This window comes from Pseudonocardia sulfidoxydans NBRC 16205, assembly GCF_007989085.1.
Taxonomy (GTDB): Bacteria; Actinomycetota; Actinomycetes; order Mycobacteriales; family Pseudonocardiaceae; genus Pseudonocardia; species Pseudonocardia sulfidoxydans.
Genome location: NZ_BJVJ01000039.1, coordinates 1 through 57,671, shown reverse-complemented (window position 1 = coordinate 57,671; position 57,671 = coordinate 1). Strand labels below are relative to the sequence as shown.

Annotated in this window: 51 protein-coding genes and 1 tRNA gene (1 of these 52 running past the window's edge); 20 read left to right on the top strand and 32 right to left on the bottom strand. The window is 72.9% G+C overall.

Annotation, left to right across the window (positions count from 1 at the left end; genetic code table 11):
* Both PSU4_RS18600 and PSU4_RS18595 read right to left on the bottom strand, forming a co-directional pair.
* Positions 1–972, bottom strand: the 5' portion of a protein-coding gene (locus PSU4_RS18600) for an AMP-binding protein (RefSeq protein ID WP_147110010.1). 564 nt of this gene lie to the left of the window's left edge; only the first 972 of its 1,536 coding nucleotides appear in the window; it begins with the start codon at positions 970–972; its stop codon lies beyond the left edge, outside the window.
* 7 nt (positions 973–979) lie between these two features.
* Positions 980–1,771: an SDR family NAD(P)-dependent oxidoreductase gene (locus tag PSU4_RS18595; RefSeq protein WP_147110008.1), complete on the bottom strand. Its 792-nt coding sequence runs from the start codon at positions 1,769–1,771 to the stop codon at positions 980–982.
* 165 nt (positions 1,772–1,936) lie between these two features.
* Here PSU4_RS18595 and PSU4_RS18590 point away from each other — a divergent pair, with 165 nt between their 5' ends.
* The gene (locus tag PSU4_RS18590) at positions 1,937–2,590 is read left to right on the top strand and encodes a TetR/AcrR family transcriptional regulator (protein WP_147110006.1); all 654 of its coding nucleotides are present in this window, start codon (positions 1,937–1,939) and stop codon (positions 2,588–2,590) included.
* A 42-nt stretch (positions 2,591–2,632) separates the two neighbouring features.
* Here PSU4_RS18590 and PSU4_RS18585 read toward each other — a convergent pair whose 3' ends face one another.
* Positions 2,633–3,844: a L,D-transpeptidase gene (locus PSU4_RS18585; protein ID WP_147110004.1), complete on the bottom strand. Its 1,212-nt coding sequence runs from the start codon at positions 3,842–3,844 to the stop codon at positions 2,633–2,635.
* 409 nt (positions 3,845–4,253) lie between these two features.
* On the opposite strand from PSU4_RS18585, the gene PSU4_RS18580 reads away from it, so the two are divergent.
* Positions 4,254–6,377, top strand: coding sequence for an aminodeoxychorismate synthase component I (locus PSU4_RS18580; protein WP_147110001.1), 2,124 nt, complete (start codon positions 4,254–4,256; stop codon positions 6,375–6,377).
* The gene (locus PSU4_RS18575; protein ID WP_147109999.1) at positions 6,374–7,159 is read left to right on the top strand and encodes a GntR family transcriptional regulator; all 786 of its coding nucleotides are present in this window, start codon (positions 6,374–6,376) and stop codon (positions 7,157–7,159) included. The genes PSU4_RS18580 and PSU4_RS18575 overlap by 4 nt, the downstream gene beginning before the upstream one ends.
* Positions 7,160–7,187: 28 nt before the next feature.
* Here the strand turns inward: PSU4_RS18575 and PSU4_RS18570 are convergent, their stop codons facing one another.
* The 4 genes from PSU4_RS18570 to PSU4_RS18555 are packed head-to-tail and all read right to left on the bottom strand — an operon-like array spanning position 7,188 to position 11,886.
* Positions 7,188–8,321, bottom strand: coding sequence for a glycerate kinase (locus PSU4_RS18570; RefSeq protein ID WP_147109997.1), 1,134 nt, complete (start codon positions 8,319–8,321; stop codon positions 7,188–7,190).
* Positions 8,321–10,114: a glyoxylate carboligase gene (gene gcl, locus PSU4_RS18565; protein WP_147109995.1), complete on the bottom strand. Its 1,794-nt coding sequence runs from the start codon at positions 10,112–10,114 to the stop codon at positions 8,321–8,323. The genes PSU4_RS18570 and gcl overlap by 1 nt, the downstream gene beginning before the upstream one ends.
* A 20-nt stretch (positions 10,115–10,134) precedes the next feature.
* Positions 10,135–11,028: a 2-hydroxy-3-oxopropionate reductase gene (locus PSU4_RS18560; protein WP_147109993.1), complete on the bottom strand. Its 894-nt coding sequence runs from the start codon at positions 11,026–11,028 to the stop codon at positions 10,135–10,137.
* A gap of 33 nt (positions 11,029–11,061) precedes the next feature.
* Positions 11,062–11,886 carry a hydroxypyruvate isomerase family protein gene (locus PSU4_RS18555; protein WP_147109990.1) on the bottom strand — a complete coding sequence of 275 codons (825 nt, stop codon included), beginning with the start codon at positions 11,884–11,886 and terminating at the stop codon, positions 11,062–11,064.
* Positions 11,887–12,265: 379 nt separating this feature from the next.
* On the opposite strand from PSU4_RS18555, the gene PSU4_RS18550 reads away from it, so the two are divergent.
* Positions 12,266–13,066 carry an IclR family transcriptional regulator gene (locus PSU4_RS18550; protein ID WP_147109988.1) on the top strand — a complete coding sequence of 267 codons (801 nt, stop codon included), beginning with the start codon at positions 12,266–12,268 and terminating at the stop codon, positions 13,064–13,066.
* A 62-nt stretch (positions 13,067–13,128) separates the two neighbouring features.
* Here PSU4_RS18550 and PSU4_RS18545 read toward each other — a convergent pair whose 3' ends face one another.
* From PSU4_RS18545 to PSU4_RS18535, 3 genes are read right to left on the bottom strand one after another with little or no spacing between them, the layout of a single operon-like run.
* Positions 13,129–13,518: a thioredoxin family protein gene (locus tag PSU4_RS18545; RefSeq protein ID WP_147109986.1), complete on the bottom strand. Its 390-nt coding sequence runs from the start codon at positions 13,516–13,518 to the stop codon at positions 13,129–13,131.
* Positions 13,519–13,525: 7 nt separating this feature from the next.
* Complete coding sequence (locus tag PSU4_RS18540) at positions 13,526–15,946, bottom strand: hypothetical protein (protein WP_147109984.1); 2,421 nt, start codon at positions 15,944–15,946, stop codon at positions 13,526–13,528.
* A gap of 28 nt (positions 15,947–15,974) precedes the next feature.
* Entirely contained in the window at positions 15,975–16,640 is a 666-nt protein-coding gene (locus PSU4_RS18535) for a response regulator (RefSeq protein WP_246115200.1), read from the bottom strand.
* A gap of 136 nt (positions 16,641–16,776) precedes the next feature.
* Between PSU4_RS18535 and PSU4_RS18530 the strand changes: the two genes are divergently transcribed.
* Positions 16,777–18,069 carry a glycosyltransferase gene (locus PSU4_RS18530; protein ID WP_186817041.1) on the top strand — a complete coding sequence of 431 codons (1,293 nt, stop codon included), beginning with the start codon at positions 16,777–16,779 and terminating at the stop codon, positions 18,067–18,069.
* Here the strand turns inward: PSU4_RS18530 and PSU4_RS18525 are convergent.
* Positions 18,057–19,334: a right-handed parallel beta-helix repeat-containing protein gene (locus tag PSU4_RS18525; protein ID WP_147109978.1), complete on the bottom strand. Its 1,278-nt coding sequence runs from the start codon at positions 19,332–19,334 to the stop codon at positions 18,057–18,059. The two genes, PSU4_RS18530 and PSU4_RS18525, sit on opposite strands and share 13 nt — an antisense overlap.
* 399 nt (positions 19,335–19,733) lie before the next feature.
* Positions 19,734–19,810, bottom strand: a tRNA-Leu gene (locus tag PSU4_RS18520).
* 110 nt (positions 19,811–19,920) lie between these two features.
* Here PSU4_RS18520 and PSU4_RS18515 point away from each other — a divergent pair.
* Positions 19,921–20,556 (top strand): ANTAR domain-containing response regulator, encoded by a 636-nt coding sequence (locus PSU4_RS18515; protein WP_246115199.1) that lies wholly within the window; start codon positions 19,921–19,923, stop codon positions 20,554–20,556.
* 95 nt (positions 20,557–20,651) lie between these two features.
* Here the strand turns inward: PSU4_RS18515 and PSU4_RS18510 are convergent, their stop codons facing one another.
* The 8 genes from PSU4_RS18510 to PSU4_RS18475 all read right to left on the bottom strand — a co-directional run bounded on the left by PSU4_RS18510 (position 20,652) and on the right by PSU4_RS18475 (position 28,500).
* Complete coding sequence (locus PSU4_RS18510; protein WP_147109976.1) at positions 20,652–21,365, bottom strand: ABC transporter ATP-binding protein; 714 nt, start codon at positions 21,363–21,365, stop codon at positions 20,652–20,654.
* On the bottom strand, positions 21,352–22,251 hold the full coding sequence (locus PSU4_RS18505; protein WP_147110022.1) for an ABC transporter ATP-binding protein: 900 nt from the start codon (positions 22,249–22,251) through the stop codon (positions 21,352–21,354). Before PSU4_RS18505 ends, PSU4_RS18510 begins: the two co-directional genes overlap by 14 nt.
* A gap of 254 nt (positions 22,252–22,505) precedes the next feature.
* Complete coding sequence (locus PSU4_RS18500) at positions 22,506–23,654, bottom strand: branched-chain amino acid ABC transporter permease (protein ID WP_147109974.1); 1,149 nt, start codon at positions 23,652–23,654, stop codon at positions 22,506–22,508.
* Positions 23,651–24,679 (bottom strand): branched-chain amino acid ABC transporter permease, encoded by a 1,029-nt coding sequence (locus PSU4_RS18495; RefSeq protein WP_186817040.1) that lies wholly within the window; start codon positions 24,677–24,679, stop codon positions 23,651–23,653. Before PSU4_RS18495 ends, PSU4_RS18500 begins: the two co-directional genes overlap by 4 nt.
* A gap of 93 nt (positions 24,680–24,772) precedes the next feature.
* Positions 24,773–26,005: a branched-chain amino acid ABC transporter substrate-binding protein gene (locus tag PSU4_RS18490; protein ID WP_147109972.1), complete on the bottom strand. Its 1,233-nt coding sequence runs from the start codon at positions 26,003–26,005 to the stop codon at positions 24,773–24,775.
* A 219-nt stretch (positions 26,006–26,224) separates the two neighbouring features.
* Positions 26,225–26,653 (bottom strand): hotdog fold thioesterase, encoded by a 429-nt coding sequence (locus PSU4_RS18485; RefSeq protein ID WP_373866076.1) that lies wholly within the window; start codon positions 26,651–26,653, stop codon positions 26,225–26,227.
* Positions 26,654–26,668: 15 nt separating this feature from the next.
* Positions 26,669–27,556 (bottom strand): DNA glycosylase AlkZ-like family protein, encoded by an 888-nt coding sequence (locus PSU4_RS18480; RefSeq protein WP_147109968.1) that lies wholly within the window; start codon positions 27,554–27,556, stop codon positions 26,669–26,671.
* A 92-nt stretch (positions 27,557–27,648) separates the two neighbouring features.
* On the bottom strand, positions 27,649–28,500 hold the full coding sequence (locus tag PSU4_RS18475; RefSeq protein ID WP_147109966.1) for a class I SAM-dependent methyltransferase: 852 nt from the start codon (positions 28,498–28,500) through the stop codon (positions 27,649–27,651).
* 325 nt (positions 28,501–28,825) lie between these two features.
* Here PSU4_RS18475 and rpsA point away from each other — a divergent pair, with 325 nt between their 5' ends.
* The 5 genes from rpsA to PSU4_RS18450 all read left to right on the top strand — a co-directional run bounded on the left by rpsA (position 28,826) and on the right by PSU4_RS18450 (position 33,966).
* Positions 28,826–30,295: a 30S ribosomal protein S1 gene (gene rpsA / locus PSU4_RS18470; RefSeq protein ID WP_147109964.1), complete on the top strand. Its 1,470-nt coding sequence runs from the start codon at positions 28,826–28,828 to the stop codon at positions 30,293–30,295.
* A gap of 283 nt (positions 30,296–30,578) precedes the next feature.
* On the top strand, positions 30,579–31,313 hold the full coding sequence (locus tag PSU4_RS18465) for a hypothetical protein (protein ID WP_147109962.1): 735 nt from the start codon (positions 30,579–30,581) through the stop codon (positions 31,311–31,313).
* A 17-nt stretch (positions 31,314–31,330) separates the two neighbouring features.
* The gene (gene coaE / locus PSU4_RS18460; RefSeq protein ID WP_246115198.1) at positions 31,331–32,485 is read left to right on the top strand and encodes a dephospho-CoA kinase; all 1,155 of its coding nucleotides are present in this window, start codon (positions 31,331–31,333) and stop codon (positions 32,483–32,485) included.
* 139 nt (positions 32,486–32,624) lie between these two features.
* On the top strand, positions 32,625–33,467 hold the full coding sequence (locus PSU4_RS18455) for an RNA polymerase sigma factor (protein ID WP_147109960.1): 843 nt from the start codon (positions 32,625–32,627) through the stop codon (positions 33,465–33,467).
* Positions 33,460–33,966 (top strand): hypothetical protein, encoded by a 507-nt coding sequence (locus PSU4_RS18450; RefSeq protein WP_147109958.1) that lies wholly within the window; start codon positions 33,460–33,462, stop codon positions 33,964–33,966. Before PSU4_RS18455 ends, PSU4_RS18450 begins: the two co-directional genes overlap by 8 nt.
* Positions 33,967–33,969: 3 nt before the next feature.
* Here PSU4_RS18450 and PSU4_RS18445 read toward each other — a convergent pair whose 3' ends face one another.
* Positions 33,970–34,470 carry a ribonuclease FAU-1 family protein gene (locus PSU4_RS18445; protein ID WP_147109957.1) on the bottom strand — a complete coding sequence of 167 codons (501 nt, stop codon included), beginning with the start codon at positions 34,468–34,470 and terminating at the stop codon, positions 33,970–33,972.
* A gap of 95 nt (positions 34,471–34,565) precedes the next feature.
* Between PSU4_RS18445 and uvrB the strand changes: the two genes are divergently transcribed.
* From uvrB to PSU4_RS18425, 4 genes are all read left to right on the top strand, one after another.
* On the top strand, positions 34,566–36,761 hold the full coding sequence (gene uvrB / locus PSU4_RS18440) for an excinuclease ABC subunit UvrB (protein WP_373866075.1): 2,196 nt from the start codon (positions 34,566–34,568) through the stop codon (positions 36,759–36,761).
* A 133-nt stretch (positions 36,762–36,894) separates the two neighbouring features.
* Entirely contained in the window at positions 36,895–38,139 is a 1,245-nt protein-coding gene (locus tag PSU4_RS18435; protein WP_147109955.1) for a glycosyltransferase 87 family protein, read from the top strand.
* 5 nt (positions 38,140–38,144) lie between these two features.
* Positions 38,145–38,492, top strand: coding sequence for an MmcQ/YjbR family DNA-binding protein (locus PSU4_RS18430; protein ID WP_147109953.1), 348 nt, complete (start codon positions 38,145–38,147; stop codon positions 38,490–38,492).
* 113 nt (positions 38,493–38,605) lie between these two features.
* Positions 38,606–39,028, top strand: a complete 423-nt coding sequence (locus tag PSU4_RS18425; RefSeq protein ID WP_147109950.1) for a VOC family protein — start codon at positions 38,606–38,608, stop codon at positions 39,026–39,028.
* Positions 39,029–39,185: 157 nt separating this feature from the next.
* On the opposite strand, the gene PSU4_RS18420 is transcribed toward PSU4_RS18425, so the two are convergent.
* Positions 39,186–40,100, bottom strand: a complete 915-nt coding sequence (locus PSU4_RS18420; RefSeq protein ID WP_147109948.1) for a LysR family transcriptional regulator — start codon at positions 40,098–40,100, stop codon at positions 39,186–39,188.
* 71 nt (positions 40,101–40,171) lie between these two features.
* Between PSU4_RS18420 and PSU4_RS18415 the strand changes: the two genes are divergently transcribed.
* Positions 40,172–41,113: an EamA family transporter gene (locus tag PSU4_RS18415; RefSeq protein WP_147109946.1), complete on the top strand. Its 942-nt coding sequence runs from the start codon at positions 40,172–40,174 to the stop codon at positions 41,111–41,113.
* Positions 41,114–41,338: 225 nt separating this feature from the next.
* On the opposite strand, the gene PSU4_RS18410 is transcribed toward PSU4_RS18415, so the two are convergent.
* From PSU4_RS18410 to PSU4_RS18385, 6 genes are all read right to left on the bottom strand, one after another.
* The gene (locus PSU4_RS18410; RefSeq protein ID WP_147109944.1) at positions 41,339–41,791 is read right to left on the bottom strand and encodes a DUF6918 family protein; all 453 of its coding nucleotides are present in this window, start codon (positions 41,789–41,791) and stop codon (positions 41,339–41,341) included.
* Between the two features lie 150 nt (positions 41,792–41,941).
* Positions 41,942–42,901 carry an ABC transporter permease gene (locus tag PSU4_RS18405; protein WP_222596314.1) on the bottom strand — a complete coding sequence of 320 codons (960 nt, stop codon included), beginning with the start codon at positions 42,899–42,901 and terminating at the stop codon, positions 41,942–41,944.
* The gene (locus tag PSU4_RS18400; RefSeq protein WP_147109942.1) at positions 42,898–45,792 is read right to left on the bottom strand and encodes an alpha/beta fold hydrolase; all 2,895 of its coding nucleotides are present in this window, start codon (positions 45,790–45,792) and stop codon (positions 42,898–42,900) included. The genes PSU4_RS18405 and PSU4_RS18400 overlap by 4 nt, the downstream gene beginning before the upstream one ends.
* Before the next feature lie 56 nt (positions 45,793–45,848).
* Positions 45,849–46,139: an antibiotic biosynthesis monooxygenase family protein gene (locus tag PSU4_RS18395; protein WP_147109940.1), complete on the bottom strand. Its 291-nt coding sequence runs from the start codon at positions 46,137–46,139 to the stop codon at positions 45,849–45,851.
* A 74-nt stretch (positions 46,140–46,213) separates the two neighbouring features.
* Complete coding sequence (locus PSU4_RS18390) at positions 46,214–46,738, bottom strand: metallophosphoesterase family protein (RefSeq protein WP_147109938.1); 525 nt, start codon at positions 46,736–46,738, stop codon at positions 46,214–46,216.
* On the bottom strand, positions 46,735–47,109 hold the full coding sequence (locus tag PSU4_RS18385; protein WP_147109936.1) for an FKBP-type peptidyl-prolyl cis-trans isomerase: 375 nt from the start codon (positions 47,107–47,109) through the stop codon (positions 46,735–46,737). The genes PSU4_RS18390 and PSU4_RS18385 overlap by 4 nt, the downstream gene beginning before the upstream one ends.
* Positions 47,110–47,234: 125 nt before the next feature.
* Between PSU4_RS18385 and PSU4_RS18380 the strand changes: the two genes are divergently transcribed.
* On the top strand, positions 47,235–48,725 hold the full coding sequence (locus tag PSU4_RS18380) for an MFS transporter (protein WP_147109934.1): 1,491 nt from the start codon (positions 47,235–47,237) through the stop codon (positions 48,723–48,725).
* A 21-nt stretch (positions 48,726–48,746) separates the two neighbouring features.
* On the opposite strand, the gene PSU4_RS18375 is transcribed toward PSU4_RS18380, so the two are convergent.
* Complete coding sequence (locus PSU4_RS18375; protein ID WP_147109932.1) at positions 48,747–50,852, bottom strand: S9 family peptidase; 2,106 nt, start codon at positions 50,850–50,852, stop codon at positions 48,747–48,749.
* Between the two features lie 163 nt (positions 50,853–51,015).
* Between PSU4_RS18375 and PSU4_RS18370 the strand changes: the two genes are divergently transcribed.
* Both PSU4_RS18370 and PSU4_RS33220 read left to right on the top strand, forming a co-directional pair.
* The gene (locus PSU4_RS18370) at positions 51,016–51,198 is read left to right on the top strand and encodes a hypothetical protein (protein WP_147109930.1); all 183 of its coding nucleotides are present in this window, start codon (positions 51,016–51,018) and stop codon (positions 51,196–51,198) included.
* Between the two features lie 42 nt (positions 51,199–51,240).
* Positions 51,241–51,513, top strand: a complete 273-nt coding sequence (locus tag PSU4_RS33220) for a DUF8817 family protein (RefSeq protein WP_507763233.1) — start codon at positions 51,241–51,243, stop codon at positions 51,511–51,513.
* Between the two features lie 342 nt (positions 51,514–51,855).
* Here the strand turns inward: PSU4_RS33220 and PSU4_RS18365 are convergent, their stop codons facing one another.
* From PSU4_RS18365 to PSU4_RS18355, 3 genes are all read right to left on the bottom strand, one after another.
* Positions 51,856–53,151, bottom strand: coding sequence for an LCP family protein (locus PSU4_RS18365; protein WP_147109927.1), 1,296 nt, complete (start codon positions 53,149–53,151; stop codon positions 51,856–51,858).
* A 282-nt stretch (positions 53,152–53,433) separates the two neighbouring features.
* Positions 53,434–53,949: an SRPBCC family protein gene (locus tag PSU4_RS18360; RefSeq protein ID WP_147109925.1), complete on the bottom strand. Its 516-nt coding sequence runs from the start codon at positions 53,947–53,949 to the stop codon at positions 53,434–53,436.
* A 721-nt stretch (positions 53,950–54,670) separates the two neighbouring features.
* Positions 54,671–55,384 carry an MBL fold metallo-hydrolase gene (locus PSU4_RS18355; protein ID WP_373866074.1) on the bottom strand — a complete coding sequence of 238 codons (714 nt, stop codon included), beginning with the start codon at positions 55,382–55,384 and terminating at the stop codon, positions 54,671–54,673.
* 228 nt (positions 55,385–55,612) lie between these two features.
* On the opposite strand from PSU4_RS18355, the gene uvrA reads away from it, so the two are divergent.
* The coding region (uvrA, locus tag PSU4_RS18350; RefSeq protein WP_147109921.1) for an excinuclease ABC subunit UvrA at positions 55,613–57,671 on the top strand (2,059 nt) is incomplete at its 3' end.

Genomic DNA, 57,671 nt, shown 5'->3' with positions numbered 1-57,671 from the left:
GTCGGGGTGGAGGTGGTCGGCGGGCGCCATCGTCGAGACCATCATCGGGGCCTCGGTCTGGCCGAACAGCTGCCCGAGGACGGGCCCGATCCGGGTGATCGCCTCGGCGAGGCGGGCCGTCGACATCGGGGCCGCGCCGTAGAACAGGCACTGCAGCGACGACAGGTCGGTGCCGTCGAGGTCCGGGTGGTCGAGCAGCATGTAGATCAGGGTCGGCGGCAGGAACGTGTGCGTGACGTGCTCGCGTTCGACCAGGCCGAGGAACTCGCCGAGGTCGGGTTTTCCCATGACGACGATCCGCCCGCCGAGCGCCATGACCGGGAAGCACAGCACCCCGGCGGCGTGGGTGAGCGGGGCGAGCGCCAGGTAGGTGGGCCGGTCCTCGAATGGGTAGCTCATCAGCGTGATCGCCGTCATCGTCTCCAGCGACCGGCTGGTGAGCACGACCCCCTTGGGGCGGCCGGTCGTCCCGCCGGTGCCGACGATCATCACGACGTCACCGGGTGGGGCCACCTCGACGGGCCCGGTGACGGTCCCGGCCCGGTCGAGCCAGTCCTGCAGCGCCGGGACGCCGGGCAGCTCCGCGTCGAGACAGACGAGCACGTCGAGCGCGGGCAGCGACCCGGCGACGGCGTCGACGACCCCGGCGTAGGCCCGGGTGAACAGCAGGGCCTTGCACTCGAACAGGTCGAGCAGCTCCCGGTTCTCCGCGGCCTCGTTGCGCGGGTTGATCGGGCACCACACCGCCCCGGCGCGCGCGATGCCGAAGACGCAGGCGAACGCGACGGGGTCGTTGCCCGACAGGATGCCGACCTTGTCGCCGGGCCCGACGCCCGAGCGCCGCAGCGCCCGGGCGACGGAGTGGCTCAGGTCCTGCACGTCGCCGTAGGACAGCACCCGGCCGCCCATCTGCAGGCAGGGTGCGTCCCGGCCGAGCGAGGCACCCTTGTCCAGGTAGGCGGTGAGCGACATCAGCGGGTCACATCCCCATCCCGCCGTCGACGGGCAGGCCGGCGCCGTTGACGAACCGGGACTGGTCGGACGCCAGGAAGACGACGGCGTCGGCCATGTCGGCGACCTCGCCGAGGCGGCCCGACGGGGTCAGCTCGACGACGGCGGCGACGGCCGCGTTCGGGTCGGGGAACAGGCCCAGCCCGGAGGTCTCGACGGCGAGCTTCATGCCCATGTCGGTCGCGACGAGGCCGGGGTAGACGCAGTTGACGCGCACGCCGTAGCCGAGCTTGCCCGATTCCATCGCGGCGACGCGGGTGAGCCGGTCGACCGCCGACTTGGTGGCGGAGTAGCCCGCGATGCCGGGGAACGCGATCGTCGCGGCCACCGACGCGATGTTGACGATGGCGCCGCCGTTGCCCGCGGCCCCGCCGGGGCGCATGGCGCGCATGCCGTGCTTGAGGCCGAGCATCGTGCCGAGGATGTTGACGTCGAGCATCGTGCGGACGTCGTCGGGCTCGGTGTCGACGATCAGCTGCGTGACCTCGACGCCCGCGTTGTTGATCAGGACGTCGAGCCCGCCCAACTCGGAGACGGTGTGCGCGATCGCGGACTCCCAGCCGGCGTCGTCGGTGACGTCGAGCTCGACGAAGTGCGCGCCCTCGATGTCGGCGGCGGTCTTCTCCCCGACGTCGGACAGCACGTCGGCCAGCATCACCGTGGCACCGGCCGCGGCCAGCGCCCGGGCCATGCCCTCGCCGAGTCCTCGTGCCCCTCCGGTGACCAGAGCCCGGCGACCGGTCAGGTCGATCCCACCCATCGAACCTCCTTGTTCGGCGGCACCGGACCGGCCCCGCGGCGTAGGTGATGCGGAGCACAACCTAGGAACGAATTTGGACGAGTGTCAAGATTTCCTTGGACGAACGCCCAGGAAGTGGGGCACCGTATTCTGCGACGGGACCCGGAACAGGCGGTGAGAGCACCCGTGACACGTTCGGCGACCAGCACCGGCGAGCACACCGGCCGCATCGCGCGACGCCGTGTCGACAAGTTCGAGGAACGGCGCCGCGAGCTGGGCGACGCGGCCCTGCAGACGCTGTCCGAGCTCGGCTACGCCCGCACGAGCCTGCGCGACATCGCCCAGAACTCCGGGTTCTCCCACGGCGTCCTGCACTACTACTTCCACGACAAGTTCGACCTGATCACCTACTGCGTGCGCCGCTACAAGGCGGTCTGCGTGCAGCGCTACGACGACGTCGTCACCACGGCGTCGACGGCGTCGGGGCTGGCGGCGGAGTTCGCCGCCGCGATGGTGGCGACGCTCGTCGAGGACGCCGTGCTGCACCGGCTCTGGTACGACCTGCGCTCGCAGTCGCTGTTCGAGGAGTCGTTCCGCGCGGATGTCGCCGAGATCGACGCGAGCCTGGAGCGCATGATCGAGCGGGTCGTGCGCCGCTACGCCGAGCTGGCCGGGACGCCGTCGGTGTGCGGCGCCCCGATGGCCTACGCGATGTTCGACGGCATCTTCCAGCAGGCGCTGCTGCGGCAGCTCTCGGGCGACCCGTCCGCACCCGAGGACCTGCGGGCGGGCGTCGTCCAGATGCTGGCGGTCGTGACCGGGACCTGTGAGCGGCAATAGTCGCCATAGCGACTATTGCCGCTCACAGGCGGTGGAACCAACTCAGCTCGACAGGGCCGACATCGACGTCCAGGTGCTCCAGTCGAGCGCCCAGTCGTAGACGTCGCCGTCGGCGGCAGAGAGCTTCACGCTGCTGCCCGTGACCTCGACGGGGTCGCCGAACATCGCCGTGTCGTAGTAGGCCTTGGCGTTCTTCAGCGACAGGTTGATGCAGCCGTGGGTGACGTTGCGGTTGCCCTGCGCGCCGACCGAGGCCGGGTTGGCGTGGATGAACTCGCCGTTGTTGGAGATCCGGACCGCCCACTTCTCCGGCAGGTTCTCGTAGCCGTAGGCGAGGTTGGTCATCAGCACCGTCTCGGCCTTGCCCATGACGATGTGCGTGCCGCTGCGGGTGACGCGGTTCGGGTCGGTCTCCAGCCCGTAGGACGCCGGCAGGTCGAGCACCTGCGCACCGTCGCGGATCACGACGATCCGGTGGCTGGTGACGTCGGCCTTGACGATCTGGCTGCGGCCGATGGTGAACTCGCTGCTCAGGTCGGCGGCGCCGTAGCCGGCGGAGCCCATGTCGACGCCGTAGACCGCCGCCGACATCCTCACCTGCGTGCCCGCGGGCCAGTACTCCTTGGGACGCCAGTGCACCCGCGAGCCCTGCTGGTCGTCGGGCAGCCAGGCCCAGGCCCCCTCGACCGGCACCGACGTCGTCACCGTCAGCGACTTCTCGGCGGCGGCCTTGGCGTCCTGGTCGAGGTCGCGGTTGAACCGGACCTCGATGGGGGCGGCGACGCCGACGGTCGCGCCGTCGCCGATGTTGGTGGTGGCCTTGACGGTGCGCCTGGGTGTGACCGTGGTGAAGGAGCCCGTGAGCGGGGTGGTGGTGCCGTCGTCGGCGACCGCGGTGCCCGACCACGTGTAGGTGCCGCCGTAGCCCAGCAGCTCGGTGGACGCCCACTGCTTGCCGTCGGCGGAGAGCTCACCGGTGACGGCGACGCCCTTCGCGTTGGTCAGCGAGACGTCGCGCAGCGTGCCGGAGCCGCCGTCGGCCGTCACGTCGGCACGGGGTGAGACGTCGGCGGTGCCGTCGGCGGGGGAGAGCGAGGCGGGCACGACGGGTGCGGTCCGCTGCGCCTGGCGCTGCTCGTGGGTGGCCCGTGCGGCGGCGGTCGCGCAGCCGCTGACGAGCGCCATCGCCACCAGCGCAGCGATCAGCGCCGCGAGCCGCCGGCCGTTGCCGGCCGCGGGTCGTCCCCCGGTCATTCGTGCACGCTCGGCCACGGCCGATCCCCCTCGTCGTTCCCCCTCGCCCGGTCGTGTCGTGGCACACGTCGTCGCCGCGACCGTCGGACCGGACGGTCCACCGGAAGATGATCGCAGGCCGACGCCCCGGAGACGCCCTGTCCAGGTTGCGTTTCGGTAGCCTTCCGGAGATCACTCCGATGGTCGTATCGGTCTGTCCCCGAAGCGGCGTTACCGCCGGATCCGTGGTCCACCCGACCGGGTGGTCGGTGCTCCGTTCGGGGACGTCGACCGCGGCCCCCTGCCGTGTCGTGTCACCGGACCGGCGGTGGAGAATGGACACGCGCGGCCGTCGGCGGACTCGTCCCGGGTCGCCGGGCCGCGCCAGGGCGCCCGTCCGGGGCCGTCCGGCCGACGAGCGGAGGGTCCAGTGGGCGAGACGGTCCTGCGGCTGCACGCACGCCCGCTCCCCGGTTCCCTCGACGACCTCTCCGTGTTCGACGCCGTCCGCAGGCTGGCGCATCGCAGCCGGGTGACGGCGTGGTCGGGCGGCTGGTCGCGCGGCGCGCTGGTGACGTGCGACCCGCCCGGCCCCGGGCCCGCGCCCGGCGCCGACCCGTTCGCGCTGATGGGCGACGTGCCCGCGGTGTCCGGTGTGGACGCCCACGCGCCCGGTGCCGTCGGCGGCGGCTGGTTCGGATACCTCGCCTTCCGTGCCGGTACGGACGGCGACGCCGAGGTCCCCGCCTGGTCGCTCGCCTGGTACCGCGATGTACTCCGCCACGACGGGACGCGCTGGTGGTACGAGGCACTGGTGGACGCCTCGTTCGACGCGGCCGCCGCCGACCTGCGCCGCGACGAGCTCGTCGCCGACCTGCTCCGGCCCGCCGCCCTCGACCCCGCGCGGCTGGAGGTCATCCGCGTCCCCGACCGGGCGGAGCACGTCGCCGTCGTCGAACACTGTGTCCAGGCCATCCGGCGCGGCGAGATCTACCAGGCCAACATCGCGACCCGGCTCGACCTGCAGCTGCACGGCTCACCCGCCGACGCCTGGGCGCGGCTGGGGGAGACCCTCGGACCCGCGCGGGCCGGGTTCGTCGCCGACCCGCGCTGCACCGCCGTCGGCGCGTCACCCGAGGTGTTCCTGCACCGTGACGGGGCAGGGCGGACGGGGCGCACGGTGCGCACCGAGCCGATCAAGGGCACCCGCCCCCGCACCGGCTCGGCCTCCGACGAGCGCGAACGCGCCGCCCTCGCCGCGTCGGCCAAGGACGCCGCCGAGAACGTCATGATCGTCGACCTGATGCGCAACGACCTGTCGCGGGTCTGCGCGACCGGCACCGTCACCGTGCCGCGGCTGCTCGCCGTCGAGCCGCACCCGGGGGTGTGGCACCTCGTGTCGGAGGTCCGCGGCGAGCTGGCACCGGGCGTCGGCGACGGTGAGCTGCTCGCCGCCGCGTTCCCGCCCGGCTCGGTGACGGGCGCGCCGAAGATCCGGGCCGTCGAGATCATCGAGGAGCGTGAGCCGGTGGCGCGCGGGCTGTTCACCGGGGCGATGGGCTACGCGTCACCGCTCGCGGGTCTGGAGCTGGCCGTGACGATCCGGACGCTGGAGGTGCTGCCCGGCGGGCGCACCCACCTGGGCGTCGGGGGAGGGGTCACCGTCGACTCCTCGCCCGCGGAGGAGTGGCGCGAGTGCCTCACCAAGGCCGCGCCCCTGCTGCAGGCCCTCGGCACCACCGTCCCGACGGACACCGCGACGCCCGGTGCCGGCGTCGCCGACCCCGCGCAGGGGATCTTCGAGACGTTGCTCGCCGTCGACGGTGAGCCGCGACGCCTGGCCGACCACCTGCGCCGGTTGCACCGCTCCTTCTGGGAGCTCTACGGCGTCCCGCTGCGCGCCGACGTCGCCGCCGCCGTCCGCGTCGCGGCCGCCGGAACCCCCGGGTACGCGCGGGTCCGGGTCGACGCCCGGCCCGAGCGTCCCGGCGAGGTGCAGGTCGTCGTGACCCCGTGCGAGGCGCCGGTGCCGCCCGCCGACCAGCCCGGCGTCGTCCTCACCCCGGTTCGCGTGGCGGGGGGTCTGCCGCACAAGTTCGCCGACCGGGCCTGGCTCGACGGGCTGGAGCGGTCGGTCCCGGCCGGCACGGTGCCGCTGCTCGTCGGCGCCGACGGCACGGTCCTGGAGGCGACGCGGGCGTGCCTCGCCGTCGTGCGCGACGGGCGGCTCGCGACGCCGCCCCTCGACGGCAGGCTGCTGCCCGGAACCGCCCGCCAGGCCGTCCTCGACGCGCTGGACTCGATGCGGGTGCCCTACGACGTGGTCCCGATCGGTCTCGACGATCTCGCCGCCGCCGACGGCATGCTGCTGTGCAACGCGGTGCGCGTGGAGTGGGTCCGTGCCGTGCGCGGCGTCGCACGGTGGGACTCGCCCGCACCGTTGGTGACCGTGCTCGCCGACACGGTCACCGAAGGCCACGTCGCCGAGACCGCGCAGGTAGCGTGCAGCCGCAGGGGCGCGGAGAGACCGGGCCGCGGGAGGGGCACGGCATGAACGCGACCGGCGAGCTGGCGGCGGCCCCGCTCGACCGCACCCTCGCCGAGCCGCTGTGGTCGCAGCTGCTGGCCGACCTGCGGCGACGGCTGCGCGACGGCGCGTTCGCGTCCGCGTTCCCCGGCGAGCTCGCCCTCGTGGCCGAGTACGGTGTCAGCCGCCACACCGTCCGTGAGGCGCTGCGCCGGCTGCGCGACGAGGGCACGGTCGTCGCCGCCCGCGGGCGCGCGCCCAGGCTGGCCGATCCCGTCGAGATCGAGCAGCCCCTCGGCGCGCTCTACAGCCTGTTCGCGTCGGTGGAGTCGACGGGCCTGCGCCAGCGCAGCGTCGTGCGCACCCTCGACGTGCGCGCGGACGGAGTGGTCGCGGCCCGGATGGGCCTGGAGGAGTCGACGCCGCTGGTCTACCTGGAGCGGCTGCGCCTCGCCGGGGCGTCACCGCTGGCGGTCGACCGGGTGTGGCTGCCGGAGTCGCTCGCCGCACCGCTGCTCGACGTCGACTTCACCCACACCGCCCTCTACGACGAGTACGCCGAGCGCTGCGGCGTCCGGCTCTCGGGCGGCGAGGAGCACATCCGTGCGGTCGTGCCGGTGGCGTCGGAGCGGGAGCTGCTCGGCATCCCGACGGGCGTCGCCGGGTTCTCGATCGAACGGCTCGGCAAGGTGGGCCTGCGGGCGGTGGAGTGGCGGCACACGCTGGTCCGTGGCGACCGGTTCGCGGTGACGGCGCAGTTCTCCGCGCGCAGCGGGTACCGGTTCGGCCCCGTCGACGACGCGCGCTGAGCGCCCGCCCGCCGGGAACGTCCGGGGCTCAGCCGGGGGCGACCTGGGGGAGCCGGTCGGCGGCCAGGCCCCGCGACAGTTCCTCCAGCAGCGGCCCGGCCTCGGCGATGCACCGTGAGACGTCGGGCTCGATGTCGGTCAGGGCGTAGGCCCGTTCGATCCCGGCCGCGGCGAGCCGGTCGGGCGAGAGCGTGGTGTGCCCGGTGACGGCGACGACGGGGACGCCGGCCGCGCGGGCGGCGGCCGCGACCCCGGCGGGGGCCTTGCCGGCGAGGGTCTGCTCGTCGAGCGCGCCCTCGCCGGTGACGACGAGGTCGGCACCGGCGAGCTGCTCGGCGAAGCGCAGCAGGTCGAGGACGATGTCGATGCCCGGCCGCAGGGTCGCCCCGAGCACGGCGCACGCCGCGAACGAGACGCCGCCCGCGGCTCCGGCGCCGGCGTCGTCGCGGTGGTCGGATCCGGTGGCTTCGGCCACCAGGTCGGCCCAGTGACCGAGTGCGGCGTCGAGGGTCGCGACGTCGGCACCGGTCGCCCCCTTCTGCGGCCCGTACACCGCGGCGGCCCCGCTCGGGCCGCACAGCGGGTTGTCGACGTCGCAGGCCACGACGATCTCGACGTCGGCCAGCCGCGGGTCGAGCCCCGACAGGTCCAGCGACGCGGCTGCGGCCAGTGCCGCCCCGCCCGGGCGCAGCGGCCGGGCGTCGGCGTCGAGGACGACAGCGCCCAGAGCCGTCAGCATCCCGGCGCCGCCGTCGGTGCCGGCGCTGCCGCCGATGCCGAGCACGATCCGCGTGCAGCCCGCCGCCAGCGCCGCGCCGACGGCCTCACCGAGGCCGACGCTGGTGGCGCGCAACGGGTCCGGGCCGCCGTCGGGAAGCCGCATCAGGCCGCAGACGGTGGCCATCTCGACGATCGCGAGATCGCCGCGCCGGGCCCAGCGGGTGGTCACGGGCTCGCCGGTGGGGCCCGCCGCCGTCACCTGCACGCCGTCGAACCCCGCGGCGAGTGCCACGTCCACGGTGCCGTCGCCGCCGTCGGCCACGGGCAGGGCGACGACGTCGGCCGCCGGGGCGACCGCGCGCAGACCCGCCCGGACGTGCCCGGCCACCTCGACGGCGGTCAGGGAGCCCTTGAACTTGTCCGGGGCGACGACGACACGCATCAGGACGCCCGGCCGACGACGCTCGTCGGCGCCTCGGCGGTGTCGGAGGTGACGCCGTCGAACTCGTTCATGGCGTCGAGCGCGGTGCCCATGGCGATGTCGGTGACGCGCTCGAGCACGATCTCGACGATCACCGGGACCTTGTGCTCGTCGGCCAGTCGGCGCGCCTCGACCAGCGCGGGCCCGATGCCGTCGGGTGAGAACACGCGGATCGCCTTGCAGCCCAGGCCCTCGGCGACCTTGACGTGGTCGACGCCGTAGCCCTTGAGGCCGGGCAGCGCGTCGTCGTCGGCGTTGATGTTGTCGAACGAGAGCTGGACGCAGAAGTCCATGTCGAAGTTGCGCTGCGCCTGCCGGATCAGGCCCAGGTAGGCGTTGTTCACCAGGACGTGGACGTAGGGCAGGCCGAACTGCGCGCCGACGGCCAGCTCCTCGATCATGAACTGGAAGTCGTAGTCGCCCGAGATGGCGACGACGTCCTGCGTCGGGTCGGCGGCGACGACACCGAGCGCGGCCGGGACGGTCCAGCCCAGCGGGCCCGCCTGCCCAGCGTTGATCCAGTTGCGCGGCTTGTAGACGTGCAGCAGCTGCGCGGCCGCGATCTGGGACAGGCCGATGGTCGTGACGTAGCGGGTGTCGGGCCCGAGCGTCCGGTTCATCTCCTCGTAGACCCGGTGCGGCTTGATCGGCACCTGGTCGTAGTGGGTCTTGCGCAGCATGGTGGCCTTGCGGTCGCTGCACTCACCGGCCCACGCGGAGCGGTCGGGCAGTCCCGCACCGGCGGCGCGCTCGCGGGCGGCCTCGACGAACAGTTCGAGGGCGGCCTTGGCGTCGGAGGTGATGCCGAGGTCGGGGGCGAAGACGCGCCCGATCTGGGTCGGCTCGATGTCGACGTGGACGAACGTGCGGCCCGCCGTGTAGCTGTCGAGGTCGCCGGTGTGGCGGTTGGCCCATCGGTTGCCGATCCCGAGCACGAAGTCCGACGCGAGCATGGTCGCGTTGCCGTAGCGGTGCGAGGTCTGGATGCCCGCCATGCCCGCCATCAGCGGGTGGTCGTCGGGGATCGAGCCCCAGCCCATGAGCGTCGGGACGACCGGGGTGCCGGTGAGCTCGGCGAACTCGACGAGCAGGTCGGCGGCGTCGGCGTTGATGATGCCACCGCCGGCGACGACGACCGGGCGCTCGGCGGCGGCCAGCATGTCGAGGGCCCTGTCGATCTGGGCGCGGCTCGCGGCCGGCTTGTAGACCGGCAGCGGCTCGTAGGAGTCGATGTCGAACTCGATCTCGGCGAGCTGGACGTCGATGGGCAGGTCGATCAGGACCGGTCCGGGACGACCCGAGCGCATCAGGTGGAACGCCTGCGCGAACACCCCGGGAACCTGCGCCGGTTCGAGGACCGTGACCGCCATCTTGGTGAGCGGCGCGGCGATCGACGCGATGTCGACGGCCTGGAAGTCCTCCTTGTGCAGCTTCGCCACCGGCGCCTGGCCGGTGATGCACAGGATCGGGATCGAGTCCGCCGCCGCGGAGTACAGGCCCGTGATCATGTCGGTGCCGGCGGGGCCGGAGGTGCCGACGCAGACGCCGATGTTCCCCGGCGCGGCGCGGGTGTAGCCCTCGGCCATGTGGGCCGCACCCTCGACGTGGCGGGCCAGCGTGTGGCGCAGCGCCCCGTCGGCGCGGACCGCCGAGTAGAACGGGTTGATCGCCGCACCGGGCAGCCCGAACAGGTTGGTGATGCCTTCGCGGCGCAGGATCGCGACCGCCGCGTCGACGGTTCTCGTGCGAGCCATGACGTGTCCTTCCCAGGGAATCAGGAGCCGGCGCGGCCGGAGAGCGCTTCGACGGTCGTGAACAGCGCCGAGTGGTCGAGACCGCCGTGGCCCTGCGCGTCGAGCGAGGCGATGAGCTGCGCGACGTGCGACCCGAGCGGGATCACCACTCCGGCGGCGCGCGCGGCGTCGGTCACGATCTTCATGTCCTTGTGGTGCAGGGCGATGCGGAAGCCGGGCGCGAACTCGCGCCGGAGCATGTTGCCCGCCTTGCGCTCCAGCACGGTGCTGCCGGCCAGCCCGCCGCCGAGGACGGTGACGCCCGCCTCGGTGTCGACGCCGTGCGCCTCGAGGAAGACGATCGCCTCGGCGAGCAGCTCGATGTTGCCCGCGACGATCAGCTGGTTGGCGGCCTTGACGGTCTGGCCCGAGCCCGCGGGGCCGACCAGCACGACCGTGCTGCCGACGGCGTCGAGGACCGGCCGGGCGGCCTCGAACACGTCCTTCTCGCCGCCGACCATGATCGACAGGACGCCTTCGACGGCGCCGGCCTCGCCACCGGAGACCGGGGCGTCCAGGACGCGCAGGCCACGCTCGGCGCCGACCGCGGCCATGCGGCGCGAGACGTCGGGCAGGATCGTCGAGAAGTCGATGACCAGGGCGCCCTCGGCGGCGTTGTCGAACACGCCGTCCGCGCCGGTCAGGACCTCCTCGACGTCGGGGGAGTCGGGAACCATGACGGCGACGGCGTCGGCGCCCTTGACGGCCTCGGCGATGCTGCCCGCGCCCCGGCCGCCGGCGGCGACGAGCGCCTCGATGGGGCCCGGGGAGAGGTTGTAGCCGACGACGTCGAAGCCCGCCTTCACGAGGTTGATCGACATCGGCTTGCCCATGATGCCGAGGCCGATGAATGCGACGGTGGTCTGCGTGCCCATGTTCGTGTCTTCCTGTGTCCGGGGGTCGGGTGGTCAGGCGGCGCCGCGCTGCGAGCGCGGCAGCCAGTCGAGGCTCGCGGCGGTGTCACCGGCCGACGGCGTGTACTCCAGCGACACCCAGCCGTCGTAGCCCTTGTCCTGCAGGGCCTGCAGCCGGCTCACCAGGTCCAGGTCGCCGGAGCCCGGCTCGCCGCGGCCGGGTACGTCGGCGATCTGGACGTGCGCGATGTCGCCGAAGTGCGCGGTGATCGCGGCGTCGAGGTCGTCGCCGTTGCCGGCCAGGTGGAACAGGTCGAACAGGAAGCCGACGTTGGCGGCCCCCGCGGCCCGCACCTTCTCGACGACGCCGACGGCGTCGGCGGCCGTGCGCAGCGGGTAGGGCTTCGGGCCGCTGAGCGGCTCGATCAGCACGGTGGCACCGGCGGCCTCGACGGCCTCCGCGGCGAACACCAGGTTCTCGATGGCGAGGTCGTCCTGCTCGGCGGGGGTTGCGTCGTCGACGCGGACGCCGTAGAGCGCGTTGAGGCCGCGCACGTCCAGACGCTCGGCGATCGACGCGGCGACGGCGACGTTGTCGCGCCACTCGCCCGAGCGCGACGGGACGGACAGCACGCCGGCGTCCGGTCCGGCCAGGTCGCCGGCGAAGAAGTTCAGGCCGACGAGGGCGACGCCTGCGTCGGTGATCGCGCTGACGAACGCGTCGACCTCGGCGTCGGCGGGGGCGGGTTCGGCGAAGGGCCACCAGAACTCGACCGCGTCGAACCCGGCTGCCTTGGCAGCGGCGGGCCGGTCGAGGAGCGGGAGCTCGGCGAACAGCAGCGAGCAGTTGGGCAGGTAGCGCATCGGGGGGACGGCCATGATCCGCTGGTTCCTCCAGACTTCCGTATTACGGAAGAAAACTTCTGTGTAGCGAGAACTGTAGGGCTGGGTCTCGAACCGTGTCAAACCTGCGACCAGGCAGAACGGGTCCCGCGAGGCCGAAGGCGTTGCCGCCCAAGGCATCCGTGTGACCTGTGTCGCCTCGCCTGAGCGCCACGTCGCGCAGGACCGAGCGCCCGGCGTTGTCAGACGCGCAGCAGTGGCGACAAAAATCCGCGATGCGGAGGTACGGTTTCGAAATGCGAGAGGGAGTAGGACGGTCGACCCCCTGAGCGGGTCGGTATCGTTCCGGATGGCGGAAGACGGCCCGCACCTGCGGCCGGTCACGGCGACGGTGCGGCGACAGGCGGGATCCGAGATGCCCAGACAGACCGAACCGGCGCCGGAGCGCGGCAGCGGGCGCGTGCAGTCGGTCGAGCGGACCTTCGAGCTGCTCGAGGCGATGAGCGACCTCGGCGGCACGGCGGGGCTCTCACAGCTCGCCGCGCGCCTCGGCCTGCCGCTCCCGACCATCCACCGGCTCGTCCGCACGCTCGTCGACCTCGGCTACGTCCGGCAGCAGCCGTCGCGGGAGTACGCGCTGGGCCCGCGCCTGATGCGCCTCGGTGAGCACGCCTCCCGGCTGCTCGGCACCTGGGCGATGCCCTACCTGCGCGACCTCGTCGACGAGATCGGCGAGAGCGCCAACCTCGCGATGCTCGACGGCGACCACGTCGTCTACACCGCGCAGGTCCCCGGGACGCACTCCATGCGGATGTTCACCGAGGTCGGCCGGCGGGCCCAGGTGCACTGCACCGCGGTCGGCAAGGCGATGCTCGCGCTCATGCCGCGCGAGCAGGCCGACGTGATCGTCCGCGGCTCGGCGATGACACCGCAGACCAGCCACACCATCGTCACGCTCGACGCCTTCCACGCCGAGCTCGCCCGGATCCGCGAGACCGGCTACTCGGTCGACAACGAGGAGCAGGAGATCGGCGTCCGCTGTGTCGCCGTCGCGGTGCCCGGGCGCGCGCCCCGGGCCGCGTTCTCGATCTCCGGCCCCTCGCCCCGGATGACCGACGCCCTCATCCACCGCGCCGTGCCGCTGCTGCGCCGCGCGGCCGAGGGCGTCGCCGGCGAGCTCGACGAGCCCGGCCCCGGTTCCGCCCGCGTCGGCTGACCCCCGACGTGCGACAGCCCCGGGACCATGGTCCCGGGGCCTGTCGTCGTGGTGGGTGCGGGTCAGGCGGTGGGCTCGCCGTCGCCTGCCTGCGCCTGCTGCTCCGCGACGGCCGCACGGACCTTGTCCATGTCGACCTCGCGCACCTTCCCGATGAGGTCCTCGAACGCGGGCGCGGGCAGCGCACCGGGCTCGGCGTAGATCACCAGGCCGTCGCGCACCGCCATCACCGTCGGGATCGACGAGATGCCGAAGGCCTGCGCGAGCTCGACCTGCGCCTCGGTGTCGACCTTCGCGAACGTGATGTCGCCGTGCTTCTCCGAGGCCTGTTCGAACACCGGCCCGAACTGACGGCACGGCCCGCACCAGCTCGCCCAGAAGTCGACGAACACGGTCCCGGGTCCGCCGACGACCTCGTCGAAGTTGTCGGTGGTCAGTTCAACTGTCGCCATGGCTGGGTCAACGGGTAGACCGGACGTTCTGTTCCCGCGGGTCGTCCTGCAGGGTGACGCGGGCCCGTTCGTCGCGGCGCACCGAACGGACCAGCCGGGCGACGGCGGCGTCGTACTGCGGTTCCAGCCAGTAGTCCCCGTGCACGCGGTCGTGCGGGTCGGCCAGCGGCGCCAGGTCGACACCGGGGTCGACGCCCGGGTCCGCACCCGACTGCGCCCCCGGCTCGTCGATCAGGTCGTCGACGGGGCCGCCGACCGGGTCGGTGTCGCGCCACAGGTTGCGCCAGCGACCCCCGAGCCTGCGGTCCAGCGCCGTCGTCGCCGCCGCGTCGAAGTACGCGGGGAAGAACTCGCCGTAGAGGTGGTGCCAGGGCGAGCCGAACGTGAACAGCGCGACCGGGCCCAGCGGCGCGGGCGCCAGCAGCAGCGCCGTGCCCGCGATGACCGAGCCCTGGCTGTGGGCGGCGACGACCAGCGGCTCACCAGGGCCGGCAGCGGCGGCGACCCGCTGCGCGAGGCCCGTGACGGCGCGGTCGGAGTACGTCGGCGGGGCCAGCGGATGGAACCAGCGCGGCCAGAACGTGCCGACGTCCCACAGCACCCCGATTCCCCGGCGCACCGCGACGCTGCGGGCCGCCGCGTACATGCGCCACAGCAGGACCAGCGTCGGCAACACGACGGCCAGCGCCAGCGACAGGTCGGCGAAGCTGCGCGGCGGCACCGGCACCCCCAGCAGCTGCGCCGACCAGCCCTCCCGCAGCGCCACGACCACCAGCGCGCTCACCCCGGCGACCACCAGCGCGAGGCCCGCCCACCCGGCGGGGCCGAACCGGCGGTGCCGGGCCGCCGCGACGACCCCCGCCAGTGCCGGCACCGCGAGGGCCACGACGACACCCGTCGACACCACCGGCGGTATCGACGTGACCGGCGGCAGCTCACCGCGCGCCAGCGCCGCCCCGACCCCGGTGCCCGCGACCGCCACACCCAGCACCGTGAGCAACGCCGTCAACCACGACGCGCGGATCGTCAACGCGCGCAACGCCACCGGCGCGGGCAGCGTCCGGCGCCCGCCCACCGCGACGAACCGCAGCGCCAGCCACGCGAACGCGACGACGAGCCCGGTCGCGGCGAGGATCGTCGTGAACGCCACCGCCATCCAGCCGACGGCCTCACCGACGACCAGCCCGCCGGCCCGGCCGCCGCCGGCCAGCCGCGCGACCTGCTCGGCGAGCCCGGCACCCAGCGCGGCCCCCGTCGCCGCCGCGCCGAGCAGGATCGCGGGCGCGTTCGCCCGCCGCAGGTCCGCGTGCCGGGCGCGGCCGTCGCGACGCCGCCCGGGCCCGCCCGCCACGGCGACCGCCGCCACGACCAGCAGCAGCCCCGCCGTCAGCCACAGCGCCGACCCCCGGATCGCGGGCAGGAACGGTGTCGCCGCCACCCACTCCGGCGTGATCCCTGCCGACGACACCGCCGCCAGCGCGACCGCGACCGTCGGCAACGGCCACGAGCCGTGCCGGACCAGCACGGCCGGCGGCAGCCCCCGCCCGCGGCCACCGCCCACGTGACCCGGCGCCCCGTCGGCCAGGCTGACCGCGCACAGCAGCACCGCGACCACCACCAGTCCGGCGGTCGCCGCCCAGAACCCGGTGCGGCTCAGCACGTCCCACACCCCGGAGCGTCCCGCGCCCGGCCACGACCCGATCAGTCCGACGACGCCCAGCGCCGCCCCCAGGTGCAGCCGGCGCAGCGCCACGTTGATGCCGGGGCTGTCCCACATCGGGCGCTGGTCGTGGTGCAGCGACACCCGGCCCGCCGGGTCCGTCCACACCGACCACGGATCGACGTGCCGCGTCGTGGGCCGCTGCCGGATCCGGCTCAGCCACACCACGACCAGCAGCACACCCGTCGCCCCCAGCAGACCGGCACCCACCGTCCACACCGGGGTCCCGAGCCGGCGCACCAGCCACTGGTAGGCCGCCAGGTCCGCGACGATCAGCTGCGCCCACAGCACGAACACGACCGTCACCAGTACGCCGGCGAGCCGCACCAGCAGTACCCCGGCCCGCACCCGGGCACCTCGGCGCGCCGGCACCCCCGCCGCGGCGGGGGAGTCGGGACCCGCGAGCAACGCCCAGCCCGCGACGTTGGCCAGCATGAACGGCAGCAGCACCACGTAGAACGCCTGGTACCAGCGGCCCGACGTCAACGAGCCCCACGACCACGCCCGCAGCCCCGGCCGCTCCGGCGGGCGCCGCCACTCCGAGATCGCCCCGTCGGCGTCGGGGCCCGTGTCGTCGGGCCGGTCGACCCGCACCGGCGGGACGAGCTGCAGCATCACCGCGGGCGGGGTGCCCGCCACCCCGTGCACCCGCAGTTCGACGTGCCCCCCGTCGGCAGCGGAGCTCGTGGCCGGGTGCGTGGCCTCCATGGCCGACGACGATCTCACGCCGTGGCCGTCAGTGACGCCCGTCGGTCGGGGGGAGCTGCCCGGGCCGTCGCCGCCCCGCCGCGTACACCGCCGCCTCCGTGCGCCGCGCGAACCCCAGCTTGTGCAGCAGCGACGACACGTAGTTCTTGACGGTCTTCTCCGCGAGGAACAGCTCGTCGCCGATCTGGCGGTTGGTCAGCCCCAGCGCGATGAGGTCGAGGATGCGCCGCTCCTGCGGCGACAACGAGTCGTACCGCGGATCGGACGGGGTGCGCAGCCGCTCCACCGCGCGGGCCGCCGTCTCCGGGTCGATCAGGCTGCCGCCCGCGGCGGCGGTCCGCACCGCCGCCACGAGCCCGGCCCCCGCGACGTCCTTGAGCAGGTACCCCGCCGCACCGGCGACGACCGCCCCGAACAACGCCTGGTCGTCGCTGAACGAGGTGAGTATCAGGCAGGCCGGGGGAGGGTCGAGCAGCGAGCGGATGTCGCGGCACACGCCGATGCCCTCGCCGTCGGGCAGCCGCACGTCGAGCACCGCGACGTCGGGGCGCACCGCCGGTATCCGCGCCAGCGCCTCGGCCGCCGACGCGGCCTCGCCGACGACGGTCACGTCGTCCTCACGGTCGAGCAGGTGCGCCACACCGCGGCGGACGATCTCGTGGTCGTCGACCAGGAACACGGAGATGCTGCCCACCACGACCTCCTCGTCGACGGACGTGAAAGTACCGAGGATCCCTCCGGAACGGGACCCTCCGAGACCGTACGGGACCGCGAGGTCCTCGACGTGCGGCGTGTCGGGGCGGCGCGCCGGTCCGGACCGGTCACCGGGCATGATCGGTGGCAGGGCCGACGGACGGGGGCAGGGCGTGCGGGTGCTGATCGCTGCGCTGGGGTCGCGCGGGGACGTCGTGGGGTTCGTCGGGCTCGGGCGCAGGCTCGCCGCCGACGGTCTCGACGTCACCGTCGCCGCCAACCCGGAGTTCGCCGACGACGTCCACGCCGGTGGCATCGGGTTCGCCCCACTCGCGGGCGACGCCCGCACCATCTCCGACCTCCCCAGCGGGTGGCGGACGTCGCCGAGGGCCCTCGCCGCCCAGGCCGACGCGCTGACGTCCTACCTCGAGTCCACCGCCGACGACCTCGTCGACGCCGCCCAGCACGCAGACCTGTTGCTGTGCAACGTGACCGCGATGTTCGGGGTCGACGTGGCCGAGGGGCTCGGCATCCCGAGCGCGGGGCTGTTCAGCCAGCCGATCGAACCCACCCGCGAGTTCCCGCCGATGCTGCTGCACACCGCCCGGTCCCTCGGCGGCGTCGGCAACCTCCTCGCCGGTCGCGTCGCGCTCCGCTCGGCCGTGCCGTTCCACCGGGCCTCCGCCCGGGTCCGGTCCCGGCTCGGGCTGCCCCGCCGGTCCGCGGCCGCCACCGCGCGCGCCCTCGAGCGGCAGCGCTGGCGCGTCTGGCACGGCTGGAGCCCGCACGTGCTGCCCCGGCCGGCCGACTGGCGGCCCGGCCTCGACGTCGTCGGCTACTGGCACCCCGTCGTCCCCGACGACTGGACCCCGGCGCCCGAGCTCGCCACGTTCCTCGACGACGGCCCGGCCCCGGTCTACCTCGGTTTCGGCTCCATGGGCCACGGTCGCGGCGCCGAACTGTCCGCGATCGTCGCCGACGTCGTGGGCCGCACCGGGATCCGGGCCGTCGTCCACCGCGGCTGGGCCGGCTTGGAGGTGAGCTCCGACCGGGTCTGCCTCGTCGACCACGTGCCGCACGCCTGGCTCTTCCCGCGGATGGCCGCCGTCGTGCACCACGGGGGAGCGGGCACGGCCGGCGCCGCGTTCACCGCGGGCGTGCCCGTCGTGACCGTGCCCGTCTACGCCGACCAGCCGCTGTGGGCGGCCCGCGCCCGCGCGCTCGGCGTCGGACCCGAACCGCTGCCGCAGGCCCGGCTCACCGCCGCGGCACTCGCCGAACGCATCACCGACGCGACGACCCGGCCCGAGTTCCGCCGCACCGCCGCCCGCCTCGCCGCCGCCATCGTGGACGACGACGGTGCCGGCGCGGTCGCCGCGGCCCTGGCCGACCACGGCGACCGCGGCGACCGCGGCGGTCAGCGCTCGTAGACGCCCAGGTCGACGGCCGCGCCCTTGGCCCGCGCCGTGCCCGCGATGTCGACCGTCGGGGCCAGCGTCGCCACGCCCGCGTCGATCGCGGGGGAGCCGGTCAGGAGGTGGAAGTCCCCGCCCGCGGCATCGACGAACTTCGCGTTACCCGTGGTCAGGTTGTGGTCGAGGGTGAAGCCGCCGGTGCCACCGCTGATCGCCGACGGGTTGCCCGTCAGGATGTTGTTGCGGATGACGTTCGTGCCGCTGAACCCGCTGGTGCTGAACACGATCCCGGCGCGCTTGTTGCCGTACGCGACGTTGTTCAGGATGCGGATGTTCGACATCGTGCCGCTGCCCTCCTTCCACAGCCCGATGCCGCCGCCGGCGTTGCCGGTCAGCACGTTGTTGTAGATGTCGACGTTCGACAGGCGCTTCGTGGGCGAGTACGACTCGACCGCCACGAGAATCCCCGGCTTCGAGGTGTTCGTCGCGCCGGTCACGACGTTGTCGAAGATCTTCACGTCGTGGACGGAGTCGGCGTAGATGTTCGGGCCGCGGTTGTTGTAGACGCGGTTGCCGTGCACGAGAGCGTTGCGGGTCTCGTACTTGACGTCGATGCCCTCCTCGCCGCTGTCGTGCACCTCGTTGTTCCTGATGTCGACGGTGTCGTAGTTGACCAGGCTCATCGCCTCGTTGGACGCCGACGTGCCCGCCTGGTTGGTGTGGTGGACGTCGTTGCCGTCGATGACGGCGTCGGCGCCGTTGAGCAGCACCAGCCCGCCGTTGCGGGTGTGCGACACCTCGGTGTCGGAGATCCGGATGTTCGACGCCTGGTTGCCGTAGATGCCGTGCGTCGGGGAGTTCGTGATCGTCAGCCCGCTGATCCTGATGTAGGAGCGGTTGTCGAGGCTCACGAGCCCGTTGCCGCTCTTGAGGGTGTTCTTGCCGTCGACGACGACCTTCGCGCCGGCCTTGCTGCGCAACGTGATCCAGCCGGCCGCGGCGCTGCCGCTGGTCGGGAACCGCAACGCCTCCGCGTAGGTCCCGGCCGACACCTCGACGGTGTCGCCGGCCTTCGCCGCGTCGAGCGCCGACTGGATCGTCTTGTACGAGCCGGCGGCGCCGACGCTGAGCGTCTGCGGGGCCGCGGCCGCGACGCCGTGGATGGCGAAACCGGCGCCGATGGCGACCGCCGCGGCGGCGACGAACGTCTGACGCCGGCGGGTACGCGTCCATCGTCGGCGTGCCGGGCGCGCAGGGGAGGCTGCTCGATGTGAAGTCATGTCTCTCTCAATCCGCATTTCAGTCACGTGGGGAGCGGGACTGCGCACGTGACTTCGACGGCCGTGACCGGGGCGTTACACAGCGTCGGTCCACGGACGAGGCGGATGAGGTGCGTGTGGGTGAATCGGGCAGCGAGAAGCCCTGAGGTTGGCCACTGAACGGGTGAAGTCGAACCGAATTCGCCGAGGTGGACGCGATCCGCGCAGGTCACCCGTCTGCCGAGCCCACATTCACCGTGACGGCCGCGTCACCGAGCGTCCCACACGCCGCACCCGGGCGGCCCACCACGCCGTCACGACGGGCGCGACGGTGGGCGCGTCGGGGCACTCGGAAACCCACTCGAACCACGCCGCGACGCGCTCGCGGGCCGGCCCGGGAAAGGGTGTTGACGAGAAGAGTGGTGCCCCCGGTGCGACTCGAACGCACACTGGGCGGATTTTGAGTCCGCTGCCTCTGCCGATTGGGCTACGGGGGCGCCCGCGGCGACGTGTCTCCGAACACGAAAGCGAGATCGTTCGCCGGGCCCGAAGCCTAGCCCGATAACCTTGCCCCTTCGCAATCGCCCCACGCTGAAGGAGTGACCCGGTGGCTCAGCAGGTTTCCGAGGACGGCCACGACGCCGCACAGGCGGCGGGACCCGCCCCGGGCTGGCGGGTGCTCGTGGCCGAGGACGAGGCGTTGATCCGGCTCGACCTGACCGAGATGCTCTCCGAGGAGGGCTACCAGATCGCGGGCGAGGCCGGCGACGGCGCGGCCGCGATCGACATGGCCCGCACCCTCAAGCCCGACCTCGTGATCATGGACATCAAGATGCCCAAGATGGACGGCATCGAGGCGGCGGGCGCGATCGTCGAGGAGCGGATCGCACCGGTCGTCATGCTCACGGCGTTCAGCCAGCGCGACCTCATCGAGCGGGCCCGTGACGCCGGTGCGATGGCGTACCTAGTGAAGCCGTTCGCCCGTCACGAGCTGGTCCCGGCCATCGAGCTGGCCGTGTCCCGGTTCGCCGAGAAGCGCGCCCTCGAGGACGAGGTCGCCACGCTGTCGGAGCGTCTGGAGACCCGCAAGGTCGTCGACCGGGCCAAGGGCCTGTTGATGACCAAGCAGAAGATGACCGAGCCGGAGGCGTTCCGCTGGATCCAGCGGACTGCGATGGACCGTCGTACCACGATGAGAGCGGTCGCCGACGCGGTCGTCGGGGGGCTCGCCGAGTCCACGTGACCGCGCACGCCTGACGCGACGACGCCGCCGGGGTCCATGACCCCGGCGGCGTCGCTGTCCACTCACTGCTCGCGCGTGAGTCCGGAACAGGGCGGTCAGGCCACGCCCAGGTACGCCTCCTTGATCGCCGGGTCGGCCAGGAGCTCCTCCCCGGTGCCCGACTTCGTGATCCGCCCCGTCTCGATGACGTAGGCGCGGTGCGCGCGCTGCAGCGCCTGCTGGGCGTTCTGCTCGACCAGCAGCACCGTCACACCTTGTGAGTTGATCTCCGTGATGATCCGGAAGATCTGCTGGATGAACTGCGGTGCGAGGCCCATCGACGGTTCGTCGAGCAGCAGCAGCCGGGGCTTGGCCATGAGTGCCCGCCCGATGGCGAGCATCTGCTGCTCCCCGCCGGACAGGGTGCCGCCCGCCTGGGTCCGGCGTTCGGCGAGCCGCGGGAACAGTTCGAACACCCGGTCCAGGTCCTCACCCAGGGACTTGCGGTCCTTGCGGGTGTAGGCGCCCATGTCGAGGTTCTCCAGCACCGTCATGCCGGGGAACACGCCACGGCCCTCGGGGGACTGGGAGATGCCGCGGACCACGCGCAGGTCGGCCCGCAACGAGCTGACGTCCTGCCCGTCGAAACGCAGCACCCCCGACGACACCGGCCGGATCCCGGAGATGACGCGCATCGTCGTGGTCTTGCCGGCACCGTTGGCCCCGATGAGGGTGACGATCTCGCCCTCGTCGACGTGCAGGGTGATGTCGTGGAGCGCCTGGATGCGCCCGTAGTGCGCGCTGAGCGCGTCGAGCTCAAGCAGTGGCATCGTCGGGGACCCCCAGGTAGGCGGCGATGACGGCCGGGTTCTCGCGGATCTCGTGGGGGAGACCCTCGGCGATCTTGCGGCCGAACTCGAGCACCACGATCCGGTCGGTGACACCCATGACCAGTCGCATGTCGTGCTCGATGAGCAGGACCGTGTAGCCGTCCTCGCGAATCTTGTGGATCAACCCCATGAGGTTGTCCTTCTCCGCGGGGTTGAAGCCCGCGGCGGGCTCGTCGAGACAGAGCAGCTTGGGCTCCGTCGCGAGCGCCCGGGCGATCTCCAGCCGGCGCTGGTCGCCGTAGGGCAGGTTGCGGGCCTTCTCGGCGGCCCGGCCCGCGATGCCGACGAACTCCAGCAGGGCCATGGCCCGGTCGATCGCCGCCCGCTCCTCGCGGTGGTGGCGCGGGAGCCGCAACAACGCGCCGACGACGCTCGTCTTGTGCCGGGCGTCGGCACCGACGACGACGTTCTCCAGCGCGGTCATCTCACCGAAGAGGCGGATGTTCTGGAAGGTGCGGGCGATGCCGAGCCGGGTGATCTGGTGGCGCGACCGCCTGCCGAGGGGCTGGCCCTCGAGCAGCACCCGCCCCGACGTCGGCCGGTAGACGCCGGTGAGCGCGTTGAAACACGTCGTCTTGCCGGCGCCGTTGGGGCCGATGAGGCCGAGGATCTCGCCGCGGCGGATCCCGAACGACACCGAGTCGAGCGCGACGAGACCGCCGAAGCGCATGGTGACCTCGTCCATGGCGAGCAGGGTGTCGCCGACCTCGACCGCGATCTCCCGGTCGGGCGCGACGACCTCGGCGACCTCGGCCTCGCGTTCGGCGAGCTCCTCGGGGCTCATGTGGGCGAGCTGCTCGACGATGCTGCCCTCGCCGTCGGGCATCAGGCCGGGGCCCTCGGCGGCGAGGTTGTCGATGTGCTCGTCGGCGCGTTCGGCCGCCTGCTCGCGGGTCGCCTCGTCGAGGGCCACCGTCGCGACGTCGTCGGCCGGGTGCGCGGCGTCCGACGGCCCGGTCGTGTCCTCGCCCGCCCGGGGAGCCGGCGCATCCGTCGACGCCGAGCTCGTGTCGGGCGCCGCGTCCGCGGCGTGCTTGCCGGGACGGCCGGGTTCCGTGCCGGCGGAGCGTGTCTCGTCGGTCATCCGGCTTTCTCCCCTTCACCGCGTAGCGAGCTGTCCGCGCTGACCTGTTCGGGTCTGCCGACCAGCCGCATGTACGCCTGCCTGCCGTAGGCGAGCAGCCGCTGCCGGGCCCCGAGCAGGCCCTGTGGGCGGAACATCATCAGGATGATCAGCGCGACGCCGAAGATCAGGTACTTGTAGGCGGCGAGCTCGACGAAACGGTTGGGGATGTAGGACACGACGAACGCGCCCAGCACCACGCCGACCTTGTTGCCCGAGCCGCCGAGGACGACCGCGGCGAGGAACAGCACCGAGGTGGGGACGTCGAACTTCTGGTTGTTGACGAACCCGACCTGCCCGGCGAACAGCGCACCCGACAGGCCGCCGATCGCGGCGCCGATCACGAAGGCCCACAGCTTGAAGCGGATCGTGGCGACACCCATGATCTCGGCGGCGTCCTCGTCCTCGCGGATCGCGACCCACGCGCGGCCGACGCGGCTGCGCTCGAGGTTGCCGACCAGGAACAGGATGGCGATCGTGATCGTCACGACGAGCCAGTACCAGGCGGTGCCGTTGGACGTCGTGAAGATCGGGTCGCCCTCGGAGTTGGTGCCGGGCGGGCTGCCCACGCCCTGGAAGCCGACCTGGCCCTTCAGGGGTCCGACGATCGTCGCCAGGAGCCTGACGATCTCACCGAACCCCAACGTGACGATCGCCAGGTAGTCCCCGCGTAGTCGCAGTGTCGGCCCTCCCAGCACCAGTCCGAAGAACATGGTCACGACCATCGCCAGCGGCAGCGTCCACAGGTACGGGATGTGCCACAGCACGGAGTCGGGGCTGGTCAGCAGCGCCGCGACGTAGGAACCGATCGCGAAGAAGCCGACGTAGCCGAGGTCGAGCAGACCCGCCTGCCCGACGACGACGTTGAGGCCGATCGCGATGAGCGCGAAGCGGGCGGCGTCGAAGAGCGCGAGCGGGAAGTTGGTGCCGGGCTCCGTCGTCAGCAGCGGCGGGTTGAGCACCGGCAGCGCGTAGATCAGCACGACGACCGGGATCAGCAAGAGCCACTGCTGCGGGCGCGGCAGGCTGTTCCACCTGTCGCGCACCGACATCTTCCCGGAGGTCGCGGGCGTCGAGGCCTTCGGCCGGTCGGAGGTGGTCGTCATACCCGCGCCCTCCCCAGGGACTCGCCGAGGATGCCGGTCGGCCGGATCATCAGGATGGCGACGAGCACGACGAACGCGACGACGTCGATCCACTGCCCGTTGCCGAACAGCGTGGCGCCGTAGTTGCCGATGACGCCGAGGAGCAGACCGCCGAGCAGGGCGCCGCGGATGTTGCCGATGCCGCCGAGCACCGCCGCGGCGAACGCCTTGATGCCGAGGATGAAGCCGCCGTTGAACTGGGCACCGGCCGGCACCCGCATCATGTAGAACAGCGCGGCCGCGCCGGCGAGGATGCCGCCGATCAGGAACGTCAGCACGATGACCCGTTCCTTGTTGACGCCCATCAGCGTCGCGGTGTCGGGGTCCTGGGCCACGGCGCGCAGTCCGCGGCCGAGCCGCGTCCGGTTGACGAACTGGTCCGTGACGATCATCAGGACGATGGCGGCGACGAAGATGACGAGCTGCTGGCTCGTGATGATCACGCCGCCGATGTCGAACACGGGCTCGGGGCGGAACATGATGATCGCGGGCTCGGGGTTCGGCCCACGCCAGGCGAAGATCGCGTACTGGATCGCGAACGAGGCGCCGATCGCCGTGATGAGGAAGGCGAGGCGGGGAGCGTTGCGTCTGCGCAGAGGTCTGTACGCGACCCGTTCCAGGAGTACGGCCACCAGCCCGGAGACGAGCATCGCGACGAGCATCGCGAGCACCAGGTCACCGACGAGCGCGGCGGTGCTCAGGTTGGGCGCCGAGGTTCCGAAGCCGAGCGCGGAGAGGGTGAAGAACACCGCGTAGGCGCCGACGATGAAGACCTCGGAGTGCGCGAAGTTGATCAGCTGCAGCACGCCGTAGACCATCGTGTAGCCCATCGCCACGAGCGCGTAGATCGCACCGTAGGTGAGCCCGTCGATGGTGTCGCTCCAGAACTGGCCCAGGAATGCGGCGACGTCGAACTTGATCCAGTCGGGGCCTTGCGCGAGCAGGTCATGCCCCTGCGCGAGCAGGATTGTCGAGATCACGGGCACACGTCCCTCATGTGCGACGGGCATGCCCGCCGACGACCGTGAAGGTCATCGACGGGCATGCCCGTGAGCAGTCGTGCGGATGGATGACGAGGATCAGCCGATCGTCCCGACGTAGACGATCTTGCCGGCCTGGACCTTGTACCCGTAGACGGTGGTGGCCGCGAGCTCGCCGGTGCCGTCCCACTTGAAGTGCTTGCTGAAGCCGTCCGCGTCGTAGTTCTTGACCCAGTTCAGCAGGCCCGCGCGGTCGGTGATGCCGGAGTCGATGCCCGCGAGCAGGATCGTCGCCGAGTCGTAGCCCTCGAGGGAGTAGGTGCCGGGGGCCCCGCCACCGCTCACGCCCTTGTAGGCGTCGGCGAACTCGGGCAGCAGCTCACCCGGGACACAGGGGCAGGTGAAGAACGCGTTGTTGGACGCGTCGCCCGCCTGCTGGATGAACTTGTCGTCCTTGACACCGTCGGGGCCGACGAAGGCACCGGTGAAGCCCTTGGTGACGAGCTGCTGGTCGAGCGGCGCGCCCTCGGCGTAGTAGCCGGCGAAGAACACGGCGTCGGGCTTGGCCGCGATCACCTTGTTGGCGACGGTCGAGAAGTCCTTCTGACCGGTCGTCACCTTGTCCTGGCAGTCCGCGGAGACGGCGCCGAGCGCCTCGTTCGTGGTCGTGGCCAGGCCGATGCCGTAGTCCGAGTCGTCCTGGATGACGCAGACCTTCTTGGCGCCGAGCGTGCCGGTGATGAACTTCGCGGCGGCCGGGCCCTGCACGGAGTCGTTGCCCAGGGCGCGGAAGAACGTCGTCCACCCGTTCTGGGTCAGGCTCGGGTTGGTCGCCGACGGAGTCAGGTGGACCAGGCCGGCCTGCTCGAAGATCCCGCCGGTGGCCTTCGACTCGCCGGAGAACGGCAGCCCGAGCGCACCGATGGTGGCGGGCTCGCTGACGAGCTGGGTGACGATGCCGGGCGCCTTGCCCGGGTCACCCTCGGTGTCGAACTTCTTGAGCTGCACCTGGCAGTTCGGGTTCGCCTCGTTGTGCTGGTTCACCGCGAGCTGGGCACCGTTGAGGATGTTGATGCCGAGCTGGGCGTTGGCGCCGGACTGCGCGCCGGCGAACGCGATGGTGGTGGTGGGTGCACACTGCGCCTGGCCGTTGCCGGCCGGCTTGACCGCGTTCGGCGGCACCGGCAGCGTGGTCACCTCGGGCACGTCGACCTTGGACGGGCCCCCCGACCCGGTGTCGCCGCTCGACCCGCTGTTCGCCGCGCAACCGGCGAGTACGACGGCGAGCGCCGCAGCGCTCGCGATCGTTGCGATGCGCCTTGCTCTAGCCACGTTGACCTCCTCGCACCTGCACCCCCCGGGCGACAGGCTGGCCGAGGCCCCGCCACCGATCGGGGCGAGGCATAGCCGCGAAAAGTAGTCCCGCGTCGCTGAGGTGGACAGAATGCCGTGAGCTGTTGTGTCCAAGTCGTGATCGGGACACGCCCGCCTGCCGTTACCTCCTGTGGGTGAATTCGTGCGCGGCCGGACGGTCGGCGGTGGAGCGCACGCTTACTCCGTCGTCGGGCGGGTGTCCCGGTGCAGGCAGGTCAGCTTGGCCGTGCACGTCCGCCGGCCCTCCTCGTCGACGACCACGATCTCCGACGTCGAGGTGCTGCGGCCGACGTGCAGCGGCCGGGCCGTGCCCGTCACGAAGCCGGACGTCGCCGCGCGGTGATGGGTGCAGGCGAGCTCGAGGCCGACGGGGAACCGTTCGGGCAGGGCGTGCAGGGCCGACAACGTCGAGCCCAGGGACTCGGCCAGGACGGCACTGGCGCCGCCGTGGAGCAGACCGAACGGCTGCAGGTTGCCCGCGACGGGCATGCGGCCGACCACCTCCTCCAGCGACATCGACACGATCTCGATGCCCATGCGGGTCGAGAGCAGCTCGGCGGGGTCGATGCGGGGGCCGGGGAGGGAGTCGAGGTCGGCGGGATCGATCGGCACGGCCGGACCCTATGCGAGAGACGGGCCGGTGCCGATCACGACGTCACCCGTCCCGAGCATGGCGGCCCACGCGCGGGCCGCGACGGCGACGTCGGGCAGCGGACCGGCGCCCAGCGGGCTCAGCGTCACCGTGAGCGTGTCGCCGCGGACCTCGTGCTCCCAGGTCGCGACGATGCGCCCGTCGTCGACGAGGACCGGCGAGATCCAGCCCGCCGTGCGCGACACGTGCTTCTCCGTCCCCTCCGGCAGGGCGCGGCGCCGATGGCTGCGCGGCGCGATCGTCCAGACGTCGAAACCGGGCAGCAGCAGCGGCGGGTCGGCCGCGCCGGGGCCGCCGTCCGTGCCCGCGAGCTCCTCGGCGTCGTCGGCGGCCACGACGAACCCGTTCCCGCCCTCCACCCGGACGTCGACGAGGGCGTCGGCGTTCGCGCGCAACCGGGCCCGGGCCGGCGGGGGCTGCTCACCCCACCAGTGCGCGACGTCGGCGAGCGTCGCCGGACCGTTGGCGCCCAGGAACCGCAGCAGCAACGCCCGGTCGGCCTCCACGGCGTCGACGTGGGGGATGGTGCGGCCCAGCCATCCGGTGGGGGAGACGAAGGTGGACCGGGTGCCGTCGGTGGGGCCGAAGCAGAGCAGCCCGCGCGCCGCCGCCGGTTTGAGGAGCAGGCCCCAGCTCGTGGAGAGAGCCTCGGTGACGGTCGGGTCGCCGAGGTGGGCCTGGATGCGGTCGGCGAGCTCGAGGCGCCCCAACGGTTCCGCGCCCAGCACCTCGCCGACGGCGTCGGTGATGGCATGCAGCTGTGCGGGGGTGACGCCGTGCGCGCGCTCCCAGGAGGGCGGGAACCTCCGACGGGCCTCCCGTGCGGTGAGCGCGCCCCGCCAGGTGGCGGCGGGCACGCCACCGGGTCACCTGCCGCCACGTCACGTCGAGTACGTCCGCCACGCCCGCGATCACACCACTGGCCGCCGACGGTCCGGCGCCGTCCAGGTCAGGCGGGGCGGTGCGTCACGAAGATCGCGGTGCCGGGGAAGAGCCTGCCGCGCAACGGGGACCACTGGCCCCAGACGCGCTCGTGACCCTCGGGCCACTCCGGTTCGACGACGTCGTCGAGGACGAGCCCGGCGGCGACGACGTCGCGGATGCGGTCGCCCATCGTGCGGTGGTGCTCGACGTAGGTGGCGGCGCCGTCGTCGTCGACCTCCAGGTACGGGGTGCGGTCGAAGTACGACTGGCCGACGACGAGCCCGTCCGGTCCCGGGTCGTCGGGGAACATCCAGCGCATCGGGTGGTTGACCGCGAACACCCAGCGGCCGCCCGGCCTGAGCACCCGGCAGACCTCCCGCATGACCTGGCGGGGGTCGGCGACGAAGGGCACGGCGCCGTAGGCCGAGCACGCGATGTCGAAGGACGCGTCCGCGAAGGGCAGGTGCTCGGCGCCGGCCTGCACCAGCGGCACGACCACACCGGTGCCGGTGCCGGCCGCGCGGGCGTGGCGCAGCATCGACGCGGACAGGTCGAGTGCGACGGGGTGGGCCCCCTGCGTGGCGAGCCAGCGCGAGCAGGGTGCGGACCCGCAGCCCACCTCGAGGACCCGGCGGCCCTCGACCTCGCCGAGCAGCCGCGCGTCGGCCTCGTGCAGCGCCTCCGGGGACCACACGAAGTCGACCTGCCCGATGTCGGCGAGGTGCTCGTCGAGGTAGTCGTCGGCGTCGGCGTCCCACCAGGCGCGGCTGGCCCGCTCGGACTCGGCGGGCCCGACGTCGCGGCGGGCGATCCCGGCCGTGCCGAGGACGGCTTCGGCCGAGGCGCCGGGACTCACGCCCTGCTCACCGGCGCTCACGGGGCGTCACCGCTAGGGCGGCGTCCGGCGGTCGCCGGGGTTCGGGTGGGCACGGGTGCATCGTCCCAGCTGACCCGGTCCGTCCAAGGGGGACCCGCGTTGCCCTGATCTCACGCCGCCGCGTAGCATGAACCACAGACCGTGGTCAACGCGGCGGACACCGCAGGGCCTGCGCCCGGGGACCGCCCACCGCGGCGTCAGCACCATCCAGCATGATCTGCATGACCCACCGATACAAAGGGTGACAGCTACAACGTCACAGCGACACACATCCACCCAGGTCACCACGACCACGCCGATATCCAGCACCGGAGCAACCCACTACATGTCCACCGACACCACCGCCGCCCCGACCAACTCGACCCCGCAGGTCGCGATCAACGACATCGGGTCGGAGGAGGACTTCCTCGCCGCCATCGACCAGACGATCAAGTACTTCAACGATGGCGACATCGTCGAGGGCACCATCGTCAAGGTCGACCGTGACGAGGTCCTGCTCGACATCGGCTACAAGACCGAGGGCGTCATCCCCTCGCGGGAGCTGTCGATCAAGCACGACGTCGACCCCGCAGAGGTCGTCGAGGTCGGCGAGTTCGTCGAGGCCCTCGTCCTCCAGAAGGAGGACAAGGAAGGCCGCCTGATCCTGTCCAAGAAGCGCGCCCAGTACGAGCGCGCCTGGGGCACGATCGAGGCCCTCAAGGAGGCCGACGAGCCGGTCGAGGGCACCGTCATCGAGGTCGTCAAGGGCGGCCTGATCCTGGACATCGGGCTCCGGGGCTTCCTCCCGGCGTCGCTGGTCGAGATGCGCCGCGTCCGCGACCTGCAGCCGTACGTCGGCCGCAAGATCGAGGCCAAGATCATCGAGCTGGACAAGAACCGCAACAACGTGGTCCTGTCCCGCCGGGCGTGGCTCGAGCAGACCCAGTCCGAGGTCCGCAGCGAGTTCCTCAACCAGCTGGCCCGCGGCCAGGTGCGCAAGGGTGTCGTCTCCTCGGTCGTCAACTTCGGCGCCTTCGTCGACCTCGGCGGTGTCGACGGTCTGGTGCACGTGTCCGAGCTGTCCTGGAAGCACATCGACCACCCGTCCGAGGTCGTCGAGGTCGGCCAGGAGGTCACGGTCGAGGTCCTCGACGTCGACCTCGACCGCGAGCGCGTCTCCCTGTCGCTCAAGGCGACGCAGGAGGACCCGTGGCGCCTGTACGCCCGGACCCACGCGATCGGCCAGATCGTCCCGGGCAAGGTCACCAAGCTGGTTCCCTTCGGCGCGTTCGTCCGCGTCGAGGAGGGCATCGAGGGTCTGGTCCACATCTCGGAGCTGGCCGAGCGCCACGTCGAGATCCCGGAGCAGGTCGTCCAGGTCGGCGACGACGCCATGGTCAAGGTCATCGACATCGACCTCGACCGGCGCCGCATCTCGCTCTCGCTCAAGCAGGCCAACGAGGGCATGACGGCCGAGACCGAGTTCGACCCGACCCGCTACGGCATGGCCGCCGAGTACGACGACCAGGGGAACTACATCTACCCCGAGGGCTTCGACGTCGACTCCGGCGAGTGGCGCGAGGGCTTCGAGTCGCAGCGTGAGGCCTGGGAGAAGGAGTACGCCGAGGCCCACGTGCGCTACGAGCAGCACATCGCGCAGATCAAGAAGACGGCCGAGGCCGACGCCGAGGCCGCTGCCGACGGTGGCGCGACCAACTACTCCTCGCAGGGTGGGGAGCCGGCCGAGTCCGGCGGCTCGCTGGCCAGCGACGAGCAGCTCGCGGCGCTGCGGGAGAAGCTCTCCGGCGGAGCGTGATCGTCTCCTCGCCGGGCGGGTGACCGTCCGGTGAGGACCGGCGGCCCCGGTGATCCTCGTGATCACCGGGGCCGCCGTCGTTCGCGCGCCCGTGCGGTGCGGTGCGGTCGGGCGGCCTCCGCGGCTGTGACTCCAGGTGGCTGTGTGGCGTCGACCGATTGCCGCACCGCGGATCCGTCTTCGCCGTTCGGTTACGAAAGAGACGGTCACGATTGGGCGGCTATCGCCGATCGGTAGGGCGCGTCGGCGCCGTTGATCTTGTTCGCCCCCTAACGTCGTACCCGTGCGGTACTCGTGGCGTCAGCGGTTGGTCACCGCCGGCGTCGCCCTGGTCGCGGTCCTCACCCTCGCGGGTGTGAGCGGCTGCGCGCGCGGCCCGGGCGATGCCGAGTCGCTCGCCGTCCCCACCTTCCCCGGATCGACGACGACCGCGGGCGGCCCCGGCACGAAGGAGGACGACGGACTGCCCGACGACTGCTCGGGCCTCATGGCCGCCGACGACCTCGGGGCGATCTTCGCCCAGCCCGTCGGTACCGTCGTCGTCCGCACCATCCGCGGTGTCCCGGCCCCCTCCGTCGGCCGCATCGAACGCGTCGCCTGCACCTACAGCCGTGCCGGCGAGACCGGATCGGCCGTCGCACCACTCGTCGACGTCAACATCGGCCGCTACACCGACGACGCCGCGGCCCGCAACCAGTGGAAGGTCAACTCCGACGCCGAGCGCGCCGGCGCCACCGCGACCGACGTCGCGATCGGCGACGCGGCCGCCGTCGTCGTCAGCAGGCCCAAGGAGACGACGATGCTCGTCTCCTACCGGCTCGACACCCTGACCTTCGTCCTCCCCGCCGCGCAGGGCGGGGCCCGCGCGCCGCAGGACGTGCTCGTCGACCTCGCCCGCCGGATGATCCCGACGCTCGTCGCCACCATGCCGCCGTCGTCGACCGCGCCGCCGGGACCGGCCACACCGGCCGCCACGACCTCCGGCCACGACCCCGCGGCCGGTGCGCTCGGCCGGTGATCGGTAGCGTGACGCCCGTGGCGGACGTCGCGCTGATGGTGGGGCTCACGGGCGGGATCGGATCGGGCAAGTCGACGGTCGCGAGGCGGCTCACCGAGCTCGGTGCGGTCCTCGTCGACGCCGACGCCATCGCCCGCGAGGTGGTGGCCGGGGGCTCCGAGGGGCTGGCCCGCATCCTCGACGAGTTCGGGCGGGAGTTCGCGGGCCCCGACGGCGAGCTCGACCGGCCCCGCATGGCCGCCGCCGTCTTCACCGACCCCGGCGCCCGCGAGAAGCTCAACGGCATCGTCCACCCCCTCGTGCGGGCCCGATCCGCCGAGCTCGTCGCCGCCGCCCCGGCCGGCTCGATCGTCGTCCAGGACGTCCCGCTGCTCGTCGAGGGCGGCATGGGGGCCGGGTTCGCGCTCGTGGTCGTCGTCCATGCCGACGAGGAGGTTCGCGTCGGGAGGCTCGTCGGCAGCCGGGGGATGGCCGAGGACGACGCACGCGCCCGCATCCGCGCCCAGGCGAGCGACGAGCAGCGCCGCGCCGCCGCCGACGTCCTGCTCGACAACTCCGGCACCCCCGACCGGCTCCGCGCGCAGGTCGACGAGCTGTGGGAGCGACGGCTGGTCCCGTTCCGCGACAACATGACCGCCGCGACCCCCGCCCCGCCCGACGTCCCGGACCCGCCCGACGTCCCGGGCCAGTCCGATGTCCCCGCACGGTCCGATGTCCCTGACGCAGGTGCTGCCGCCCACGCGGCCGCCGCCGCCCGGCTCGTGGCCCGGGTGGGCGCCGCCGCCGGAGCCCGCTCCCGCGGGGTCGAGCACGTCGGGCCCGGTGCCGTCCCCGGCCTCCGCCCGCCCGGCCTGATCGACCTGGTGCTCGTCGTCGACGACCCCGCCGCCGACCCCGCCGCCGACCCCGGCCCCGCGCTCGCCCGCATCGGGTTCGTCCCCGACGGTGCGGCGCGCTGGGGGAGCGCCGACCCGGCCCGCCCGGCCCGGTTGCGCGCCTTCGCCGCCGACGATCCCGCGCTGCGCGCCGAACTCCTCGTCCGCGACCGGCTCCGGGCCGAACCGCACGACGCGGACGTCTCCTGGCAGCCCCCGGACGGGTGGTCCCGGGAGGCCGTCGAGGTGGCGGAACGGTGGGCCGTGTCGACCGGCTGGGTGCTGCCGTTACGATGAACGGGCCCTTCCAGCCGATGTGACGGGTCGGCCGATGTAACGGCATCGGGACGCCCCCCGATGGTCAGGTGGTGGATCGTGCGAGCTCCCCTGCTCGCGCACGGCCCGCTGTTCCGAGACGAAAGGGAAGACCACGGTCGTGAGCGCCCTCGTGGACCATCGCTCTGACCCCGGTGACCCTGCGCGCAGCCGCGGGTCCTGGCCCGCAGGCACGGGTCCGGACGCGTCCGCCGCGCCGCACGACCGGGCACACACCGACGAGCGGTACGACGCCGCCGACGGCTACGGCTCTGCCGCCGGCTACGGCTCAGCCGACGGCTACGGCGGTGACGACGCCGCCGCCGGCTACGACGACTACGACACCGACGACGCGCCGTACACCGAGCGCGACGCCCGGTACGTGCCCGTCGAAGCGGACGCCGGACCCGGCGGCCGCGTCGCCGAGGCCGAGCAGGACGCGGAGAACGCGCCCGTCGGCCGCCAGCGCGCCCAGTTCGGTCGCCACCTCGAGGCGCACTACCCGCGGCTCGTCGCGCAGCTCTACGCCATCACCCTCGACGCCGGCCAGGCCCACGACCTCGTCCAGGAGGCCTACGCCCGAGCCTGGCGCACCTGGCCCGAGATCGTCCGCCGCGGCGAGCCGGCCGACTGGGTGCGCCGCGTCGCCGTCTCCACCTCGATGCGCAGCTGGAGCGCGATGGTCGGCCGCCTCGCGCGCCGCAACCCGCCCGAGATCGAGACGATGGAACCCCGCGCCGCCGCCCTCGTCGGCGCGCTGCAGCGCATCTCGCCCGCCGAGCGACGGGCCGTCGTCCTGCACCACATGGTCGGCATGCCCGTCGCCGACATCGCGGCGCTCGAACGCCGCCCCGAACGCAAGATCGAGGCGCGGCTCGTCCGCGCCAGGCTCGCCGTCACCGAGGACATGGGGGACGTGTTCCTCGACATCCTCGGCGCGGAGGTAGGGGACGACCGTGACTGATCCGCTCCGCGTCGTGAACGAGGAGTTCCGCCGCCTCGACGACGAGCTGGCCGCGGGGGTCGCCCTCCCGCCGGTCGACGACGTGATCCGCCGCGCGGGCCGGCTCAACCGGGCCAGCACGGCCGCCGCGGCCGCGGTCATCACCGTCGGGGCGCTCGGCGGGATCACCGCCGTCGCGCAGGCGTCGCAGCCCGACACCGTCGCCGCGCCGGGCGGGCCGCTGCCCACGGGCGCCGTCCTCGCGCCGCCCGCGCCGGTCGTCTCCACGACCGCGCCGACGAGCACGACGACGACCCGGGTCGCGCCGCGGACCACCACGAGGAAGACGGTCCCGAAGACCACGACGACGGTGCCGAGGACGACGACGGTCGCGCCGACGACCGTCGCTCCGCCGGTGACGACCGTCGCGCCGACCACCCGGAGCTCGACGACGCGTAGTCAGTCCTCGGCGCCTGCCGCGACCGGTGCCGCCGGCCTCCTCGAGACCGTCCCGGAGTAGGCGTCAGTCCCAGGTCAGCGTGACCCCCTCGGTCGCGAGCCAGGCGTCGAGGTCGTTGCCGTGCGCGGCCAGCGCCGCGACGGTGGCGCAGGCGCGCTGCATCCCGTACTCGGCGAGCGCCGGGTCGAGCACACCCGTGGCGACGGCCCCGACGAACTCGTCGACGTCGATCACGGCGGTCTCCCGGCCCGTCCTCACGACGACGTCGAGGTACAGGTCGGTCATCGTCCAGCACGGGCTACCGGGCTCGATGTGGGCGATGTCGAGGTAGAAGTCCTGGTCGCGGACGTGGCCCGGGGTCCACTCCCAGACGGCGACCCCGATCCCCAGCGCCGGCAGGAGCCACTGCCGCAGCCAGGTCGCGCTGGGGCGGTTGACGATCGCGCGGCTCATGTAGAGCCCGAACGGCTCGACGCGGTAGGTGGTGACCTCCCGGACGAATCCCTTGTTGTCGGTGTTGACGGCGGCGTCGACGTCGAAGGTCTGCATCTTCGGCGGGTGCACGACACGATCCTCGCAGCCGACCCGGCCGCGCTGTATCCCATGAAGGAGTCCGGCGCGGGCGGGAAAACGTCGGTGGGGGCTCGTACCCTGGGTTCGTGGCATTCGCGACAGAGGTCCCCGGAAGCGCCGCCGAGACGCACATCCGGCAGGGCATGCCCGTGGCGCACTCCGAGCACCGCCCGGTGGGCGACATCCCGCGCACCGGCGGGCGGTTCGAGGTGGTCAGCGAGTACAACCCGGCGGGCGACCAGCCCACGGCGATCGACGAGCTGGAGCGCCGGCTTCGGGCCGGCGAGCAGGACGTGGTGCTGCTCGGGGCCACCGGTACCGGGAAGTCGGCGACGACGGCGTGGCTGATCGAGCGCGTCCAGCGGCCCACGCTGGTGATGGCGCCCAACAAGACGTTGGCGGCGCAGCTGGCCAACGAGCTGCGGGAGATGTTGCCGCACAACGCGGTCGAGTACTTCGTCTCGTACTACGACTACTACCAGCCCGAGGCGTACATCGCGCAGACCGACACCTACATCGAGAAGGACTCGTCGATCAACTCCGATGTCGAGCGGCTGCGGCACTCGGCGACGCAGAACCTGCTGTCGCGCCGCGACGTCGTGGTGGTGGCGTCGGTGTCGTGCATCTACGGCCTGGGCACGCCGCAGTCCTACCTCGACCGGTCGGTGCAGCTGGGCGTCGGCACCGAGGTGGAGCGCGACCAGCTGCTGCGCGCCCTGGTCGACGTGCAGTACACCCGCAACGACATGGCGTTCGCCCGTGGCACGTTCCGGGTGCGGGGCGACACCGTCGAGATCATCCCGGCCTACGAGGAACTGGCCATCCGCATCGAGTTCTTCGGCGACGAGATCGAGGCGCTCTACTACCTGCACCCGCTCACGGGCGACGTGGTGCGCCAGGTCGACACCGTCCGCATCTTCCCGGCCACGCACTACGTGGCCGGCCCGGAGCGGATGGAGCGCGCGGTGCGCGACATCGAGGCCGAGCTCGAGGAGCGCCTGGCCGAGCTGGAACGGCAGGGTAAGATGCTGGAGGCGCAGCGGTTGCGCATGCGCACGCAGTACGACATCGAGATGATCCGGCAGGTCGGGTTCTGCTCGGGCATCGAGAACTACTCGCGCCACATCGACGGCCGCGGCGCGGGCACGGCCCCGGCCACGCTGCTCGACTACTTCCCCGACGACTTCCTGCTGGTCATCGACGAGTCGCACGTGACGGTGCCGCAGATCGGCGGCATGTACGAGGGCGACATGTCCCGCAAGCGCAACCTGGTCGAGTTCGGGTTCCGGCTCCCGTCGGCGGTCGACAACCGGCCGTTGACCTGGGAGGAGTTCGCCGACCGGATCGGGCAGACCGTGTACCTGTCGGCCACCCCGGGCAACTACGAGCTGTCGCGGACGGGCGGCGAGTTCGTGGAGCAGGTCATCCGCCCGACGGGCCTGGTCGATCCCGAGGTGATCGTGAAGCCGACCAAGGGCCAGATCGACGACCTGGTCCACGAGATCCGGCTGCGCACGGAGCGCGACGAGCGCGTCCTGGTCACCACGTTGACCAAGAAGATGGCCGAGGACCTCACCGACTACCTGCTGGAGCTGGGGATCCGGGTCCGGTACCTGCACTCGGAGGTCGACACGCTGCGCCGCGTCGAGCTGCTGCGGCAGCTGCGCACGGGCGAGTACGACGTGCTGGTCGGCATCAACCTGCTGCGCGAGGGTCTCGACCTGCCGGAGGTGTCGCTCGTCGCGATCCTCGACGCCGACAAGGAGGGCTTCCTGCGGTCGGGCACGTCGTTGATCCAGACGATCGGGCGTGCGGCGCGCAACGTGTCCGGTCAGGTGCACATGTACGCCGACACGGTCACGGAGTCGATGCGGCACGCGATCGACGAGACCGACCGGCGCCGCGCCAAGCAGGTCGCCTACAACGAGGAGAAGGGGATCGACCCGCAGCCGCTGCGCAAGAAGATCGCCGACATCCTCGACCAGGTGTACCGCGAGGCCGAGGAGGGTGAGGTCCCTGTCGGCGGGTCGGGCCGCAACCAGTCGCGGGGCAAGCGCGCCGCGGGTGAGCCGGGTCGTGCCTCGGCGAGTGCGGGGATCGTCGCGGGCCGCGACACGGCGAACATGCCGCGCGCCGAGCTGGCCGACCTCATCCAGCAGCTGTCCGACCAGATGCTCGCCGCCGCCCGCGATCTCCAGTTCGAGCTCGCGGCGCGGCTGCGCGACGAGGTGGCCGACCTGAAGAAGGAGATGCGGGGGATGGACGCGGCCGGTATCAGGTGACCTCCGGTGATCACCGGCGGGTCGGGGCGCGGTGACGCGCAGCGTCGCGTTGCTCGCCCCGTGCGACCGGGCGTGACGGGCCTTGGCTACCGTGGTGCGTGACCTGCACCGCGTCAACGGCCGGAGGACCTGCGTGACCGTCTCGAGCATGCCGTCGGCTGCGGCTGCGCTCGGTAAGGGGCTGCGTGGCCGCCTCACGGTGCCGCGCAGGACCTTCGTGGTCACCGTGCCGATGCTCGCGGTGGCGCTCACGGCGCTGCTGCTGCACACGCACGGCTACCACATCGACCTGGAGGTCTACCGGCTCGGCGTCGACACCTGGCTGGCCGCCGGCGACATGTACGGCCCGCTCCCGCCCACGGTGAGCGGCCTGGCCCTGCCGTTCATCTACCCGGTGTTCGCGGCGATGGTGCTCACCCCGCTCGCGCTGGTGCCGTGGGCGGTGGCGTGGATCGCGCTGTTCGCGGTGTCGTTCGCGAGCCTCGCGGTGACGCTGTACGTCGTCGCGCTGCGCTGCTGGCCCGCGGGCGGACGTGGCGGTGCGCTGGCCGCGGCGTCGCTGGGGCTGCCGTTGGCGCTGTGGATCGAACCGGTCCTGGAGACCTTCGAGTTCGGCCAGGTCAACCTGGTGCTCATGGCGCTGGTCGCGGTCGACTGCCTGGCGGTGCGCACCCGCTGGCCGCGGGGCCTGCTCGTCGGCCTCGCCGCGGCCGTCAAGCTGACCCCGGCCGCGTTCGTGCTGTTCTTCCTGCTGCGCCGCGACTACAAGGCCGCGGCGGTCACGGCCGTCACCGCCGCAGCCGCTACGGGGCTGGGCTTCCTGGTCGACCCGGCGTCGTCGGCGCGCTACTGGTTCGGTGGCCCGGCCTCCGGCGTCAGCGGCTCGCTGTTCTACACCAACGAGACGGTCCAGGCCGTGCTGGCGCGGATGGGCGTCGCCGGGTTCGCGTTGACGGCGATCTGGGCGCTCGCGTCGCTGGTCCTGCTCGCGCTCGTCGTGCCGGTCGTCCGCCGCGGCGACGCGCCGCTCGCCCTGGTCACCGTCGCCGCGTTCGCGCTGCTGGTCTCGCCGACGTCGTGGTCGCACCACTGGGTGTGGATCGCGCCGGCGCTCGTCGTGACGGTCGCGCACGCCCTGCGGGACCGGTCGGTGGGCTGGGCGGGCGTGTCCGCGGTGCTGGTGGTCGCGTTCTACGTGGCGCCGTTCCGGTTCCTGCCCCACGACGAGGGCCGCGAGGCGCACTGGAACGGCTGGGAGCAGGTCGCGGGGGCGACGTATGTCATCGTCGCGGTCGTACTGCTCGCGGTCGGCTGGTGGCAGTACGGGCCGGGCCGGGAGCGCCGGCTCGCCGCCGCCGCGCCGGCCGCCGGGGCCTGAGCGCGGTGGACCACGCCGAGCTCGTCGCCTACGCGCTGGCCAAGCCGGGCGCGACGGAGGACGAGCCGTGGGAGGGCGACACCGTCGCGAAGGTCGGCGGCAAGATCTTCGCGTTCCTCGGCGGCAACGGGCTCGGCGTGAAGTGCGGCCGCGACGCCGATGAGGCCGCCGAGCTGCGGCATCGATACCCGGACGCCGTGTCGATCATGGCCTACATCGGCCGGTACGGCTGGAACACCGTCGACCTCGACGTGGCCGCGGGCGCGATCCCCGACGACGAGCTGTGCGAGCTGGTCGACGCCAGTTACGAGGCGGTCGTCGCGAAGCTGCCGAAGTCGAAGCGCCCGCGCTGAGCAGGCTCCGGTCTCCGGGCCGGCTCCGTTGCTGTCCCGTCGGTCCCGGCCGGCTCTGTTGTCGTTCCGTCCGTCCCGGCCGGAGTGTCGGACCCGCGTGCCAGGGTGGGCGCATGGGATTCGGAGTCCAGATCACCGTCGACGCGCACGACCCCGGGAAGCTCGCCGAGTTCTGGGCGCTCGCCCTCGGCTACGTCGTGCAGCCCCCACCGCCCGGTTTCGATGACTGGCCGACGTTCCTGGTGTCCATCGGCATCCCGCAGGACCAGCACGACCGTGCATCCGCGCTTGTCGACCCCGACGGGGCCGGTCCGCGGCTGTTCTTCCAGAAGGTCCCGGAGGACAAGACGGCGAAGAACCGGGTGCACCTCGACGTGAACGTCGGCGCGGGCAGCGACGACCGGCAGGCCGCCGCGCGCGCCCACCAGGCCACGTTGGAGGCGGCGGGCGCGACGCTGCTGCGGGTCGTCGACGAGCCCGGCGGCTGGTGTCTGGTCATGCAGGACCCGGAGGGCAACGAGTTCTGCCTGCAGTGACCGCCGAGTTCGACAGGAGACTGGTGCCGACCATGATCGAACCAGCCTGACGTCGAACTCGGCGGGTCTGCCGGAGCGACCACAGTGCTCGGCCGCGGGCAACCACAGCGCTCGGCCGCGGGCAACCACAGCGCTCGGCCGCGGGCAACCACAGCGCTCAGCCGCGGGCAACGACCGCCTCGGCCTCGGCCCGGAGGGCGGCGAGCACCGCGGCAACCGCCGGGCGGGCGGCCGTCGCCGCCCGCGCCACCGCCTCCACCCGCCGCGCGGCCCGCACCCCACGCAGCGGGCGCCGTGCCAGCCGGCGGCCGCCGCGGTCGTCGGTGGACCAGCGGGGGAGCAGGGCGATGCCCAGCCCGGCGGCCACGAGCTCCTCGGTGACGGCGAAGTCGTTGATGCGCTGCACCACGCGCGGCCGGGTGCCGGTGCGCAGCGCGATCGTGCGGAGCACGTCGTCGACGGGCCAGCCGATGTTGACGCTGATCCAGTCCTCGCCGGCCAGGTCGGCCGGCCGCAGCCCACGCCGCCGCGCCAGGCGGTGCCCGGGCGGCAGCACGACGTCGAGCGGTTCGCGCAGCAACGGCACGCTGACCCAACGCCGGGCGTCGTAGTCGGGGCGCGGGGTGAGCTCGTCGTGGTGGGTGACGACGACGTCGGCGTCCGCGGTCAGCGCCGGCACGTCGCCGGGCACCATGTCGACGACGGCGGCGCGGATCCGGATCGGGCCCGTCGCGAACCGGGTGAGCAGTCCGGGCAGCATCATCCGGGCGCCGGAAGGGAACAACGACACCGTCACATCTCCGGCCGGTTCGGAGCGCAGCGCGTCGATCGCGGCCTGTGTCCGGGCCATCGCTGCCAGCACTTCCTCGGCCTGCTCGACGAGGACGACGCCGGCGTCGGTGAGCCGCAGGCCGCGCCCGGCGGGTTCGGTCAGCGGGGTGCCGACCTCCTCCGCGAGCGCCTTGAGCTGCTGCGATATGGCCGACGGGGTGTAGGACAGGGCGGCGGCGACAGCGGTGACGCTGCCCCGGTCGGCGAGCTCACGGAGCACCCGTAGGCGCTGAACGTCCATGAAGCAATTCTGAACGATCCGTTCAGTTCTTTTCGATCGACTTCCGTGATGTCGCGGGCGACGGTGGGCGGGTGAGACCCCGCGATCGTCTTCTCGCCGCCGTCGTCGCCGTCCTGTGGGGCGTCAACTTCCTGGCGATCCACTTCGGCCTGACGCACTTCCCGCCGATGCTGCTGGCGTGCCTGCGGTTCACCCTCATCGCGATCCCGACGATCCTGTTCGTGCCGCGGCCCGCTGTCCCGCTGCGCTGGTTCCTCGGCTACGGCGTCGGGTTCGGCACGCTGCAGTTCGTGTTCCTGTTCGTCGCGATGAACGTCGGGATGCCGACGGGCCTCGCGTCGCTGGTGCTGCAGTCGTCGGCGCCGCTGACCGTCGTGCTGGGTGTGCTGCTGTTGCGGGAGCGGCCGAGCAGGCGTCAGGTGGTCGGGATCGGGGCGGCGGCGCTCGGGCTGGCGGCGATCGCGGCGGCGCAGTCGCAGTCGGCGGCGCTCGTCCCGGTGCTGCTGACGTTGATGGCGGGGCTCAGCTGGGCGGTCGGCAACCTGTGCGCGCGGCTCGCGGCGCCGCCCGAGCCGATGCACCTGACGCTGTGGGCGTGTGTCGTGCCGGTGGTTCCGTTGCTGGTGCTGTCGCTGCTCACCGAGGGGCCCGCGGCCGACCTGGAGGCGCTGCGGACGGTGTTCACGCCCTCGGGCTTGGTGGGCCTCGGCGCGGTCGTCTACCTCGTGGTCTTCGCGACGATCATCGGGTCGGGGATCTGGACCGCCCTGATGCGCCGGTACGAGGCCGGTGTCGTGGCGCCCAACTCGATGCTGGTCCCGATCGTCGGGATGTCGTCGGCGGCGCTGGTGCTGGGGGAGCGGCCCGGGATTGTCGAGCTGGTCGCGGGCGCGGTCGTCGTCGGCGGGGTGCTGCTGGGCTCCGCGCGCCCGGCGGGGCAGGCGGGCACGGCGGGCGAACCGGCGGTCGTCCCCGCGCCCCCCACCGAACGAACGGCCCTGTCGCGCAACTGAGTTGCCTCACTGTGCCGTTCGTGCGCATCCGGGAGCCGCCACGCGCCGTGCCTGAATTGCACGAACGGCACATTCACGCAACTGAATGGCGTGACTGTGCCGTTCGTGCAGAAACCGACGGGAGCGACGGGAGCGACGGGGGCCGCGGGGTGCGAGGGGGCCCGGGGACGACTGAGGGCGGCGACCCCGGTGGGGGTCGCCGCCCTCGGGCAGGCGCGGGGTGCGTCAGGCGCCGGCCGCGTGCCGGTCGATCAGCTGGCCGAGGCGGGGGAGGGCCTCCTCGACGTTCTTCTTGCCGTTCGGGCGCAGCTTGGCGTAGACCTTCTTCGCCGCGTCGCTGCTGGTGTGCTGCGCGCGCTCGTCGGTGACGTTGAGGAGCGCGTCGGCCGCGGCGTCGGAGCGGGCGGTGAGGAAGGCGCCGAAGTCGTTGCCGCCGGTGGCCCGGTACTCGCCGTAGAAGGGCTCCAGGGCGTCGGCGAACTCGGGGAGCATCCGGTTCATGGCCGACTCGACGATGCCGGGCTTGATCTTCTTCACCGCGGTGTAACCGGTCTTGATGACCGCGCCCGACACGCCGTTCTTGTCGGAAACCTCGGCGTCGACCAGGTGCTGCAGGTCGGTGATCACCGTGGGGCGGTTGGCGGGGTTCAGCAGGATGTCTTCAAGCGTCTGGGCCACAGCCGGACGGTCCTTTCGGTCTCTCTCGGGGGTATCGGATCGGCCTGTCGGGGCACGCCGATGTCGACGCCGGGACGCTACTACAAGATCAACTAGCCCTTGTACCTCGGAGGGGTGACCTCCGGGCCGGTGAGTTACATGTATGGGATTTCAGCTGGTGATGTCCTTGCGTTGGAAGCGCCAGACGGCGAACGCCCCGAACACGGCGGCGTAGCACAACGACGAGAACACCCCGCGGGTCATGTCCCCCCAGTCGACCGTGCTCGACAACAGGTCGGCCCAGGCGTTGGCGTAGTGCGTCGGCAGATAGTTGCGCAGGTCCTCCAGCGCGGTGATCTGGTCGAGGATCTGGGAGACGATCGACGTCATCACGGCGCCACCGACGGCGCCGAGCGGGGCGTCCGTGCTCACCGAGAGCAGCATGGCCAGCGCGGCCACCCAGCTCAGGGACAGCGCCAGGTAGATCGCGCCGAGCAGGACCCGGCCGACGGCGGTCCAGAACGACAGCGACTCGCCGGTCGGGGCCACGAGGGCGTCGGGACCGTAGGCGATGGAGCCGACGATCAGCGACACCACGGGCAGCAGCAGCAGCGCGGCGAGCGAGAGCCCGGCCGCGACGATCGCCTTCTGCCGCAGCAGCCGGGCCCGGGGGATGGGCGCGGCGAGCAGGTAGCGCAGGCTCGACCAGCTCGCCTCCGAGGCGACGGTGTCGCCGAAGAACAGCGCCACCACCACCACGAGCAGGAAGCTCGCCGACGCGAACAGGGCGAACACCGCGAAGTTGGCGGCGCTGTCCTTGGCGAGGTCGACGAGGTTGACGGTCGCGCCGGGCGGGCCGTCCGAGGCGAGGCTGAACGCGATCCACAGGATCACCGGCAGCAGCGCGACGAGCGCGAACGCGACCTGGGTGCGGCGGCGCTTGAGCTGACGGATCAGCTCGACGCGCAGCGGCATGGTGCGGGTGATGTCGTAGGGCTCGGTGGGCACGGGCGCGGAGAACCCGCCGACGTGCCCGCGCCGCGTCGACGCCTCCGGCTCCCGGACCGCGGGCCCCACCGCGGTGCCGGTGGCCGGCCCGGAGCCGTTCGTGCGGGGATCGGGCTGGGTCACGGTGTCGCGTCCTCTCCGACGAGCTGCAGGAACGCGTCCTCCAGCCGGCGCCGGGGCCCGGCGGACTGCACGCCCACCCCGGCGGTCACGAGTGCCTGCACGGCCGCGGCGCGCGGCATGCCGTTGAGCTCGGCGTGCACCAGGGTCCCGTCGACGGCGACGTCACGGACCCCGTCGAGGCCGGTGAGGACCTCGGCCGCCTGCGCGGGCTCGTCGACGGTGAAGCTGGCCGCGCCACCACCGGCGATGATGTCGTCGACGGTGCCGTCGGCGACGACGAGCCCCTTGTGCATGACGACGACGTGCGTGCAGGTCTGCTCCACCTCGGCCAGCAGGTGGCTCGACACCAGGACGGTGCGGCCGTCGGCGGCGTAGCGACGCAGGACCTCGCGCATCGCGTGGATCTGGGGCGGGTCGAGCCCGTTGGTCGGTTCGTCGAGCAGCAGCAGCTCGGGCAGGCCGAGCATGGCCTGGGCGATCGCGAGCCGCTGGCGCATGCCCTGGCTGTAGGCGCCGACCTTCCGGTCGACCGACGACCCGAGCCCGGCGATGGCGAGCGCGTCCTCGACGTGGGCGTCGGCGGGTGGGCGGCCGGTCGCGGCCCAGTAGAGGCGCAGGTTGTCGGCGCCGGAGAGGTGCGGCAGGAAGCCGGGGCCCTCCACGAACGCGCCGATCCGGGCCAGCACGGGCGCGCCGGGGCCGATGGGCTCGCCGAACGCACGCATGGTGCCCGCGGTGGGTCGGATGAGGCCCATCAGCATGCGCAGGACGGTGGTCTTGCCGGCACCGTTGGGGCCGAGCAGCCCCAGCACCATGCCGGGCCGCACTTCGAACGACACGTCACGCACGGCGGTGAACCCGCCCTTGTAGGTCTTGGCGAGGCCGTGGATCTCCAGCGGGAGGGCGGCCGGGTCGGGCTCGGGGGCGAGCCGGCGGCGCCGCAGCGCGCGCGCGACGAGCCAGGCCAGCAGCGCGCCGGCCAGGATCACGCCGATGCCGACGAGGTAGCCGACCGGCACGGTGTTCTCGGTGACGGCCCGCCCCGGTACCGACGGCACCGTGAGCGCGGCCGGGGCGCCGGTGTCGGCGAGCCCGATCCGCCACACCGCGGGGTCGTTCGCGGGGGTGTAGCCCTGGTCGGTGGTGCTGACCGACACGAGCAGCCGGTCGCCGGCCTGGACGGGCGCGACGACGGCGGGCAGCGTGACCGTGACGGTCGCGGCGGACCCGTCGGCGGGGACGGGGACGCGCATCGGCGCGACCGACGAACCCAGCAGGACGCGACGTCCGTCGGCGGACAGCGTGGAGATCTTGCCGAACAGCACGGCCTCGGCCCCCGCGGGCTGGCCGGGGGAGCGGGCCACGGTCAGGGTCACGCGCGTGGAGCCGGCGAGCGTCGTCGACTCGGTGAAGGGCTCGGTGCGGAACTGCGCCGACTGGCCGGGCAGCTCCGAGGTGAACGCGGAGAGCCGGCCGGCGAGGCTGCCGAGCGATCCGCCCAGACCGGGGAGCGAGGTGATCGCGGCCGGGTTGCCACCGGCCGGGTTCACGACGTCCTGCGGGGCACCCGTGAGGCGCAGCTGCTGCGTGGTCACGGGGGCGTTGCCGGGCAGGCCGGGGTAGGCGTCGGCGACGATCGTGCGCCCGGTGGGGGTGGAGGCGCCCGCGCGGACGCCGCTCTGCACGGCGTAGGCGAACCCGGAGGACGGCGCCGGACCCGTCCGTGTCAGGTAGTGGTCGAACCACTCGGCGATGTCGTCGCGCACCGAGTTGCCGGGGGCGCCGCCGTCGTGGCCGCCCGCGTACCAGACGACGCGCACGGTGCCGCCTGCCGCGGCGATCTGACGGGCGTTGGCGTCGGCCTGGTCGAGGCCGAACAGGGTGTCCTGCTCGCCCTGGACGATGAGCGTCGGGGCGGTGATCCGGTCGGTGACCGACACAGGCGAGGACCGACGCAGCAGGTCGGCGGTCGCCGGGGAGATGCGCCCGGTGGTGGCCGCCTCGGTGTAGGCGGCGCACACCTGCGCGGTGAACCGGCCGCAGGTCAGCGGTGTGCCGGGCGGAGTCTGCGGCGCGGCGTCCTGGCCGGGGCCGGTCGCGGCGGGCGGCGCGTCCTGCGCCTGACCCGTGCCGGCGGTGGCGTCGTCCGAGCCGGTGTTGCCACGGCCCAGGACCGACGCCTGCGCCGACTGGGCCGTCGACGCGCCGGCGGAGAAGAACACGCCCGCCCAGCCGCGCTTGAACACGCCGTCGGTGCCGAACGTGCGCGCGGCGGGGGTGTCGCCGGGCGGCGGGGTGCCGGTGGCGTCGGGGAACAGCGCCTGGCCGAGGTCGTTCCAGGTGATGACGGGCGCGAGGGCGTCGACACGCTTGTCGTAGCCCGCGAGCAGCAGCGACAGCGCGCCGCCGTAGGAGCCGCCGGTGACGCCGACCCGGGGGTCGCCGGGACCGTCCAGGGCCACCTCGGGACGCTGGGCGAGCCAGTCGATCAGGCTGCGGGCGTCGGCGACCTCGTAGTCGGGGGAGTCCAGCGCGATCTGCCCGCCGCTCGTGCCGAAGCCGCGCGCCGACCAGGACAGCGCGACGTAGCCGCGGGCGGCGAGGTCGCGGGCGTCGGCGTCGACGGAGGCCTTGCTGCCGCCGAACCCGTGCGCGACCAGCACCGCGGGCGCCGGCGTGCGCGCCGGAAGGTAGAGCGTCGTGTCCAGACTGACCGGTGCGGCCACCCCGGGGCCGCCGCTCACCTCGATGCGCTGCTCGGAGGTGCGGACGTCGGGGTCGCTCGCACCGCCACGCGTCGTCGCGAACAGGATGACTCCCGCGGCGACGACGAGGACGGCCACGACGGCGAGGAGCGCGCGCGGACGCACGCTCCGAGGGAGTCGGGGCACACGACGACGTTATGCGTAGTCGTGTCGGGTACCGGTGAGCGGCCCTCAGCGCACTCTCAGCGCACGTCCTGCGCGTGCTCGACCTTCGGGGTGCCCGCGAAGAACGGGCCGATGATCTCCCGCCATTTCGGGAATCGGTCGGACTCGCGGAAGCCGACCGTGTGTGCCTCGACGCTCTGCCACTCGACCAGCAGCACGAAGCGGCTGGGCGACTCGATGCTGCGGGTCATGCGCGCGGAGACGAACCCGGGGGTGGCGGCCAGCAGGTCGCGCGCCTGGAGATAGGCGGCGGCGAACTGGTCTTCGGTCCCGGGGCGGATGTCGAAGTCGGCGATCTCGAGCACCATGACGGTGATCCTCGTGCATGACGTGGCTCCGGTCATCCGGTGCGGCACGCGAATCGCCGAGCGTCGCAACGCCGTCACCGTCCGGAGTCGCCCGGTGGCCCTTCCAGGTGATGCAGGACGACGTCGCGCAGCGCACCGTCGCCGATCGCAGCCGTCATCCACGTGTGGGTGGGCCGGCGACGACGGTCGGTGGGGGAGCCGGGGTTGAGCAGCCGCATCCCGGCCGGGGTCGTGGTGTCCCACGGGATGTGGCTGTGCCCGAACACGAGGACGTCGGTGTCGGGGAAGAGCCGGTCCATGCGCCGCTCGCGGCCGCCGGCCTGCCCGGTCTCGTGCACGACCGCGAGCCGCACCCCGCCGATCTCGACGCGGGCGACCTCGGGCAGCCGCGCCCGCAGCTCGGGGCCGTCGTTGTTGCCGTACACCCCGACGAGCCTGGCCGCGCGGGCCTCCAGCTCGTCGAGGAGGTCGACGCCCACCCAGTCGCCGGCGTGGACCACGACATCGGCGGCGTCGACCGCCTCCCAGACCGCGGCCGGTACGACGCGGCCGCGGCCCGGGACGTGGGTGTCGCTCAGGACCAGCAGCTGCGTGGTCAGTGCACGCCCAGCAGGTCGACGACGAAGATCAGCGTCTCACCGCCCTTGATGACGCCGCCGGCGCCGGCGTCGCCGTATCCCATGTGCGGCGGGATCTCCAGCCGACGACGACCACCGACCTTCATGCCCTGCACGCCCTGGTCCCAGCCGGCGATGACGCGGCCCTGACCGAGCGGGAACTCCAGCGGCGACCCCCGGTCGAACGACGCGTCGAACTGCTCGCCGGTGGAGTGCGCGACCCCGACGTAGTGGACGCTGACGAACGAGCCCGCCGTCGCCTCCTTGCCGTCGCCGACGGTGATGTCGGTGACCCGCAGGTCGGTGGGGGCCTCGCCGTCGATGGGCTCGACCTCGGGCTTCTGCAGTGCCACGGGCGCTCCTTCTCACGTTCTCGATCACGGGATGCACCGGAGGGCCGGTGCCGTGCGGCCCATCACCCTGCCAGACCGGGGCGTTGCGGTCGCGTTGCGGGAGGGTGCGGCACAGACTGGGGCGCGTGCCGCAGTCCCGAACCGAAGAGACCGCCGACGAAGAGACCTACGAACCGGACCCGAGGCGCTGGCGCGCACTGACCGTCACCCTCGTCGCGGGGTTCATGGGACTGCTCGACGTGAGCATCGTGTCGGTGGCGCTGCCGTCGATGCAGCACGGTCTGGGGACGAGCCCCGCGCAGGTGCAGTGGGTGGTGTCGGGCTACGCGCTGGCGTTCGGGCTCGCACTGGTCCCCGCGGGACGGTTGGGTGACGCGTTCGGCCGACGTCGGATGTTCCTGATCGCGCTGGCCGGGTTCGTGCTGTTCAGCGCGCTGGCCGGGGCCGCGCCGACGCCGTTGCTGCTCGTGATCGCCCGCGTCGCGCAGGGCCTCGCGGCGGGCATGCTCGCCCCGCAGAACTCCGGCCTGATCCAGGACCTGTTCCGCGGCGCCGAGCGGGGCCGGGCGTTCGGGTTCTTCGGCGCGACCGTCGGCATCTCGACGGCCGTCGGCCCCGTCGTCGGCGGGTTCATCCTCGCGCTGGCCGGGGAAGGGAACGGCTGGCGCTGGATCTTCTACGTGAACGTGCCGATCGGCGTCGTGGCCCTGGTCCTGGCGGCGCGGCTGCTGCCCCCGATGCGACGGTCCACCCGTCCGGGGCACATCGACCACGTCGGGGTCGTGCTGCTCGGCGGCGCGGTTCTCGCCGTGCTGCTGCCGCTCGTGGAGGCCGAGTCGGGTGGGCTTGCGCGGCTGTGGTGGCTGTTCGTCGTCGGGATCGTGCTCGGGGCGGCGTTCGTGTGGTGGGAAGGCCGCGAGACCCGCCGCGGCCGGGCACCGCTGGTCGACCTGCGGCTGCTGTCCGACACTGCCGGCTACGCCTCGGGCGCGGCGCTGGGGATGGTCTACTTCGTCGGGTTCAGCGGGATCTGGCTGGTGTTCGCGCTGTTCTTCCAGAACGGGCTGGGCTGGACACCGCTGCAGTCCGGGCTCGCGGTGACCCCGTTCGCCGTCGGGTCGGCGATCTCGGCGGCGCTCGCCGGGCGCGTGGTCGACCGGTTCGGCCGCAGGCTGACCGTCGCGGGCCTGTGCGGGGTCGCGGCCGGCCTCGCCGTCACGACCGTCCTGCTGGCGACGGTCCCGTCGTCCGTCGCCGGGTTCGTGATCATCCCGTCGATGCTGATCGGGGGCATCGGCGGGGGGCTCGTCATCTCCCCGAACATCACGATGACGCTGCGCTGCGTCCCGGTGCGGATGGCCGGGTCGGCGGGTGGCGCGCTGCAGACGGGACAGCGGATCGGCGCGGCCGTCGGCACGGCGGCGCTGACCGGCATCTTCTACGCGGTGCTCGGCCCCGACCCGGCGCGGCTGCGCGTCGCCGTGGCCGCTGCGCTCGGCGCGGCCGTCGTCATGGTGCTGGCCGCGCTGGGCATCGCGATCGCGGAGCTGCGCGCCGGGCGGCGCACGGCGGACGCGGCCGCCGTCCCGCCCGACGCCGCCCACCAGCACCAGTAGCGGTCAGGACGGTGGCAGGCCTCAGGACGGCGGCAGGGGCACCCCGAGCGCCGAGCGCAGGAACTCGACCTGCAGCAGCAGCAGGTTCTCCGCGACGACCTCCTGCGGCGTCATGTGCGTGACCCCCGACAGCGGCAGCACGCTGTGCGGGCGCCCCGCCGCCAGCAGCGCCGACGACAACCGCAACGTGTGCGCGGCGACGACGTTGTCGTCGGCCAGGCCGTGGACCAGCAGCAACGGCCGGTGCGGGGTGCGGGCCGCGGCCGCGTCCTCGAACAGCGACGACCGCGCGTAGGCGTCCGGATCGCCGTCGGGGGTGCCGAGGTAGCGCTCGGTGTAGTGGGTGTCGTAGAGCGCCCAGTCGGTGACGGGTGCGCCCGCGACCGCGGCATGGAACACGTCGGGGCGGCGCAGCACCGCGAGCGCGGCGAGGTAGCCGCCGAACGACCACCCCCGGACACCGACCCGGTCGAGATCCAGGTCCGGGTGGCGCGTCGCCAGGTCGTGCAGGGCGTCGACCTGGTCGTCGAGGACCGGCTGGGCGAGGTCGCCGCGCACGGCCCGCTCGAACGCCGGACCGCGACCGGGGGTGCCGCGCCCGTCGACGACGACGACCGCGAACCCCTGCTCGGCGAACCACTGGCTCGTCAGGTGCGCGTTGCGGGACGCGACGACGCGCTGCGCGTGCGGCCCGCCGTAGGGGTCCATCAGCACCGGCAGCGGCGTGCCGGGCTCCCACCACGACGGCAGCAGCAGCGCCGTCGACAGCGCCCCGGCGCCGGCGGTCGTGAGCTCCAGCCGCGGCGCGAGACCGGCCGGGTCGGCGAACGAGTCGATCGTCCGCGCGGCCCCCGACGGCAGGTGCGCCACCGTCGCCGTGCCCTCCGACTCCAGGCACGCCCGCGTCACCAGCAGCGTGCCGGCCGAGAGCCGCCCCGAGTGCACCCCCGGCTGCGTCGCCCGCTCGACGAGCCCGCCCTCGCGCGACCACGACCACAGCCCCGTCGACGCCGGATCCTCGCCGGACGCGCTGAACAGCAGGGTGTCGCCGTCGATGTCGAGCAACGCCCGGACCTGCAGCGACGTCGGCGTCACCGGGGTCCCGCCGACGCACAGACGGTTCGCCCCCTCGTGCGCCCCCGCGGTCACCAGCTCGCCGTCCAGGTGCGCCGGCACACCGGGGACGATGTCGACCCAGTCCGGGTCGTCGATCGCCGCGACCTCCGCCGTCGCCCCCGACCGCTGGTCGACGCGTAGCACCCGCAGCGCCCGCTGGTCGCGCGACTGCACCGTCAGCAGCAGGTCCGTCGCGTCCCACGTCGCGTCGACGACGTACTCGTAGGCCGCCGCGTCCCACGTCACCGGCACCCGCACCCCGTCGAGCGCGATCAGGTACAGCGTCACCTCGGCGTTCGGGGTGCCTGCTGCCGGGTAGGCGACGCGCACCGGCTCGCGGTCGGGGTTGGCCGGATCGGCGATGTGCCAGCGCCGCACCGGGTCGTCGTCGACGCGGGCGACCAGCAGCCGGTCACCGTCGGGCGCCCACCAGTAGCCGCGCATGCGGCCCATCTCCTCGGCCGCGACGAAGTCGGCCAGGCCCCACGTCGCGTCGTCGTCGTCCGGACGGACCAGCAAGGTCGTGAGCCGCGGGACGAGATCGTGCACGTACAGCGCGCCGCCGGCGACGAACGCCACCCGCCGGCCCTGCGGGTCGGGCCGCGGGTCGACGACCCCGCCCGGCGTCTCGATCAGCCGCGGCGTGAGCCCGGACGCGAACTCGGCGACGTAGAGCCTGCCCGACAACGTGAACGCCGCCATGGTGACCGGCCGGTCCGTCGCGAACGCGACGACGCCTCCCGCCTGCTCACGCGCCCGTTCCCGGCGCGCCCGCTCCTGCGGCGGGAGGTCCTCCTCGGAGCCGTTGCCGTCGAGGACCCGCGGGTCGGCGACCACCCGTTCGTCGCCGGTGTCGAGGTCCAGGCTCCACAGGCACGTCACGGGATCGGTGCCGCCCCGGCTGCGGAGGAAGACGACGCGCCGGCCGTCGGGGGACAGGGCCGCGCCGCGCGGGGCGCCCAGGGTGAACCGCCGGGTACGGGCCTGCCGGCGGGGGAAGCTGTCGGTCACGGTGGATCAGTCTGCCGCCCGTCCGCCGACTCCGCGGCGCCGCCACACCCGCGACGGCGACCGTTCGCCCCCGGCACCCGTTCGAGCGCGTGTCGTGACGAGCGACACACCGTTGCCGAGGGGTGGACTGCATGTGGTTCTCCGGACGAGGGGAGTTGTCACGGTGATAAACCTGTATCTGTCCGGCCGGTCGCTCGCGGCCGCCCGCTCCGTCGACCCGCAGGTCTCGCCCGCCGCGGTGCACGCCGCCGTCGAGGTCGCGATCGTGGAACAGCTGCGCGAGGTCGCGGGCTGGTCCGTCGAACAGATCCGGGAGCGGGCAGACCGGATCGCGCGCGGGGACTGACCGCCCTCATTCGGATTTTCGCGTGACCCGGAAGGCGGTGCGCTGCAGCGTGTCCTGGAGAACGTTGCCTGCCAGGGCGACGCCCGCGGCGACGAGGCCCGTGCCGTCGCCGTGGTCGACGCCGGCCTCGCCCGTCACCCCGACTCGACCGTGCCCGACCGTATCCCGGTGCTGCTCTACCTCGTGGAGCTCCTCGCCGGGACCGGCGACACCGCGCGAGCCGCCCAAGTCGCCGCCGAGCTGCGCGCCCACCCGCTCGACGCAGCATCCGCGGCGACCCTGAGCGAGATCGAGCTCGACGTGACGGTCCGATGATCATGGTCGGACGGACCGTGGTGTCGAACTCGTCCCGGCGGACCCGCCAGGCCTCGTCGACCAGTGCCGGGTCGGCGACGACGGCGTGCCGGTCCAACGCCTCCGCGTCCGGTCCGGCGCCTTCATCCCGAGCGATCGCCCGCTGGAAGCGGAGAACAGCCAGCCGGCGATCGTGGCGCGCTCGTCGGCCTGCCGCGGCGGCAGCGGACGGTCGTGCGCGGGCTCGTCGGTGGACACCCGTCGACGGTCCCTGACCGCACGTCAGGTGCGCACTGGTCGTGTCCGCCTGGGGTGCGGACGACCCGATGATCGCGTGCGGAAGAAACCGATGACGACACCAACTCAGCTCACGCAGGGCACCGTCGCGCCGGTGATCGGCTGCGGCTCGGTGGTCGTGGCCCCACCGGTCGGCGTGCTGCCGGTCGGCGTGCTGTCGGTCGAGGTGATCGGGGCGGTCGTGCGCGGGGTCGTCGTCCGCGGCGCGGTGGTGCTCGGCGTCGGTGGCGCGGTCCGCGTGCCGCTCGCGGCCACGGCCGTCGTCGGCACGGGCAGCCCGTCGAGGGTCGAGCGCACGAAGGTCCGCACCGCGTCGGCGTCGATCTCCACGGCGACGCCGTCGTAGGGCGTGTAGAGGTCGGGGCGGATCGTCGGGATCGTGTGGAACTCGACCTTCGACGCCGACACCTGCCGCACCTGCCCGACGATCTGGTCGAGGTCCCAGCCCTGGTCGAGCACCACGTATCGGCCGACGATCCCGAGAACGCGCTGCACCGTCGAGGGGTCGGCGAGCCGGCCGCCGCCGAGCAGGGTGTTCGCGAGCCCGGCCATGTAGGCCTGCTGACGGGTGATGCGGTCGAGGTCGCCACCCTCCAGGCCGTGGCGCTGCCGGACGAAGGCGAGCGCGTCGGCGCCGTCGAGCGTCTGCGGTCCGGCGGGCAGCACCGCGCCGGACCAGCGCGCGTCGTCGACGGGCTCGGTGAGGCACACGGGAACGCCGCCGATCGCGTCGGTGAGCTCGACGAACCCGGCGAGGTTGATCTCCGCGTAGTGGTCGACGACGATCCCCGTCAGCTGGGTGACGGTCGCGACGAGCGCCTTGCGACCGGCTTCGAGCGCCTGCCTGCGGACGGTGTCTGCGTCGAGTCCCTGCTCCTGCAGCGTGCGGGTCGTGGACGTGACCGCGCGGCCGTACGCAGAGTTGATCTTGTGGGTGCCGAGGTCGCCGGCGAGCTTCACGTACGAGTCGCGGGGGAACGACACCGCCACGACGGGCTTGCCGGGGTCGGCCGGGATGCGCAGCAGGATGATCGTGTCGGTGTTGAGCTGTCCGTCGTCGGGGCCGGCGTGCATCGCGTCGAGCACGTCCTGCGGCAGTGGCCGCCCCTGTGCGTCGGTCCGGCTGTCGACGCCCACGACCAGCGCGGTGATCGTCCGCGACGGCGGGCCCGTGCGGGAGGTGCTGTCGCTCAGGACGTCGCTGGTGACGATCGACCCCGCGAGCGCGCGGAACGTCGACCAGCCGTAGCCGGCCGCGGTGAGCACCACCAACGAGACGACGGTGACCAGCACCTTGCCGGCCAGCCCCCATCGCCGCCGCGCGCCCGACGCCCGCCGCACCCCGCCCCCGCCCCTCGCCACGTTCCCGAGGCCCCGACCAGTTGGTTCCTCGGTGCGGAGCCCGACGCGGCGACGCGAACCCCGGACGTCGCGCGGTCGATGTCGACCACTCTATGGATGCGGCCGGGGCGCTCGCAGGCTCTGGTGAGGGAAGGGGCGTGACCTACGGCACTCGTGGTGACGCAGCGTGAACTATGATCGCGGAGCGCATCCGGGCCGCTCGGTCGGCGGCGCCGGCGCCGCGCGCAGGAGCATGCCGAACGGCGTCCGGGTCACGGTGCGGCGCGGGCTCTGCGGACGGGTTCAGGAGTGGTCGGCGCGACGGTACGGCGCGACCGTCCGGGCCAGGATGCCGAGCGTCGCCTTCAGAGATGCCTCGGAGATGACCGGGAAGATGCCCCGCGCCCGCCATTCGGGGTGGATGTCGGACCAGTCGTAGAAGGACACGACCTCGGTGCCGCCCTCGACCGGCGTGAGCCGGTAGCCGTAGACGTGGCCGATCTGCGGGCGGACCTTGCCGAGCACCGACCAGGAGATCAGCCGGTCCTGCTCGAAGTCGCCGATCGTGACGGTGACGTCGTACTCGCCGAGCGGGACGTCGCCGAGCGCCTCGCGATCCATGTGGACGACGAACGTGTCGCCGGCCGCGGTGACGCGCTCGCCGTCGGCACCCATGAGCATGCCGGAGGAGTCGATCGCGACGTGGCCCTGCGGGTCGGTGAGCAGGGCGAACACCGCGGCGGGGTCGGCGCGGACGATGCGGGAGACCTCGATGCGCTCGCCCGTCTCGGCGGCGTCCGGTGCCTGGGGGTCAGTCATGCGGACATCGTGGCAGCGGGCCCGGAGCGCGACCCGGCGGACCGGTGACCGCCCGTCCGGTCGGTCGGGATAGTCGTGTTTCACCTGCTCACGACACGGGGCAGTCACCTGATCGAGTGAGGCGATGATGTGCGGCTACGAATGTATCCACGCCTGATGCAGAGTGGACCTTCCGGTGCGGCGAGCAGGTCGTCCCGGGACGCGGGAGGGGCGGTGCGGAAGTTGGGTCGACCGGCGAGATCCACCACAGGAACGCCCCTCTCCACGGCCTCCGCCGCCTCGAGGTCGAACAAGAACTGGTGAGCGGGCCCGGGCCGCGCCGTTCGGCGCCCCGGCGTCCACATCGGACGTCGCTGCGGTTCCCGCGGGTCCTTTGGGGCGCCCGACGGATCACTCGCCGCGGTCTCGGCGCCCGGACGGCCCCTGGTTCGTCTTGCCAGGAGCCCGCCCGGATCACCGACCCATTGACGGTGATCCATCAGACGCCCCTCGGGCCGTCACCGGTGCGGCCCGCGCGGGGACCAGCGCGCGGCCGTCGAACGTGTGCTCAGCGGGGTCCGTCGGCGCTGGTGACACGCTCGGTGGGGTTGTGCCCCGGGCAGACCACCGGGCCGGGCAGGTCCGGTGCGCCCGGGAGCACGGGGGTGCCCGGGCCCGTGACGGAGACGAGCCCGGCCCCGTGTCGGGGCCGGGCTCGCGGGGTGGTCGGGGAGTGGTGGGGTCACCAGCCGCGCGCGCGCCACTCCGGCAGCGACGGGCGCTCCTTGCCGATGGTCGTGTCGTCGCCGTGGCCGGGGTAGACCCACGCCTCGTCGGGCAGCGGGCCGAACACCCGCGACTCCAGGTCGTCCAGCAGCGAGGTGAAGTCGCCGGCCGAGTCGGTCTTGCCCGGGCCGCCCGGGAACAGCGAGTCGCCGGTGAAGACGTGCGTGCCGTCGGCGCCGCGGTAGACCAGCGCGATCGAGCCCGGGGTGTGTCCGCGCAGGTGGACGACGTCGAGCTCGATCTCGCCGAAGCTCACCGTGTCGCCGTGGTCGACGACGACGTCCATCGGGATCGGCAGCTCGGGAGCGTCGAGCGGGTGCGAGATCAGCCGCGGCTGGAACATCCCGGCGACCGCCCCGAGGGCCTGCCAGTGGTCCCAGTGCCGGTGGGTGGTGACGAGGTGCTTGAGCTCCGGTCGGTCCCGCCCGCTGCCGACGAGGTCGGCCAGCCGCTCGGGCTCGTTCGCCGCGTCGATCAGCAGCGCCTCGTGCGTCGCCGTGCAGACGAGCAGGAAGGCGTTGTTGTCCATCGGGCCGACGGAGACCTTGGTGATGGTGAGGGGGCCGAGATCACGTCGGATCGCGGCACCGCCGGGGTCGGTGTGACCGGTGTACTCGTCGAGGACGTCCACGGACGTCACCCTATCCCCGACGCGCACCCTGTCGAACATGTGTGCGAGCCTGTGTGACGGTCCGCCGGGGTCGGATGATCGGCGCCACGGACTGCGTTGAACGGCGGTACGACGTCGATCGGGACGGTCCAGGCCTGCACGCGAGCGCTCGGCGCGCCGCGACGGTCGCCGACCGCGCGACGACCGGGCGAGCGGTTCTTGTCGTACCCCCCGCCTAGCATTGGATCGCGGGCCGTCGGGCCCGGAAACACTCAGGAGGCGCACACCGTGGCAGACCGTCTCGTGGTGCGGGGCGCGCGCGAGCACAACCTGCGGGGGGTCGATCTCGACATCCCTCGCGACAGTCTCGTCGTGTTCACGGGCCTGTCCGGTTCCGGGAAGTCGAGCCTGGCGTTCGACACGATCTTCGCCGAGGGCCAGCGCCGCTACGTCGAGTCGCTGTCGGCGTACGCGCGGCAGTTCCTCGGGCAGATGGACAAGCCCGACGTCGACTTCATCGAGGGGCTCTCGCCCGCGGTGTCGATCGACCAGAAGTCCACGAACCGCAACCCTCGTTCGACGGTCGGCACGATCACCGAGGTCTACGACTACCTGCGCCTGCTCTACGCGCGTGCCGGCGTGCCGCACTGCCCCACGTGCGGGCACGTGATCGAGAAGCAGACGCCGCAGCAGATCGTCGACCAGGTCCTGGCCATGGAGGAGGGCACCCGGTTCCAGGTGCTCGCCCCGGTGGTGCGCACCCGCAAGGGCGAGTTCGTCGACCTGTTCTCCGCGCTGCAGGCGCAGGGCTACTCGCGGGTGCTCGTCGACGGCACGGTCCATCCGCTGGCCGAGCCGCCCCGGCTCAAGAAGCAGGAGAAGCACGACATCGCCGTGGTCGTCGACCGGCTGGTGGTGCGGCCGTCGTCGAAGCAGCGCCTCACCGACTCGGTGGAGACGGCGCTGCGCCTGGCCGACGGCCTGGTCGTGCTGGAGTTCGTCGATCTCGCCGAGGACGATCCGGGCCGTGAGCGGCGGTTCTCCGAGCGGATGGCGTGCCCCAACGGCCATCCCCTGGGTCTCGACGAGCTGGAGCCGCGGACCTTCTCCTTCAACTCGCCCTACGGCGCGTGCCCGGCGTGCAGCGGCATCGGGATCAAGAAGGAGGTCGACCCGGAGCTGGTCGTCCCCGACCCGGACCTCAGCCTGGCCGACGGGGCGATCGCGCCGTGGGCGACCGGCCACACGTCGGAGTACTTCGGGCGGCTGCTGTCGGGGCTGGCCAAGGCGGTCGGCTTCCGCATGGACACGCCGTGGCGCACACTCGACGACGCGGCCCGCAAGGCCGTCCTGCACGGCAGCGACGACCAGGTCCACGTCCGCTACCGCAACCGGTACGGCCGCGAGCGCGCCTACTACGCCAACTTCGAGGGTGTCATCCCGTTCCTCGAGCGCCGGCTCGACCAGACGGAGTCGGACTCGCAGCGCGAGCGCTACGAGGGCTACATGCGCGACGTGCCGTGCCCCGTCTGCAAGGGTGCCCGGCTCAAGCCGGAGGTCCTCGCCGTCACCCTCGCCCACCGCGACCAGGGCGACCGGTCGATCGCCGAGGTGTCGGCGATGTCGGTGGCCGAGTGCTCGGCGTTCCTCGACGGGATGGTCCTCGACCACCGCCAGGCCATGATCGCGGGCCGGGTGCTCAAGGAGGTCCAGGCCCGCCTGGGCTTCCTGCTCGACGTGGGGCTCGACTACCTCTCCCTCGACCGTGCCGCCGGCACGCTCTCGGGCGGGGAGGCGCAGCGCATCCGGCTCGCCACCCAGATCGGGTCCGGCCTCGTCGGCGTGCTCTACGTGCTCGACGAGCCGTCGATCGGGCTGCACCAGCGCGACAACCGCCGCCTCATCGAGACGCTGACGCGGCTGCGCGACCTGGGCAACACGCTGATCGTCGTGGAGCACGACGAGGACACCATCCGCGCGGCCGACTGGACCGTCGACATCGGGCCGGGTGCGGGCGAGCACGGCGGGCACATCGTGCACAGCGGTCCCGTCGCGGGGCTGGAGTCGCACGACACGTCGCTGACCGGCGCGTACCTGTCGGGGCGCCGGTCGATCCCGGTCCCGGCCGAGCGCCGCACGCTCGACCCCAAGCGCAAGCTGACGGTCGTCGGCGCCCGCGAGCACAACCTGCGCGGCATCGACGTCGACATCCCGCTGGGCGGGCTCGTCTCCGTCACCGGGGTGTCCGGCTCCGGCAAGTCCACGCTGGTCAACGACATCCTGGCCACGGTGCTGGCCAACCGGCTCAACGGCGCCCGCCAGGTCCCGGGCCGGCACACCCGCATCA

Bases quoted from the DNA above. Each gene is read 5' to 3' on its own strand.
- rpsA (WP_147109964.1), top strand. From the start codon at position 28,826: ATGTCCACCGACACCACCGCCGCCCCGACCAACTCGACCCCGCAGGTC.
- PSU4_RS18545 (WP_147109986.1), bottom strand. From the start codon at position 13,518: ATGGCGACAGTTGAACTGACCACCGACAACTTCGACGAGGTCGTCGGC.
- PSU4_RS18510 (WP_147109976.1), bottom strand. From the start codon at position 21,365: ATGCCACTGCTTGAGCTCGACGCGCTCAGCGCGCACTACGGGCGCATC.
- PSU4_RS18575 (WP_147109999.1), top strand. From the start codon at position 6,374: ATGAACGCGACCGGCGAGCTGGCGGCGGCCCCGCTCGACCGCACCCTC.
- PSU4_RS18355 (WP_373866074.1), bottom strand. From the start codon at position 55,384: ATGTTCGACAGGGTGCGCGTCGGGGATAGGGTGACGTCCGTGGACGTC.
- PSU4_RS18395 (WP_147109940.1), bottom strand. From the start codon at position 46,139: ATGGTGCTCGAGATCGCCGACTTCGACATCCGCCCCGGGACCGAAGAC.
- gcl (WP_147109995.1), bottom strand. From the start codon at position 10,114: ATGGCTCGCACGAGAACCGTCGACGCGGCGGTCGCGATCCTGCGCCGC.
- PSU4_RS18555 (WP_147109990.1), bottom strand. From the start codon at position 11,886: ATGGCCGTCCCCCCGATGCGCTACCTGCCCAACTGCTCGCTGCTGTTC.
- PSU4_RS18560 (WP_147109993.1), bottom strand. From the start codon at position 11,028: ATGGGCACGCAGACCACCGTCGCATTCATCGGCCTCGGCATCATGGGC.
- PSU4_RS18540 (WP_147109984.1), bottom strand. From the start codon at position 15,946: ATGGAGGCCACGCACCCGGCCACGAGCTCCGCTGCCGACGGGGGGCAC.
- PSU4_RS18550 (WP_147109988.1), top strand. From the start codon at position 12,266: ATGCCCAGACAGACCGAACCGGCGCCGGAGCGCGGCAGCGGGCGCGTG.
- PSU4_RS18500 (WP_147109974.1), bottom strand. From the start codon at position 23,654: ATGACGACCACCTCCGACCGGCCGAAGGCCTCGACGCCCGCGACCTCC.
- PSU4_RS18425 (WP_147109950.1), top strand. From the start codon at position 38,606: ATGGGATTCGGAGTCCAGATCACCGTCGACGCGCACGACCCCGGGAAG.
- PSU4_RS18585 (WP_147110004.1), bottom strand. From the start codon at position 3,844: ATGACCGGGGGACGACCCGCGGCCGGCAACGGCCGGCGGCTCGCGGCG.
- PSU4_RS18525 (WP_147109978.1), bottom strand. From the start codon at position 19,334: ATGACTTCACATCGAGCAGCCTCCCCTGCGCGCCCGGCACGCCGACGA.
- PSU4_RS18570 (WP_147109997.1), bottom strand. From the start codon at position 8,321: ATGCGTGTCGTCGTCGCCCCGGACAAGTTCAAGGGCTCCCTGACCGCC.
- PSU4_RS18360 (WP_147109925.1), bottom strand. From the start codon at position 53,949: ATGACTGACCCCCAGGCACCGGACGCCGCCGAGACGGGCGAGCGCATC.
- PSU4_RS18420 (WP_147109948.1), bottom strand. From the start codon at position 40,100: ATGGACGTTCAGCGCCTACGGGTGCTCCGTGAGCTCGCCGACCGGGGC.
- PSU4_RS18530 (WP_186817041.1), top strand. From the start codon at position 16,777: ATGATCGGTGGCAGGGCCGACGGACGGGGGCAGGGCGTGCGGGTGCTG.
- PSU4_RS18595 (WP_147110008.1), bottom strand. From the start codon at position 1,771: ATGGGTGGGATCGACCTGACCGGTCGCCGGGCTCTGGTCACCGGAGGG.
- PSU4_RS18505 (WP_147110022.1), bottom strand. From the start codon at position 22,251: ATGCCCGACGGCGAGGGCAGCATCGTCGAGCAGCTCGCCCACATGAGC.